General features: G+C 44.1%; 42 protein-coding genes (1 of these 42 cut by a window edge). 13 read left to right on the top strand and 29 right to left on the bottom strand.

Going from position 1 to position 45,572, the window contains the following annotated elements:
* Positions 1-20 precede the first annotated feature (20 nt).
* Together AC27KT_RS05710 and AC27KT_RS05705 are read right to left on the bottom strand one after the other, a co-directional pair.
* On the bottom strand, positions 21-785 hold the full coding sequence (locus AC27KT_RS05710) for a hypothetical protein (protein ID WP_487128146.1): 765 nt from the start codon (positions 783-785) through the stop codon (positions 21-23).
* A gap of 227 nt (positions 786-1,012) precedes the next feature.
* Entirely contained in the window at positions 1,013-1,573 is a 561-nt protein-coding gene (locus tag AC27KT_RS05705) for a hypothetical protein (RefSeq protein ID WP_487128144.1), read from the bottom strand.
* 383 nt (positions 1,574-1,956) lie between these two features.
* Between AC27KT_RS05705 and AC27KT_RS05700 the strand changes: the two genes are divergently transcribed.
* Positions 1,957-2,895: a YbjQ family protein gene (locus tag AC27KT_RS05700; protein WP_487128142.1), complete on the top strand. Its 939-nt coding sequence runs from the start codon at positions 1,957-1,959 to the stop codon at positions 2,893-2,895.
* A 303-nt stretch (positions 2,896-3,198) separates the two neighbouring features.
* On the top strand, positions 3,199-3,555 hold the full coding sequence (locus tag AC27KT_RS05695) for an HNH endonuclease (protein WP_487128163.1): 357 nt from the start codon (positions 3,199-3,201) through the stop codon (positions 3,553-3,555).
* A gap of 21 nt (positions 3,556-3,576) precedes the next feature.
* On the opposite strand, the gene AC27KT_RS05690 is transcribed toward AC27KT_RS05695, so the two are convergent.
* Complete coding sequence (locus AC27KT_RS05690) at positions 3,577-4,143, bottom strand: recombinase family protein (protein ID WP_487128161.1); 567 nt, start codon at positions 4,141-4,143, stop codon at positions 3,577-3,579.
* A 668-nt stretch (positions 4,144-4,811) separates the two neighbouring features.
* Here AC27KT_RS05690 and AC27KT_RS05685 point away from each other — a divergent pair.
* The 3 genes from AC27KT_RS05685 to AC27KT_RS05675 are packed head-to-tail and all read left to right on the top strand — an operon-like array spanning position 4,812 to position 7,386.
* The gene (locus tag AC27KT_RS05685) at positions 4,812-5,984 is read left to right on the top strand and encodes a MerR family transcriptional regulator (RefSeq protein WP_487128140.1); all 1,173 of its coding nucleotides are present in this window, start codon (positions 4,812-4,814) and stop codon (positions 5,982-5,984) included.
* Between the two features lie 3 nt (positions 5,985-5,987).
* Positions 5,988-6,497: a GNAT family N-acetyltransferase gene (locus tag AC27KT_RS05680; protein WP_487128138.1), complete on the top strand. Its 510-nt coding sequence runs from the start codon at positions 5,988-5,990 to the stop codon at positions 6,495-6,497.
* A 16-nt stretch (positions 6,498-6,513) separates the two neighbouring features.
* Positions 6,514-7,386 (top strand): alpha/beta fold hydrolase, encoded by an 873-nt coding sequence (locus AC27KT_RS05675; RefSeq protein WP_487128136.1) that lies wholly within the window; start codon positions 6,514-6,516, stop codon positions 7,384-7,386.
* Between the two features lie 492 nt (positions 7,387-7,878).
* Here AC27KT_RS05675 and AC27KT_RS05670 read toward each other — a convergent pair whose 3' ends face one another.
* From AC27KT_RS05670 to AC27KT_RS05655, 4 genes are all read right to left on the bottom strand, one after another.
* Positions 7,879-8,316: an N-acetyltransferase gene (locus tag AC27KT_RS05670; RefSeq protein ID WP_487128134.1), complete on the bottom strand. Its 438-nt coding sequence runs from the start codon at positions 8,314-8,316 to the stop codon at positions 7,879-7,881.
* Between the two features lie 126 nt (positions 8,317-8,442).
* Positions 8,443-9,489 carry a ribosome small subunit-dependent GTPase A gene (gene rsgA / locus AC27KT_RS05665; protein WP_487128132.1) on the bottom strand — a complete coding sequence of 349 codons (1,047 nt, stop codon included), beginning with the start codon at positions 9,487-9,489 and terminating at the stop codon, positions 8,443-8,445.
* A 73-nt stretch (positions 9,490-9,562) separates the two neighbouring features.
* Positions 9,563-10,402: a helix-turn-helix domain-containing protein gene (locus AC27KT_RS05660; RefSeq protein WP_394180752.1), complete on the bottom strand. Its 840-nt coding sequence runs from the start codon at positions 10,400-10,402 to the stop codon at positions 9,563-9,565.
* 105 nt (positions 10,403-10,507) lie between these two features.
* Positions 10,508-11,329: a GNAT family N-acetyltransferase gene (locus AC27KT_RS05655; protein ID WP_487128129.1), complete on the bottom strand. Its 822-nt coding sequence runs from the start codon at positions 11,327-11,329 to the stop codon at positions 10,508-10,510.
* Positions 11,330-11,671: 342 nt separating this feature from the next.
* On the opposite strand from AC27KT_RS05655, the gene AC27KT_RS05650 reads away from it, so the two are divergent.
* A complete protein-coding gene (locus tag AC27KT_RS05650) occupies positions 11,672-11,893 on the top strand; it encodes a metallophosphoesterase (protein ID WP_487128127.1) in 222 nt (73 codons plus the stop codon).
* Between the two features lie 28 nt (positions 11,894-11,921).
* Here AC27KT_RS05650 and AC27KT_RS05645 read toward each other — a convergent pair whose 3' ends face one another.
* From AC27KT_RS05645 to AC27KT_RS05625, 5 genes are all read right to left on the bottom strand, one after another.
* Positions 11,922-12,452, bottom strand: a complete 531-nt coding sequence (locus AC27KT_RS05645) for an ankyrin repeat domain-containing protein (protein ID WP_487128125.1) — start codon at positions 12,450-12,452, stop codon at positions 11,922-11,924.
* Positions 12,453-12,729: 277 nt separating this feature from the next.
* On the bottom strand, positions 12,730-13,299 hold the full coding sequence (locus AC27KT_RS05640; RefSeq protein WP_487128123.1) for a nuclear transport factor 2 family protein: 570 nt from the start codon (positions 13,297-13,299) through the stop codon (positions 12,730-12,732).
* A gap of 30 nt (positions 13,300-13,329) precedes the next feature.
* Positions 13,330-13,467: a hypothetical protein gene (locus tag AC27KT_RS05635; protein WP_487128121.1), complete on the bottom strand. Its 138-nt coding sequence runs from the start codon at positions 13,465-13,467 to the stop codon at positions 13,330-13,332.
* An 86-nt stretch (positions 13,468-13,553) separates the two neighbouring features.
* Positions 13,554-14,360, bottom strand: coding sequence for a DUF3307 domain-containing protein (locus AC27KT_RS05630; RefSeq protein ID WP_487128119.1), 807 nt, complete (start codon positions 14,358-14,360; stop codon positions 13,554-13,556).
* Positions 14,361-14,410: 50 nt separating this feature from the next.
* The gene (locus AC27KT_RS05625; RefSeq protein ID WP_487128117.1) at positions 14,411-15,157 is read right to left on the bottom strand and encodes a hypothetical protein; all 747 of its coding nucleotides are present in this window, start codon (positions 15,155-15,157) and stop codon (positions 14,411-14,413) included.
* A 277-nt stretch (positions 15,158-15,434) separates the two neighbouring features.
* Here AC27KT_RS05625 and AC27KT_RS05620 point away from each other — a divergent pair, with 277 nt between their 5' ends.
* Together AC27KT_RS05620 and AC27KT_RS05615 are read left to right on the top strand one after the other, a co-directional pair.
* On the top strand, positions 15,435-15,953 hold the full coding sequence (locus AC27KT_RS05620) for a TetR/AcrR family transcriptional regulator (RefSeq protein WP_487128115.1): 519 nt from the start codon (positions 15,435-15,437) through the stop codon (positions 15,951-15,953).
* A 64-nt stretch (positions 15,954-16,017) separates the two neighbouring features.
* The gene (locus AC27KT_RS05615) at positions 16,018-17,079 is read left to right on the top strand and encodes an alcohol dehydrogenase family protein (RefSeq protein WP_487128113.1); all 1,062 of its coding nucleotides are present in this window, start codon (positions 16,018-16,020) and stop codon (positions 17,077-17,079) included.
* A gap of 109 nt (positions 17,080-17,188) precedes the next feature.
* Here AC27KT_RS05615 and AC27KT_RS05610 read toward each other — a convergent pair whose 3' ends face one another.
* Positions 17,189-18,499, bottom strand: coding sequence for a sensor domain-containing diguanylate cyclase (locus tag AC27KT_RS05610; protein ID WP_487128111.1), 1,311 nt, complete (start codon positions 18,497-18,499; stop codon positions 17,189-17,191).
* Positions 18,500-18,838: 339 nt separating this feature from the next.
* Between AC27KT_RS05610 and AC27KT_RS05605 the strand changes: the two genes are divergently transcribed.
* Positions 18,839-19,414 (top strand): exopolysaccharide biosynthesis protein, encoded by a 576-nt coding sequence (locus tag AC27KT_RS05605; RefSeq protein WP_487128109.1) that lies wholly within the window; start codon positions 18,839-18,841, stop codon positions 19,412-19,414.
* Between the two features lie 141 nt (positions 19,415-19,555).
* A complete protein-coding gene (locus AC27KT_RS05600) occupies positions 19,556-20,329 on the top strand; it encodes a DNA/RNA non-specific endonuclease (RefSeq protein ID WP_487128107.1) in 774 nt (257 codons plus the stop codon).
* Positions 20,330-20,389: 60 nt separating this feature from the next.
* Here the strand turns inward: AC27KT_RS05600 and AC27KT_RS05595 are convergent, their stop codons facing one another.
* The 8 genes from AC27KT_RS05595 to AC27KT_RS05560 all read right to left on the bottom strand — a co-directional run bounded on the left by AC27KT_RS05595 (position 20,390) and on the right by AC27KT_RS05560 (position 31,079).
* The gene (locus AC27KT_RS05595) at positions 20,390-21,241 is read right to left on the bottom strand and encodes a sterol desaturase family protein (RefSeq protein ID WP_487128105.1); all 852 of its coding nucleotides are present in this window, start codon (positions 21,239-21,241) and stop codon (positions 20,390-20,392) included.
* Positions 21,242-21,351: 110 nt separating this feature from the next.
* Positions 21,352-22,002 carry a CDP-alcohol phosphatidyltransferase family protein gene (locus tag AC27KT_RS05590; RefSeq protein ID WP_487128103.1) on the bottom strand — a complete coding sequence of 217 codons (651 nt, stop codon included), beginning with the start codon at positions 22,000-22,002 and terminating at the stop codon, positions 21,352-21,354.
* A complete protein-coding gene (locus AC27KT_RS05585) occupies positions 21,996-22,634 on the bottom strand; it encodes an ATP-binding cassette domain-containing protein (protein WP_487128101.1) in 639 nt (212 codons plus the stop codon). Before AC27KT_RS05585 ends, AC27KT_RS05590 begins: the two co-directional genes overlap by 7 nt.
* A complete protein-coding gene (locus AC27KT_RS05580) occupies positions 22,624-24,369 on the bottom strand; it encodes an ABC transporter permease (RefSeq protein ID WP_487128099.1) in 1,746 nt (581 codons plus the stop codon). The genes AC27KT_RS05585 and AC27KT_RS05580 overlap by 11 nt, the downstream gene beginning before the upstream one ends.
* Positions 24,369-25,586, bottom strand: a complete 1,218-nt coding sequence (locus tag AC27KT_RS05575) for an ABC transporter substrate-binding protein (RefSeq protein WP_487128159.1) — start codon at positions 25,584-25,586, stop codon at positions 24,369-24,371. The genes AC27KT_RS05580 and AC27KT_RS05575 overlap by 1 nt, the downstream gene beginning before the upstream one ends.
* A gap of 91 nt (positions 25,587-25,677) precedes the next feature.
* Positions 25,678-26,541, bottom strand: a complete 864-nt coding sequence (locus tag AC27KT_RS05570) for a DUF547 domain-containing protein (RefSeq protein WP_487128157.1) — start codon at positions 26,539-26,541, stop codon at positions 25,678-25,680.
* A 29-nt stretch (positions 26,542-26,570) separates the two neighbouring features.
* Positions 26,571-28,724 (bottom strand): FAD-dependent oxidoreductase, encoded by a 2,154-nt coding sequence (locus AC27KT_RS05565; protein ID WP_487128097.1) that lies wholly within the window; start codon positions 28,722-28,724, stop codon positions 26,571-26,573.
* A 15-nt stretch (positions 28,725-28,739) separates the two neighbouring features.
* On the bottom strand, positions 28,740-31,079 hold the full coding sequence (locus AC27KT_RS05560; RefSeq protein WP_487128095.1) for a TonB-dependent receptor: 2,340 nt from the start codon (positions 31,077-31,079) through the stop codon (positions 28,740-28,742).
* Between the two features lie 166 nt (positions 31,080-31,245).
* Between AC27KT_RS05560 and AC27KT_RS05555 the strand changes: the two genes are divergently transcribed.
* Positions 31,246-31,656, top strand: a complete 411-nt coding sequence (locus AC27KT_RS05555) for a hypothetical protein (RefSeq protein ID WP_487128093.1) — start codon at positions 31,246-31,248, stop codon at positions 31,654-31,656.
* Between the two features lie 139 nt (positions 31,657-31,795).
* On the opposite strand, the gene AC27KT_RS05550 is transcribed toward AC27KT_RS05555, so the two are convergent.
* Positions 31,796-32,260, bottom strand: a complete 465-nt coding sequence (locus AC27KT_RS05550; protein WP_487128091.1) for an EVE domain-containing protein — start codon at positions 32,258-32,260, stop codon at positions 31,796-31,798.
* Positions 32,261-32,488: 228 nt separating this feature from the next.
* Here AC27KT_RS05550 and AC27KT_RS05545 point away from each other — a divergent pair, with 228 nt between their 5' ends.
* Positions 32,489-34,831, top strand: coding sequence for a YgiQ family radical SAM protein (locus tag AC27KT_RS05545; RefSeq protein WP_487128089.1), 2,343 nt, complete (start codon positions 32,489-32,491; stop codon positions 34,829-34,831).
* A gap of 139 nt (positions 34,832-34,970) precedes the next feature.
* On the opposite strand, the gene AC27KT_RS05540 is transcribed toward AC27KT_RS05545, so the two are convergent.
* The 3 genes from AC27KT_RS05540 to AC27KT_RS05530 all read right to left on the bottom strand — a co-directional run bounded on the left by AC27KT_RS05540 (position 34,971) and on the right by AC27KT_RS05530 (position 38,392).
* Positions 34,971-35,384 (bottom strand): hypothetical protein, encoded by a 414-nt coding sequence (locus tag AC27KT_RS05540; protein ID WP_487128087.1) that lies wholly within the window; start codon positions 35,382-35,384, stop codon positions 34,971-34,973.
* A complete protein-coding gene (locus AC27KT_RS05535; RefSeq protein WP_487128085.1) occupies positions 35,384-37,039 on the bottom strand; it encodes a S41 family peptidase in 1,656 nt (551 codons plus the stop codon). The genes AC27KT_RS05540 and AC27KT_RS05535 overlap by 1 nt, the downstream gene beginning before the upstream one ends.
* A 282-nt stretch (positions 37,040-37,321) precedes the next feature.
* The gene (locus AC27KT_RS05530) at positions 37,322-38,392 is read right to left on the bottom strand and encodes an SMP-30/gluconolactonase/LRE family protein (RefSeq protein ID WP_487128083.1); all 1,071 of its coding nucleotides are present in this window, start codon (positions 38,390-38,392) and stop codon (positions 37,322-37,324) included.
* A 225-nt stretch (positions 38,393-38,617) separates the two neighbouring features.
* On the opposite strand from AC27KT_RS05530, the gene AC27KT_RS05525 reads away from it, so the two are divergent.
* Entirely contained in the window at positions 38,618-39,196 is a 579-nt protein-coding gene (locus tag AC27KT_RS05525) for a demethoxyubiquinone hydroxylase family protein (protein WP_487128081.1), read from the top strand.
* 310 nt (positions 39,197-39,506) lie between these two features.
* On the opposite strand, the gene AC27KT_RS05520 is transcribed toward AC27KT_RS05525, so the two are convergent.
* From AC27KT_RS05520 to ahpF, 4 genes are all read right to left on the bottom strand, one after another.
* Positions 39,507-41,000, bottom strand: a complete 1,494-nt coding sequence (locus AC27KT_RS05520; protein WP_487128079.1) for a PepSY-associated TM helix domain-containing protein — start codon at positions 40,998-41,000, stop codon at positions 39,507-39,509.
* Between the two features lie 10 nt (positions 41,001-41,010).
* Positions 41,011-41,547: a hypothetical protein gene (locus AC27KT_RS05515; RefSeq protein WP_487128077.1), complete on the bottom strand. Its 537-nt coding sequence runs from the start codon at positions 41,545-41,547 to the stop codon at positions 41,011-41,013.
* 9 nt (positions 41,548-41,556) lie between these two features.
* Positions 41,557-43,719, bottom strand: a complete 2,163-nt coding sequence (locus tag AC27KT_RS05510; protein WP_487128075.1) for a TonB-dependent siderophore receptor — start codon at positions 43,717-43,719, stop codon at positions 41,557-41,559.
* 267 nt (positions 43,720-43,986) lie between these two features.
* Positions 43,987-45,572, bottom strand: the 3' portion of a protein-coding gene (gene ahpF / locus AC27KT_RS05505; protein WP_487128073.1) for an alkyl hydroperoxide reductase subunit F. Its footprint extends 4 nt past the window's final position; 1,586 of the gene's 1,590 nt are visible here — the last part of the coding sequence; its start codon lies beyond the right edge, outside the window; the stop codon is at positions 43,987-43,989.

Below are 45,572 nucleotides of genomic sequence, written 5' to 3'. Positions count from 1 at the left end.
TTTAAAATCTCAAGGCAGGCTTACTTTTCTATAATTTTGAATTGTTTTGATTTAAAACGTCCAAAACTTATGTCGGCAATTTTATCGAGTCTATAACCGCGGAGTCCATACTTATCTAAACGGGTACTTGAAACAAGGGGCACCGAAATCAAGTTGTTTTTTAAAACTGTTACATTACTCCATTGTTTAGTGTCTATTTCTAAGGATGCAATGATAATTTGGCTTCCTGGAGGACCAGATATGCCCAACAATAAAGTCGGAGACTCATCTTTGTCAGCAATCCAATTCTCAAGAAACTTTTCCCCACCAAGTTGCCAATACTTCTGAACCCTATCAACAACAGCTTCATCTTCAGGGGGGCTTACTTGGTCATATCCGACCCTATTTTCAAAGTCTTCCTCCGTTATCCGCACTAGTAAGATTTTGTTTGTTTTACCTTTAAAGAGGTCTTCTCGAGTTAATCTGTTTTTCTGCAATCTAGAAATATACTTTTCAGGAACACCTATTGGTCTGAAAACATACTTTGATGACTCTTGTCGCTTATTAAACGTGGGAGAGTGAGAAGATATCAAAGCAGCTTCCACAGCTTTTGACATACCTTCTGAGTCGAATGGTCCAGCTATTTCTAATTTGAAATTCGCCTTTCTTAACCAAGACTCTAGATCTTTATTATGTGACTTAAGCTGGTGTGCTGAGGCTCTTGTTATCTTTGCCCCTCTCCCAATGTACTTAACTGCGCCGCTTTTGTTATCTCTGTATAGATAAACATAAAACAAATCATTCATTTTACTTCCTTATTCAAGCCGAGTCGCTCTAAACGCTAGCATACTGGATAGACTTGTCTAGGCGAATTCCCCCCCTTTAAATTCATAACGATTCAATTGTTTACACTAACCTTTGGCAATGAGCCATTCGTTTGCGTCACTTTCGAGCGTTATCACTTTCCGGAATAGAAAGGTAAAGGGCGTTCAAGGCTGCCAGAAACGCAACAGTTTGCAAGATTTCCTGAGCATTAAGAATGAATTTTATCAATGGAATTGTACTTGCTAACCATTCTCTCTATTCTGTCTAGGAAGCGAGTGAAATCACTTTTACTCCATTGCTTTGTGTAATCTTCCCTTAACGTAAAGCTCATTAGAATACTCCCGACATCTGCTGACAAATGTTTTAGAATCGAAAGCTCTCTGCGTATGGAGATCAGTTCCTGGCAAACAATCCCACCAAAACTAACAATTGAAACCACTCCATCAAGAGCTGATTTGTAGAAATGCGCGTGAATTGCACTCAGAGTATTCTCTTCATACCACTCTGACACACACGATTGTTGAGTGATTCGCCCTAGTGTCCTATCTGACAGTTCTTCTGGTGAAATATTAGGAGAAAGCTTCCGTTTAAGTTCCGCTTCTAGCGAATATGCGAAGTTCTTTGAGTCTGTCTTTAGTAAAAGTGAATGAGGAGATGGGTTACGCACTAACGAATAAAACGCCTCCTGACGTCGTATAGGAGCTCTGGTAACTCCTATTTTGACTAACCCGTAATCATTGTATTCAAAGCAATAAACATAAAAGCTCATTTTCACCTCCAATCATAAGAACTTTGAAGGTGACACAATTACAACGCGTAAGCAATTGTATTAATTGAACTTTATGTATTATAGCATTGACATTGAGAACTTCTTCCCTAATTCCAGACTTCGTAAAGAGCAAATTTCAATGGATGTCGTATTTGCTTGAAGGTAGAAGTTAGCATTGTCCATTTTTGACTGATGGATTCACGAATAGTTGAATGGCGAACGCCTGACTCATATTTGAAAAAGCAATTTTAAAGACTACTGATATCACGATTTGAGCGTTGCCAATCAGATAACATTTTGCACATTTGAGGCTAGATCAGCATATAACGCCATTATAGAATGGTGAGTGATAAAAAATTTAATAATGTTAAAAAGGGAATTTTATGTTCGGAAAGACCAATCCTAAAAAGGTACATCCAAGCAGGTGGTATATAAAAACTTTCAACCCATACACTGTGACCGACTCATTTAACAAAATTGACTATGACATCAACTCCTTATTCGCTGCATACGAAAATAAAGAGCTAACTCTGTGGCATGAAGGAAGATATTTAACAACTCTCGAAATTTCAAAAAACGAGGCCAACCGACTTTTTGAAGTTCATAAGTTAAATAGGTGCAAGACGTCAGTGTCTTTAAACTTTTCAGCCATTTTCACATCTAGGAATGGAACAGAGTTTTTCTTTATTGGAAAAGACTTGTGTACGAAAGAGCATGCGTTCTCCGTTGAAAGGTTAAGTTTTACAGAGACCAAAGGTTCGTTAAATGTGTCCGTAGATGGTAAAAACATCGCTGTTTTCGAATCAGATAACGAAAAGGAAACGTTTTACAGAGCCCAAAAAGATGCAATGTCCATCGCAGAAGCGAAAATGGATAGCCAAAGCTTAGAAGATTCAAAAGCGATTTCGGCTCTTAGGACGGCAGAGAGAGCCAAAGCAGAAGAAGCTGAAAAGAAAAGAGAGCAAGAGGCCGAATTTAGAAGAAATGGATATAACCACATAATTCTAACCACCGAGTCGATTTCACCATTTGCTGTTCGTAAAAGATTGGGAATCGTAACTGCCGAATACGTCTACCGCTCTACGATTTTATCTTCATTAGTAGCCGAGATAAGCAGTATCGGCGAGACCAGACAATCGTCTACGCAAAACGCTCTCAAAGAGGCTCGGGCCATGGCCTTAACCGAATTGAGACGTGAGGCGTATAATCTAGGCGCAGACGCCGTTGTAGCTGTAGATTTAGACTACAGCGAGGTAGCTGGCGCAGGTAGTCCTATGATGTTCCTCGTGGCGAGTGGAACCGCAATAGAGATTGATAAATGATAGATTAAAAAGGTTGATTCGCGAACCCTCGCCAATAAACAGGTATCACGATTAAGTGTCACGATATCTACCGAAAAAGATTTGCACTTAACTATAAGTAACTGTAAATTCTAGGTTAATTATTAACCTCTGAACTAGGTGGCACTTCCCGCCAGCTCCACCACATTAAACCCACTACAGCCCCACTACAACGGGGGCTGTGGCGGAATCCCCCACTAACAACCCACTAGCAATCAACAACAAAGTACACTTATTCTGCACGCACTGTATTTAAAGGGTTTCAGGCTTTTTTAGAAGTTTTGGATTTTATTCGAATTTAGATGTATTGGGCCTTCTTCAGACGCCATAAAAAGCGCTGACTTTAAGTGCGAAAATGACGAATCACACAAAACTTTCATCTCAGCAGTATCTGGCAAGCAATACGTGGAAGCACTTCATTTGATACCTATGGAGTTTCAAGATGATTTTGAGCATAGCATTGATGTTCCAGAAAATATTATAAGCTTATGCCCTACCTGTCATAGACTATTTCATCATGCTTCTGACTGTGAGAAGAAAGAGATAATCGAAAAATTTTTTAGTAAAAGAAGCGAAGTTTTGTCATTTGAACGCGGTGTTATGATTAAAAAAGATCCGCTTCTACGGTATTACAAAGTTTAACTTTAAGGGCCGTCTGGTATGTCACTTGTTCCAATGTCTTTTAATCGTAGCAATACCTAAACCAAGTGCGACAGCTGCTTTGGACTGCGACATCCCTTCTGCTCTCTTCGTTCGAACTGCAAGCGTCGTAGCCTTAGCAGCTGGTCTACCGAGTTTCTTTCCCTCTGCTTTCGCTCGTTCAAGCCCTTCTTTCGTCCTCTCTCTAATCCTATTACGCTCAAACTCTGCAAAGGCAGAGAACATTTGAAGCATTAGTTTACCTTCAGCACTAGAAAGATCAGCCACTGGCAAATCTAGGCACACCACCTTTATTCCTTTATCAGTGAGTAAATTAATTGTACTTTGCACATCGATGTTGTCTCTACCTAGACGGTCTAATTTTAGAACCACCAGCATATCCCCTTTTTCCATCTGGTGATTAATTAGCATCTTAAACTTTTCGCGCTTCATGGCTTCGACCGAGCCTGAAACTGTTTCGCTAACTATCCGTGAATCAATGACTTCATATCCTTTTTGACGGATGGCTACTACTTGGTTTTCTGTCGTTTGCTCTGTGGTAGAAACTCGACAATAAGCAAATATACGCATTATTCGATTAACTTCCTTTTTAGTATCATTTATTGGGGTATCATATAATTTTGGTATCATTATTAAAAGACCCTGTTTTTATGATGCCAACGAAGAAATAAAAAAACTGGTATCAACATACGAAGAGTTTAAGACACCTTACGGCGTTATCGAGTTCACACATACGAAGCGTGATGCTATTGATATTATCAACAATACTATAACTTCAAGTCGCCCCCTGCGAATTGCGAAAAAAGAAGCTGCGATTCGAGATTTGAAAAGGGTTGGAAGAAACACGCACTTAATAGTGACGAATCACAAGTAGGCAGATGCTGGCACTCCCAAAAACCACACACACAACTCACTTATGGACAGAAGCTTGTCAATGCATTATCTAAATTAGTAACCGATGAATTAATACAGGTATCGCAAACCTAAGCCACCACCGCTTCTTTCGGTAGTCATCTTGCACGAAAATGGACAGTTCCTTCCGTTGCGCGACAAGAATTCCAAACGAGTGTGTGCGTATAAATGCCGATTTCATGCGAGATTAAGCTGGTATGGTGACTCTGCCCGCTATTCGAAACCATTCTGACTACCAAGATTATTTTCAAGTTTCTGCCAAAATAAATATTGACCTGTCTAAAGCTTCATAGTTTATAGTTCGCTCAAAAATGAGAGGAAACCCCATGTACCGTATTTCTGAATTGGCACAAAAAGTTGGATTGAGCCGCTCCACTTTACTCTATTACGAGAAGCTTGGTTTGATTTCAGCCAAACGACAAAGCAATGGGTATCGCTGCTATTCAGACAAAGATGTCCAACGAGTAAAACTGTTACAGCAACTACAGGCTGGCGGACTAACTTTGAATGAGTGCCAAGCATGCTTGGAGGCTCAAATTGACAGAGAGCTGCTACTTCATAGGCTTAATGTATTGGATGAAGAAATCGCCCAAAAACAAAAAGCAAGAGAGCTTCTTTCCTCAATGCTTGGCATGAACTCTATGAAGGAGTGGCACCAGTCAATAGAAAAAGAAGCTCCGTTAGCACATCTAGAATGGTTGATAAAACAGGGGTTTAGTGAAGAACAGGCACTGAGACTAAAATGGTTGTCCAAGGATATGAATGAACATGAGCAATACATGGCTGACTTTGAAGCGATTTTTCAAGGTTTAGATCGGCTGGGGCCTGGTGATGAAGGTGACTCTCTCAAAGCATTACGCTCTTTACCTATTAAGTCGGGCGATGCGCTAGAGATTGGCTGTGGAAAAGGGGTCACAACCATTTTTCTGACAAAAAATTCAGCCTTCAATTTAACGGCACTCGATAACGATGAGTACAGCTTAAGCTGCCTTAAAGAGAAGGCTAAAGAAAATTCTCTTGAACATCGAATAACATCGATTTGTGCCAGCATGACGGCGATGCCATTTGATCGGGGGCAATTTGACGTGCTCTGGTCAGAAGGTAGTGCTTATATCATGGGAGTCAAGCAGGCGCTCAAAAGTTGGAAACCATTTCTTAAGAGTAATGGTTACTTAGTTATTAGTGACTTGGTTTGGTTGACCAATAACCCAGATGCCGAAGCCATAGAGTTTTGGCAACAAAACTATCCAGACATGGCGACGAGCGAGCAACGAATCAAAGAGATGATGAAAGCTGGCTATGAGGTTATAGAAAGCTTTACACAGAGTGAACAGTCGTGGCGCAACTATCTGGATCCATTGAGTCAAAAGATCACTCAGGTCGAAGATGAGGATTTTACTTCTAATTCACTCAATGACTTACGCAAAGAACTCCAAATACACGAGCAATACTTAGGTCAATATGGTTACCAAATATTTGTACTAAAAAACAAAGGTTAAAACATGAAAATTAGAGCTGAAAATCACTCAGACATGTCAGAAATTGAAACACTTATTTATCGAGCGTTTGAGAACTATCCACACCATGAACCAGGTGCTAAACCAACAGAACACTTGCTCGTCAATAAACTACGTGATGCAAAAGTATTATCACTATCTCTAGTTTGTGAAGATCAAACGGGCATCATTGGTCATATTGCCTTTTCACCGATTCTTATAAATGGCGAGGAGTCTGTTTGGTGTGGCTTAGGCCCAGTATCAGTAATGCCAGAGCGTCAAGGTGAAGGTATCGGTGGTGCACTTATTCGTGAAGGGTTATCACAACTTAAAGTACAAGGTATTGAGGGTGTAGTATTACTCGGCGAACCAAAATATTATGGCCGATTTGGCTTTGAGTCACAGCCAAACCTTACACTTCCAGTTGTCCCACCAGAATATTTCTTAGCTCTATCGCTAGCCAACAATATTCCGACGGGCGAAGTTACTTATCACTCTTCTTTTTTTGACAACTAAGAAGTAAAGAGAAATTATGAAACGTTTTATTCTGACAGTTACATTTCTGATGTGCATGTCATTAAATGGCGCTAATGCTTTAGAGAATAACCCAGCATCTAAATTTGGTATTGCTATATCAAATGACGCTGAAAAAATTGCATATAGCGTTAACGGGAGTGGCAAAACATCACTAATATTTATTCACGGTTGGAGTCTGGATAGCAGGCTCTGGCTAAATCAAATCGGTTATTTTTCAGAAAAATACCAAGTTATTACTATTGATTTAGCTGGTCATGGAAATTCGTCATTCAATCGAAAAGAGTACACCATGGTCTCTTTCGCAAATGATATTAAAGCAGTCATTGAGAAAGAAGGTGTAGATTCTGCCATCTTGGTTGGACACTCTATGGCGGGGGGAGTCATCGCAGAGGCTGCGAAGTTAATGCCGAACAAAGTTATTGGCATTATTGGTGTTGATACTTCACAAAATGTGGCATTAAAGTTCTCACAAGATGATCTTGACCTGATGACGAAGCCTTTTGAAGACGATTTTCAAAGCGGAATTGCGGCATTTGCAAAAAACTCATTACCGAAGAGCGTAGAGCCAGAGTTACTCTATTGGGTTAGAGAAGATATGGCGTCAGCGCCTAAAGATATCGCGATTAATCAGTTTCGCAATTATTTAGGCCAATATGTAAGTGGTGAGTCATATCGCGTCTATGAGAGTATCAACGTGCCTGTTGTGCTAGTGAACGCTCGATTATGGCCAACTAACTCAGCAGAAAACAAGAAACATATCAAAGATTACAGCATTTACTACATTGAGGAGTCTGGGCACTTTCCGATGCTAGAAAAACCGAATGAGTTCAACAAGATCCTTTTTGAAGCTGTCAAGTCTGTTAAGTAGTTTGATCGATTAGGTTCGTTCCTACCGACTTCAAGTTACTTTTCTTTACCTGAACTGCGTGAGTTAGAGTGAATTCTCTAACTCATTTTTTCTATTTCTGGCATATGACTTCAAGCAGTTTGCATAACCATGCACTCTAAACATTTGGATACGAAGATACCCTTTCTGCACAGTTCTGGGAGTTTTTAAACAAAGCTCTTTAGCTGCCTGTTATGAGGAAAAGTACTATGATTTCAGCGGCACGATCTTCTACTGAGTAATTACTTTAACTCGAAAAGGGGCATAAGTGTGCCAGCAGTGATAGTTTTGGCACGTCTCTGGACAAAGGCATGTCAGTGACTTTACTAATTTAGCTACCGATGAATAACTTTTGGTATCCCAAAACGCAATCAGGCACCGCTGAATGCAGTGCCTGAGATGCAAGGAAATGGACAAATTCTTTCATTCAGCAAGTGGTCGCACTACTCACTTGCTTGCATTTTGTTGCATTAATTATGCATTACTATTTTTTACCCAACACATCTCAAACTGCTCTTTTCCTGTATGTTCACAGATGCATTTACCGACATCAATGAAACCATGATGAAGATAAAACTGATGTGTTTTTTCATTCTCTGAGTAGACGGTCAACGTTAGTTCACTGTACTTATCCTTTAAATGATTTAGTAACTGTGTCCCAATACCACAAGATTGTGATTCAGGATCCACGAAAATAGCAGGTATGCTCCCTTCGTAATAAGAAACAAAGCCAAGAACTTTGCCAGCCGATTCATAAACCCATGATTCACAATTGGGTAGATACATATCACGCATGTTCTTCTTCTGGGAAGACCAGTACTCTTCCGAAATGAAGTTGTGCGCTTTAATTGATGCCGAAAACCAAATAGATACAGCATTATCTAGATCTTCTGAGCGTAATGATCGAATCATATTTTCCTCAATAATTAACGTCTTAGGGAGGCGAGATTGTTTCCTAAGTGATATATATACACGCAGTTAAATGAACCCAACCTCATTGTTTGACGCTTCAATACTCTGTAATGAAGCGAATTACTGTTAATGGCCTTTTTTGTATCGTCGAGATGCGTTCTGGGTACTATTTATTAACTTCCCTAACGCTTTATCTTTAGCTCTTTTTTCTGCCAACGATGATCCGTTCAGAGCTTGCTCTCGCATCAGTTTCTGGTAATTAAGTAGGCGTCGTTCTGACAGGAGTCCACCTTTGATTGCTTGTTGGATCGCACAGCCAGGTTCAGACGTATGCGTACAATCAGAGAAACGGCATTTATCTGCAAATTCAGTTATCTCGCTGAAAGTCTCGTTCACCCCCTGTTCGCAACTACTGAGTTGTAGTTCGCGCATTCCAGGAGTGTCCATAAGAATCCCCCCTTGAGGAAGAACTTTTAATGATCTGTGAGTAGTGGTATGCCTTCCTTTACTATCTTCTTCCCTAATTTCTCCTGTCTGCTGAGACTCATAACCGATTAAGGCGTTAACCAGAGTCGATTTTCCTACTCCAGACGAACCTAAGAACGCCAGAGTACTACCGTCATAGCAGTAGCTTTCAAGCTGCTTGATATCGTGGTTATCCAACGCATTTATGGCGTAAACGACAAGCATTGGATCGAGTTCTTGAACCTGTAGTCGTTTGATATCAGTGTCTTCACATAAATCAGCTTTAGTAAGGATGACAACAGGCTCAACCATAGCTTCTGGTGCGATGGCTAAATACCGCTCTATTCTGTTAAGGCTAAAATCATGATTGAGGGAGCAGACAATCATGACGGTATCAATATTGGCAGCTATGAGCTGTGCTGACACTTTTGAGCCTGGAGCTTTTCGTTTGAATATCGACTGTCGTTCCAGGCTTCGGCATATTCTCAATGCGTCATCAAATAGTACCCAATCGCCTACGCAGACTCTTTTTTCAAAAGGCATAGGGCTTAGACTTGATTGCCCCTTCGGGGACACTACTACAATGCGGTCTCTGTGCTGTTCAACAACCCTACCAATGGTTAGGTTGCTTAACTCTTCCAGGTTTACTTGCTGCTGAAAAAAAGACTTCCACCCAAGCTGTTGAAGTGTAGGAGCTAAGTTGTTCATATTGCTGTCTCATCAAAACGTTCAGGACATAATAGTTGAACGACAACCGGCTTGATTGAACATTTCCGACAGATTACGTAGAGCTAACACCGCCATAAACATCAATAGTTAAACCACGCTCTTTTTCGTATGTTTTAGGTGTTAAGCCAATTTGTTTCTTTAAGTAGCGGATGAGGTGAGGTTGATCGCTGAAACCAAATCGAAATGCAATCTCGACCCAATCGATATCATCTGAATCGCGTTGGTGAAGGTACTCCAGCATAGCCTCAAGCTTATTCATAGACTGACACTGTTTTAGCGTTAAACCTGTCACCCTGTTGAAGCTTCTTTCTAATGTACGTTGTGAGCAGTATAGCTGGTTACCCAATTCAGAAATTGATCCTGAGTCCAGCGCCTGAAGGGCTTTGCGTGTAATCTGGCTATGTTGATCCTCATGGCTGTTCAAAGCCAACGGAAAAAACAGACTATCCAATTTTTTACAACACAGATCTGGATTACTTCGTGCCAGTTCAATCAGTTGCAACTCTCCCTCAAATAGATCGGTAAACAGTGTACTTAGCTGAACTTCTTCAACGCAATCAAGTAGTGGCGGTTGACCTGAGAATAGTTTCAGTGAATAGAAAGCTCCAATATGAAACTTGACGCCAAGGTGGACAAAAGGTTTTGAGTGATCGAGTTGAAGTGTCTGATGATGGGGAAACAACCAGTGGCTCCCTTTACCATTAGCCGCGCCAGGGTTCATATCGTAGTGGTAGGTCTGTTTGGCGGGAGAAATGATCAGGTGAGCGGATGGATCAGGGTTTAATTTCGGGTAATCGAAGCTCTTGGCATCGGGACGCTTTTCAATTAGCCAATAACACTCTATGTATTTTGCAACTTCGGGTATCTTTGAAGGCCTTAGCCAGTGGATCATAATACTCTCAATCAGTTCGCGGCATCTACTATCACTATATGCCAGGTTAGCATTTTCACAAATAAGCCCTGACCAGATTGGGGCAAGGGCTTATCCATTAACTGTCTATTGGTGGTCAAATTCCATCTGGATAATGCGGTTTAAAGGCTCTAGTCCTGCTCGGTGAATCGCTTTTTGAGCACCCAAGTTACCACTTTCAGTTGAACAGACAGGAATTAAACCACGTTCATTGGCTAAGCTTACTAAACGGTTTAGTACACAAGTGGCAATCCCCTGACCTCGTTCTGACTCGGCTACAATCATCCCCAAGTCTGCATATTTAGTCTGATGCTCATCAAATAGGCGACACTCACCCGTGGCTAATAACCTACCGTCCTTCCAATACCCCCAAAGCTCTTCTCGTTTAATTAGATTACCGAAGTACTTAGACAACCATTGTGCTGGAGCACCAATATTACTAACCGCAAATTCAACGAACTCATCCAGTTGCTCCTGACTTGCGAGCGTTAAATCTAAACCTGTTGCGCTTTCAGAAATAAATGGAGCAACTTGCTGATACATTAACGCATTTACTTTAAATGAAGAGGAGTTATCTAAGCAAAGCGATAGATAGTGAGGTTCGGCTGTACTCACAAATGCACCTTTAATGGAACCAACTACTGAGCTGTTTTGCTCTGCAATCAAGGTAAACAGCTCTCTCGCCTGAATGTGGGCTGCCCGTGACAAATAGAACTGCAACATATAGCCATCACCGTTAATGCAGCAGAATCCAACTAAAGTATCGTCCTCATAAAATCCGTAATGAGAGGACATAGGAACAAAACCAAAGTGCCACATACCATCAAGTGGCGCTGTCGATTGTTCGAAATACTGTTTTTTTAGTTCATTAATTACTTCTAGTGTTTCGATTGGTTTGATTTCTAACATGGCTATTTTTTCCTAACTACGGATGTAGTGTTATTACGAATGAAGGAACTACATCAGAGATGAAGTGCCGCTTTCTATGCCGAAAATAGTAGGTGATGGGTGATTTAAAAGATTGAACAAAAACGACAGTTACTAGTAGGTAAACCGATTTCCAAAATCTTGCTTATCGATGAATACCGTAGCTATATAGTTATGCAAATTTAAGGAAGATGTGTTTTGTTGCGCAACGAAAGAAATTGGGAGTTCCCGTGCAGCGCCGTTCTGGTGTCTGCCATAACTTCACATATTGCAAACTCCGCAACGTAACTCGTTGCTGAGTAATCGCACTAAGGTCATGATAGTTTGAAGTTTTACGTTGTTTCAGATCTGCATCTCGACATTCACAGAATACGCCGTGATTTCTGGTATAGCTTCGATAACGAAGCCACTTTAGTCGTTGCAGGTGACACAGCGAACGGCCTCTCATGCATGGCGTATGTAAAAAATGTACTTTGTCGCCACTTTAAGACTGTGATAATGATTGCAGGAAACCATTGTATACGTGAGAGCGTCGTCAAAATTTAGCGTTACAGATTAGTACGTTTTTTTCACTTCACTTACGCGGGGCATTTCCCCTCTTGCTTCGCGTATTTTCTAGGTATTCAGCAATCTTAGGATAACCGTTTTGCCTTGCAAGCTGTTCTGGCGTATTGCCATCATTACCTTTCAAATCTAACCTAGCTCCTGCTTCCACCAACACTTTTGCTGCCTCTAAATGCCCATGGCACACTGCGTCATGAAGCGGTGTATACCCGTTGTTTGGCCCTTGCGCGTTAAGTACTTCATGAAAGCCAGGATATTGACTAAGTAATGTCAGCATGTCTGCACGACCAAAATATGCGGCTTTGTGTAAGGCAATTGCGGCCTTATAGGCGCCGGTAAGCGTTTGGTCTGCGCCGTTATCTAGCAACAGCTTTGCTACTTTCAGGTAGCCTTTCATGGCTGCAAGAAGCAGCGCACTATGAAAATCACTGCCTTGTTTCAATACGGGCGCAACCGCATTCACGTCATACCCTTTTTCTAACAGCACTTCTATTTCAGCTACCATTTCTTCTTCAGACGCCGCTTGGTTAGCAACAACCATATAAATGGCGGCTTTTTCTCTCGCTTGCTGCAGCGTTTTTGCTTTATGAGCCGCAAATAGCGCGTTAATAGTTGCAACATCTTCATTTAACGCTTTATCGTTTGCTTTTTCACCGCTTCGATTAAACCCAAGGGCTGTAGCGCCTGCCGCTGAAATAACGGTGGTATCGATAAGGGCCTTAATCGACTTTCTCGAAGAAAAACACGCAGTTTTTCGCTAGAGCCTGTTGATTTTTACTGTCATCAAATCTCAACAGGCGTTAGTAACTTTTCTGCTTTCAGTGCGCTAGGGTATCGTTTTTAACTTGCTGCAGATGCGCTAAGCGTTCTTTCGCATATTCCGGCGCAATCGCTAAAATATCGCGACTGCCCGCCTCCTCTCTTTTTTCTAATGTCACTGAAGTAATCAGCCATTGCCCTTCTATCTTTCTAAAAGTGAAGTGGTAGATGCCCGAAACTTGCCAAAAACCATCATGCCCTAGCCAATGACTGGCAGTAAATGGCACGTTAGCAAACGCTATATCTTCTTTTCGGTTAATACTTGGGTTTCCCAAGTTATGGAATGTTTTGTCAAAACCAGGCAAAAAAGCCGCCCAGTTTTGCATCAAGACCTCACGTTTTTGGGTTACGGCTTCGCCCCCAAACAAACTGGTGTAGTCTGTTGTTACATGTGGGGAAAACAGTAAGGTTAAGTATTCATAAGCATTGTTGTCAGCTAATGCTGAAAAGCTATTGAGGTTGCTGTGAATACTTGCAATGTCTTTATCACAGTTCGAATGGGATGTGGCAGCATGGCCCATAGTAAAAACTCCAACTAACATGACACAAATTATGGCTTTAAATTTCATTTCTGAGCCTTTAATAGGTAAACACTCGCCTTACAATGCGATGTTGAAGTGAGAAACTACGGCATTAACGGCTTTTTCAACGGCTTCAGGTTGGTCGTAGAAGTCAAATTGATTGATGTTATCTAGCCAAATTACATTTACCGAATCAGTCGTGTTTTCAAAAATCACGAAGGCATTACGCCAAGCCAATTCATTAAACAATACAGCACGTAGAATAAACTACTTTGGGTACTGCCTACTCTCAAAAGCCCTTGCTAAGACTTTATAGGTAACTGCCCTAATGCCGCTGCGCATGCCAAGCCAATGGCCAACGTCATCGCCACACTGGTGAAGGTGCCCAAAAGTACATATTCAGTTAGCTTTCTGTCTTGGTGTTTAGTGAGGTCGCCAAAGCGAAATATTGATTTAGCCGCAATAAGAAAACCTATTGCAGAAAACTGATTTAACAATAAAAAGGTAAGCATGAGCACGCGCTCTAAATAGCCAATTCGTTGACCTGCCAGTGATAAAGTTTGTTGTGCCTCTGTACTTATTGTGGGCGGATCATTGGGGTGAGAAGACGGCATTTTATTAGCTAATACTTCATCGCTCCAAGGCGACAGCAGCTGTTTAATAATAACTGAACTGGGCTTAAGTACCGCCAAATAGGCCAAGACCACTAATAGATGCGATGTACCTACCTGCTGAAGAAGTTCTACTGCCTCGCGCCACTGATTGGTGGCATACAAAAATACGCCTAAGATCACGACAACGTGCGCTATTTGATCGACAACAAAAGACGTGGTGTTTTGCTTACAATACGATTTAATCACGTCAATTTTGAAGTGAGAAACGGTTATTACAATTGCACTAACACCTATACTTGCGATACTTACCGTTGATGAAAACAAGAACATTGCTGCTGCCGCGAGTATACCGTGTATGATTGCGTGTAGGTATAAGGGCAAAGCCAATGCGTGTCGTTCGTTTCTTTGCTGTACCCAGGCAAACGGTTGAAAATAAAAGTCTGCAAATAAATGCGCTAACACGAGTGCCACCAGCAGTTGAGGTTCAGCAAGCATGTGGCTCTCCTGTTACAAGCATTATGTTTTTTGTATTACCCGTCATCACGTTAGTCTTCCCTGGTCGATTGTTCCGTTTTTAATGAAGTTCCTTCTTGACCCCATAAAATGAGCGATCTCTCCATATAGTCGAGATATTCTGCTATCAGTTTATAGTTACTGGCATTGAGAATTCGACTTACATTACTGCGATTTTTATCTAGTATGGCCGCTACACTTTCATGGCTCTTATCCGTGGCTTCAAGGTACGCGAGTAAGGTTTGCGACTGGGTTTGTGTCAGTCCACTGATATGCGCGTCGGCAAAACGTGTTAAGAGCTGCGTTTTATTGTCGAGTGTTTGTTCACCGCTACAAAAAGTAAGGTGGTGCGGCTTTATATTATCTAACCCTCGTCCTGACAACACAAATGCGTCTCCAGTGCCAGTTTTTACTTCTGAAGGGCGAAATTGCGCTTCTCCCACAGCAACACTCATTCGCATATCTACACCTAAAGCGTGCGCCTTAAGTGCTAGCCGCAATCCAACTGCGGCTGCAATGCTATATTGTGGTTGTGCAACAACTAGCTGGAATGCGTCGCCTCGATAAATATCAAAGTCTCCACCGTAGTACTCGGCGTAGTATGTTAAACGCTCTCTCAGCGTAGCAAGTATCTCACTGAATTCAGCATCAGAATAAGACTGAGAGTTGGAGACGTCACCGGTAATTACACCAGCGCGCTTTTTTGCACCACTTGTTAAAGCACTCTTTTTTGTCATTTCACTATGCGCCGCGTTGTCTTTTCTACTTTCAATAGACACTTTTTTCCGTTTAGGGGTCCACTATGACACGCTACCATCTCAAATTCAAAAACAATCACACGGCAAAATGTGATTATTATCAATCACAAAATTACATGTGATTAAATTAAGTAACGGAAAGCGAAATGTGTCAAAGAACATGTAGCAGCTGTTGATTAAGTAGAATACTTGCTCTACCCTTAGGTGGAATACTTATTCTACCTAACATCTGTTCTATTGGTTCACAAGCGATGTACCAAGCAGACGAAAATAACAAACGCTTTCGAGGAGACCCGGTATGACCGTTTCCAAACAATCTGAGTTAGCTTCGAAACTAGAGCAAGCTTTTGCCCTTTACGGTTTCGCAGAGCCTAATGTGGCTAAACTCAAGGACTACACTGGCACCACACTAAAAACCTTGTACAAATACTTCCCTTCAAAAGAAGACATGATTATTGGCGCGCTTGACTATCGTCACAGCCGTTACATCGCGTTTCTGGAAAAAAACTGCCCCTCGACGCGTAACGAAGCAATTAACCACATATTTGAACGCTTGTCGGTATGGCTAACGACATTCGCTCCCAGAGGTTGCATGTCATTGCAGGCTTTGGCGAGTTACCCCAATAACCTTTACATTGAAACCGCTGTGAACAACCACAAACACGCAGTGTTAACGTGGCTGAATGAAAAGCTCGAAGACCCAGCCCTTTCAAACAGCGTGTTCCTACTACATGAGGGCATGTCATCAGCATGGCCAACCATTGGTGATAAAGCATTAACCGCAGCTAAAAGCGCACTAACAGTGCTACTTGATTAGCCCTTCTTAGCACTTGCATCAACCATTACCTTTCTGGTCTAAAGCAAAAATTATGGAGGACAATATGAAATCATTGCCAAATGAAATGTACGGCGTGCAGTTAACTAAACATGGCGATCTCGACGCGCTTACATTTAACGAAAACATACCTTTGCCTATACTCAGCGACAACGATGTACTTATTGAAGTGCGCGCTGCGGGGGTAAACAACACCGATTTAAATACGCGAAAAGGGTGGTATTCCAAAGGCGACAATGACGCTGAAGATGCCGGATGGGGTGGTAACGCGCTGACTCTGCCGCTTATCCAAGGAGCTGACGTGTGTGGCTACATTGTTGCGGTGGGTCAAAATGTTAGCCAAGAACGTATTGGAGAGCGTGTGATCATAGAGCCATGCCTAACTGAAGTTAACAGTCAAAAGCTTGATTCACCCTGGTACTTTGGTTCCGAGTGCGATGGAGGCTTCGCACAATTTACAAAGGTCGCATCGCGCCATGCCCATGCCGTAAACTCAACCATGACAGATGAGGAACTCGCGTCATTTCCCTGCTCTTATTCGACTGCCGAAAACTTGCTACACCGTGCAAATGTAAAAGAAGGTGAACGGGTATTCATTACGGGTGCATCGGGTGGCGTAGGCTCAGCGGCAGTTCAGCTAGCGAAAGCGAGAGGCGCTTACGTAATAGCGGTAACAAGTGAAGAAAAACGCGTTACTCTAGAAGCATTAGGCGCCGATGAAACCGTGCTGCGCGATGGTGACTGGGCAAGCCTAGCAGAACCCGAAGCTTTCGATGTGGTAATTGATCTTGTTGCTGGCCCGCGCTGGCCTGAACTCCTTGAGGTACTTAAACCATTTGGGCGCTACGCTACTTCTGGCGCAATCGCCGGCCCTGAGGTGACGTTAGATGTACGTACACTCTACCTAAAAGACTTAACCCTTTTAGGGTGTACGATTTTGGAGAGTGAGGTGTTCGGAAACTTAGTAAAACACATCGAAAAAGGAAGCATTAAACCGCTTGTATCTGCTACCTACCCTCTCGTTGAAATTTGTCAGGCACAACAAGACTTTGAGAAGAAAAATCATATTGGCAAGATGGTACTGACAGTTGGAGAAAACAAATCCTAGTACGTTAATTTCAATTTCGCTAACGTTATTTACATGGTAAGTGTCTTGGAGCCGGACTGCGCTAAACAAAAGTGTGAAGTAAAATGTAAGAGTTTGACGTTTATACAGACTAAAGTTTAGCGCAGTTTCTGCCAGACGCTTTAGCTTGATAAAGGGCTTGGTCTGCCTGCTGAACCAGCGATAAAGCGCTCTCTTTGCTTTGCGGAGCAGCATCATGGCGTGATGAATTCAGCTCCATAGACGCCATACCAATACTTACCGTAAGTTTACCGTCATAGTCCGACGCCCGATGTGGGATATCTAGAAACTTAACGTTACGAATAATTCGTGCAGCGATAGCGTGGAGCTCATCAAGTCGAGTATTAGGTAAAATAACGGCAAATTCTTCACCGCCATAGCGGGCAACTAGATCGTCACTACCTAAGCAGCTATTAGTTAATGTATCGGCAATTTTTTGTAATGCCGCATCGCCAGCCACGTGACCATAAGCATCGTTAAACTGCTTGAACAAATCCACGTCAATAAGCAGTAAGCTTAGCGCCAAGCCTTGTTCTTCACATCGCTCCACATCTCGCCGCAACGTATTGTCAAATAACCTTCTGTTCGCAATCCCTGTTAAGCCATCAATATTCGCTAAACGTTCTAGTTGCTTATTAGCTTCAAGCAGATCGGTTTGCGCTTTTTGAAGCGCTTTTCGGTTGTGTAGACTTTGTAATGTGTTACCAAGCATCTCGCCTATTCGGCGCAAATATTCAATATCAAATGCGTTCCATGAGTATGGACTGCCTATAATGTCACAGCCAATGAAACCATAAATGGTATCGTCCACCATAATACGGACACACAAAATAGAGAAAATTCTCTCTTCTTCAAAAACAAGTTTTTCCGCGGCAGCCTCTTCAGGAAGCGTCGTCACATCATCAACTTTAAACATTCCATTAGAAATATGGGAAATGAAAAAGGGTAGCGAACTGGCTGGCATGTTCTGAAGTTCATCAATAAAGGGCGTTACACCTGCCGCAACCCATTCGTGGGTATTAGACATATATTCACCATTATCGCTAAACTCAAAAAGATAGCATCTATCTACATCACAGAACTTACCTAAGGCAGCTAAAGCTTGGTCAATAATGCCATCGAGTTCATGAACACTGGCTGTAATTAGTTTTGATGAAAAATTAGTGAGAAGCTGATTAAAAGCTATATGCTTGCTTACCGCTGAACTTTTACTGTTCTCGCTAAATAATGCCGTAAAGTTCGTTTTAATCTGTAACACAACCCATTTCCCCACAGGAGTGGTTACCACACCACTTTCAACAAAGCAGTTCATGGTTCTAGAACCTGTTTGAAGTCTGTAGTGCTGCGCTACTGCCTGCCCCTTTTCTGCAAGCATAAATGGCGAATTACTTGGGGAAATCATTTCCTTTGTTTCGAGGTCAAAAAAAATAAAAGAATGTGTATCAACAGAATCAGATTGTCGTATCCCGAAATCCCGTTCAAAGCCCTTACTTACATGAATGCTGGCAGACTCTGGGCACTTGAATAAGATGCTCGAGGGCATTTGTCTCAGAATGGAAAATATATCTGTCGTATTCAATTTAAATCTCACGAATTTCTATTCAGTAAATGTAGCAGTTAATCTCTCACTAGTGAAAACTCTATTTATCCCATGACGCGCACCGACACTTCATTAAACTTATTTAAGGAAAAAGCGTAATGATAGTTATAGCGATCATTAAATTGGAATTAGTAGACGAATATGGGAAATTCAATTGTTGAATTAATGGATAACATGTACAGCGAGAGTGATGACACTACGTCACTAGGTGAGGTCATAGAACGCTTCGAAGACAGGGGCTTTGGTCCCCTTTTATTGATGCCTGCCCTGATCGCTCTGCTTCCCACTGGCGCCATCCCGGGCGTACCCACTTTGTGTGGAATCACATTATTTTTTATATGTTCACAAGTCGCCATAGGAAAAACCAGTCCGTGGCTTCCCACATTTATTAAAAATAAAGAGGTGTCTACTAACAAACTAGATAGCGCAGTTGAAAAAGCCAAGCCGTATGCGCAGAGAGCTGAAAAGCTATTAAAACCTAGGCTTACCTTTCTTTCACATACCCCATCAAAGAATATTATTGCGGCTTATTGCGCAATTGCATCACTTTGCATGATACCTCTGGAGGTATTGCCCTTTGCGGTAGCCTTGCCCGCTTTTGCTCTATGCGTTACCGCGCTTGGAGTAACGAACCGTGACGGCGTCTTTCTTATTATTGGTATGCTGCTTCAATCTGGAACCGGATACTTAGTGGTCAAGGCATTGACGATGATGTGACAATAAGTACAGGCTACAGTGTTCCCCCTACTTTAGGCGACAACCACTTGTTTTGTGGTAGCTTTTACGTACTATTCATGAAATTAAACAACTGTACTTTGGTACAGATTATTACTTTCATTAGAATAGAGCCGAAAAATAATGAAGAGACTTATTGCCGTATCTCTTGCTGTATCATTTGTTTTCCCCGCTTTTAAAGCCTTTGCTGAAAACTGTGTATTCAGCTGTCCTATTGGATTAAGTGGACAAACCATAACTCGCTCCATTTATACACTGAATAATAATCCACAAACAAAGTTTGCTAATTGGGTGGCGTATCATGTTACGCCTGAGACTATTGATGGCCCATCTAGAAGCCGTAACTGGAAAGCAGACCCTGAGTTGGATGATGAAAGCACATTAGAGCCCAATGACTATAAAGGTGCGTGGCGCGGTATAGGTACAGACAGGGGTCATCAAGTTCCTCTTGCCTCTTTTAGTAACTCACCAAATTGGCGAGAGTTGAATTACCTATCAAACATTACGCCTCAAGACTCTGATTTAAACCAAGGTCCATGGGTTAAACTGGAAAATGCAGTGCGTAGCCTAGTGAGAACGGGCCAAGATGTTTATGTAGTTTCGGGCCCTCTTTACGAGACGTTTTTCGCTGCGTTACCGGGTGCCGATGAGTTGCACAGCATCCCTAGCGGTTATTTTAAAGTCATCGTGAGTGAAGTTAACGGTTTAGTGGAAGCCTCTGCATTTATCATGCAGCAAAATGCTTCTCGCCGTGATGATTACTGCGCAACGCAAGTTACCATTGATGAAGTAGAAGAGAGAACCGGGTTAGATATTATGCCAGTTTTACCCGATGAAAGTGAGAAAACCATTGAAGGCATGCTCGGTAAGCTAGCTGTGCGACTTGGCTGTAGCTAAGCCTTTCTTCGGCAAACAAACGTAAAGCTATTATTGATAGACAGCCTTTTTGTTTGCTAACTAGTTGCTTTTGAAAGGTTGCAGTAGCAAGGCACGAATTGAAGCATTCTCTTTTACCGCAGGCACATCCTGTTGGCCTATGGAAAGTGTTTCATCGCTTTGCTTCGCTCTCGGGGTAAAGCTTTTAAAAAGCCTGTCCCACCAAGATACGCTAAAGCCATAGTTAGAATTTGATTCTACCTTTGCTTGACTATGATGTATGCGGTGCAAGCGCTGTGTAATAAGCACCCAGCCCACTTTGTCATCCCACTTTTGCGGCAATCGAATGTTTGCGTGGTTAAATAGCGCAAACCCATTAAGTGCAACTTCAAAAATAACAATAGCAATGGCGGGGATGCCTAATATAGCTACGGCCAAAGCTTTAATGCCTAGGCTTATAGCAATTTCCACGGGGTGAAATCTAAGGCCCGTAGTGGTATCTACATGGCTATCAGCGTGATGCATTTTGTGGAAACGCCATAAAAAAGACACCGTGTGAAATAATCGATGCTGCCAGTAAATAAGCATATCCAGCAGCAGTACACTTACTATCACTATACCAACAAATAGCGCGTTGCCGGATTGGATATTATTCATTTGTTCAGTGAACGACGAAGTGCTGTCTGTTTGACCTGTCATTAAGTTAAACAGCCCTATGCCCTCTTGCTGAGCCCATATCGATACGCCAACTAATGTTGCGGGAAGTAAAACTCTAGATACTAGTGCCCCTAACACCACCATGGAAAGGTTACCTACCCAGCGTGTTTTTCTATTTAGCACGGCATTACGCGCTGGAAACACGGCTTCCAGTACTGCCATAAAGGCAAAGATGCCAAGGAATACACTTAGACGAATAACAGACGCATTATCCACTGTCGCTCTCTTTTCGACTCGATTTCATATTTACTTCTTAACGACTAATTACGCTTTGTTCTTGTAGAAGGCGTATTTCAGACACACTACTACTTATCAGTTGTAACGCCCTAAACCTGATCAGTTGTCGAACACTCACTTTGTTCTTCTACTTTATTCAAGGTACTAAACCCACCAGCAATTCGTGTGACAACAGTTAACGCGCATGCTGCGGCAAAAATATAAGCAAGTGCCGCGAAATGCTCGGGCCAGATGCAGAAAGCAAGAAACACTAAGATTGTTTCTGTGCCCTCGGTTAACCCCTGCATGTAATAAAAGCTCTTGTTTGCGAACTGTGGTCGGTCGATATTAAATTTTTCAGCTGCAATGGCAAAAGCCAGAAAGCTACTGCCCGTACCGATAAATGTGGCAAGTAGCACCATTGCTGGTATGCCCCAATTAATGGGATCAGCAATACCAAATGCCAAGGGTATAGATGCATAAAACAAAAAATCTAGGCATATATCAAGAAATCCGCCAGCACTGCTGCTTCTTTGCTGATATCGCGCTAATTCACCGTCAATACCGTCAAACACCCGGTTAAGTATAATGCAGCTAAGTGCCGCTCCCCACCAGTTAAGAATAATAAAGGGGACAGCGAAAATACCTATAATAAAGCCTGCCACGGTAACTTGATTTGGGCTGACGCCTATTGCATCCAGTGTTGTGATCAAAGGCTTTAATAGCGGTTTAATAAAGGGAGTAATTTTCGCGTCTAGCATGATGATAGCTCTATGATTTGACCGCCGGCTGCAAGGGCGTCCTCTTTGTCGTGTGTTACAAGAACTGCCGGAATATTTCGCGCTTTAAGCTGCGCGAATGTCCAGCTTCGAATTTGCTCACGAAGGGCAGAATCTAGCTTGCTAAATGGCTCGTCTAATAATACTACGTCAGGCTCCGAGGCTAGCGTTCTTAGCAGAGAAACACGGGATTGCTGCCCGCCTGATAATGACGTGACTGCGCGTTCCCCAATGCCCTTCAAGTCAACAGCGCTAAGCATTTCATTGATAGCCTCCATTTTAGCTTTTTGGTTAGCGTGACTGTCTGGGGGCATGGCGAAGGCAATGTTTTCAGCTACCGTCATGTGCTCAAAGAGCAAGGCGTCTTGAAACATAATGCCTACTTTACGCAAATGAGCTGCTTTATCGTTTACTACAACCCCGTTAACTTTAATTATACCGCTCAAACTGAACGGCCCATGAAGTTGGCCGCTTATTGCCTGAAGCAAGGTAGACTTACCGGCGCCACTTGGCCCCATTACCGTTAAAATTGCACCGTTTTTTACACATGCGTCCACCTTTAACAGTGTGCTTTGTGCACGAGAAACCACCAGACTTTCTAAACTAAGCGCCATGTAATACTGCTCTACTCTTTTTCTTTGAACTACGCACCTTGTCACTCGGTTTTACTAATGCGGCGGGTAAATACCACGCCGTAACAAAGCCTGCCAACGGCATAATCGCTTGGATAATAACAAATACCGCGGTTAAGCGCGTACTGCTTCCCGACACTGAGGCAACGGCTTCTGTAGTGATAGTGGCAATAGTGCCCCCCGAGGCCAGTAATGTAGGTAAGTACTGGCTGAAGCTAATGGCAAGCCCCAACGCCCAAGCCACCATAATGGCCGAAAACAGAGATGGCAACTTAACATGGTAGAACACTTGCCAGGGCGTTTTTCCTAAACTTTGTGCAACCATGGCGTATCGTATGTCGAATTTGCGATAGGCTACCGCCATAGACAAAAACACGTAGGGCACCACATAAACCATATGAGCAATGTAGGTGTGAAACCAGACAGCGTCTTGCAGTACGAGTTGCTGAAACCAAACCAGACCATATAAAAAAGCCACGCCCGGGATTAATAGCGGCAAAAATAATGAGATAGACAACGCCCTTTCAGCATTTTTACCTGCGGGTTTAAGCTGTTCGCTCTCAAGAGTAAATAACACCAGAGCAATTGCCGATGTACTTACCAGTATGCCCAGCAATAAACTATTAGAAAATGGCGTCTCGAGAGTTTCAACCGCTGTTCGCCAATGCAATAACGTTGTACCTTCTGGGAAAAGATCAGGATACGCCCACTGCTTGGCAATTGAGTACATTAGCACCGAGTAAATCACAGCGCCTATCAAAGCAATGTACAGCGCAACAGTACTATGGGCTGCGCCATGCACAAAACTATCAAAAAAGCGCCTATTTCCTTTCGCAAGCCTTACCCTTCCCACACATATGACTACGCGCTCAGCGCCTAACAACAGAAGTAAAGCCACCCCACTAACTGCAACCTGAAGTACAGCAGCACTGCTCGCTAATAAGCGCATAGATAAATCGATATGATTAAACCAATGCATAATCGCTACGGCCAACGTGCTGGGATTATTCCCCCCTAATATAAGTGGAATTTCTACATTAGAGGTGGCGAAAACCAACACCGCTAAAATAGGTAATTTGATTTGTGCAAAGACAGTGGGCATCACAAGCTTAAAAAAAGTTGCTACAGGCGAATAGCCTAGCGCCGTGCCAACTTTGATATAACCAGAAAGCTTACTTTTAACTAATGGCTGGGACATTACGCTGAGCGCCATTAAAAGAATGAACGGCAGTTCTTTTAAACTTAATGCCAGTAGTACGCTTAGCCCATACGAGTCGTAAGGGAAAAAAGCGTCGCTATTACCAGGAATAACCGTATTTGTTCCTAGCGCGGCTATCCGAGCAAATATGCCTGACGGGCTGAATACAAATAGCAAGGCAATGGCTGCGCCGGCGTGTGGAAAAACAAGAAACGGGCTCAATAGGCCTTGGATTTTGTTAAGCCAATTCGATTGATAAAATGACGCTAATAATAAAAACGCGCCAGCTATCGCCAGCAATGTGGACCCCACCCCAGTAAAAAGTGAAAGCCACACCGTCTGCCAAATATCATCAAGCGCAAATAGCGTTCTAAAAACGTCTAGCGAAAAGCTGTTTGCGCCTATGGCAGGAAAATAGCCTAAGGCCGGAAACGCTACGCCAACCAACCCTGCCAAAACAGGAATGCACAGTAAAAGTAATAAACACCAGCGTGCAACGCGAGTAAACTGCGCAAACATTAATAGCGTGCTCCGTAGCGTTCGAACCAAGCTTCTCGCAATGCATCAGTCCAGCTTGAATGGGGTTCAGCCAGCAATGTGGTTGATTGAGATTTATCCAGCGCCGATGGGTGAATATTATCTTCTACGAAAAGCGCTTGGTCTGACGCTGAGAGGCTTTCAATATCAAGCACTGTATCGTCTCCCCACACTTCCACAGCCTGTTTTTTAGCTTGCGCCTGTGGTGAAAGCAAAAAGTTAACCACCGTTTTGGCCGCCGCTATGTTCTTTGAATTATAAGTAAGCCCTACAAAGTGGACGTTTGCCAAGCTGCCGTCTTGCATAGAGTATGTGCGTACGTCTTCAGGTAAATCAAAGCGAGTTACCGCCGAAGGAATTTCTGAAGCGGTAAAAGAGAAGGCCATTGAAAGCTCGCCCGTTCCCACTAAACGTTGCAGTTGGGAGGCTTGCCGTAACATATGTTTACCCTGGTGCCACATAGTAGGATGCAGCGCATCAAGATACGCCCACAAACTCGGTAAAACCGCATTGAGCGATTTATCATTTGCTGGCTGATAGAAAAGGTTTCGCTTATCTTTATTAAGTGTAAGCGCTGCATACTTAATAAAACTAATACCTAAATAATCGTTAGGTACTGGGTAGGTAAATCTACCTGGGGATTTTTGGCTAAACCGTAGAAGCTCTTCAATGGTTTTCGGCGCCATTAGCCCTAGCGTATTAAAGTGTGCGCTACGGTAGTAAAACACCATAGACGCTTTCCCCCAAGGCGCCTCCATACCTAGTGTAGGCTCACCAAAGTCTTTGGTTACCGCGGGGTTTTCATCAGGATTAGTTAGGCTAAAGTTGCCAAGTTCACCTACCCACGAAGCACTAAGCAGGTCGTGTTTTTTCATTGCTGCGAAGTTTTCACCGTTTATCCAAATAAGGTCAACACTGCCGTTCTTGTGATTCCCTGCCGCCTTTTCAGCAAGCACTCGAGAAACCGCATCACTGGTGTCAGCCAGCTTTACATGCTGAAGCTCAATATTAAAACGGGTTTTAACTTGCGCGGCTACCCACTGAAGATAGCCGTTGACCTGCGCGCTACCACCCCAGGCATGAAATCGAACAAGAGGTGTTTTTTCGCCGGCTGCTTCAGCGTTGGTTTTGCCCACCGCGGGCTTGGCTACAACAAATACTGACAAAACGACTATGCAGCTAAGAAAGAATACCTGCATGGTGGTAAAAAAGGGGCTATTTGTACTTAACTGTCCCTCAGCGTGACATTCTGAATCCATTTGGGATGCATTCAGGATAGTACTGTAAGTGCTACTGTGCAGCATTTAGCGCCCAGTCATAATCAAGGTATTCAATATCAGCGGTATTCTTTTCTAATGAGGTAACTTGCGCTTCGGTTAACTGCATTGCGTCTTTGTATAACAAAATAAACGCGTTGAGCGTTGACGTGCCTCGCCACGAACCACTTTCACGGTCGAAGTCATCTCTGTACCAATCAAATATTTTTGATAAATGAAGCGTGTTTTCGCTCATTTTATTACGAGAGGCGTCAGCCAAAAATCGCTTAGTTTGAGCCTCCAGCTGTTCGTCTAGCTTATCCCCTGTGTAAGCTTCTTCACGAAGCGCAGGGCAACCTATGCTGGCACAATTCACCGCGAAATGAATGCGAGGCTCGTTATAGGTTTTTGTAGATTGGTTTGTACCGCGAATAAGTTCGTGTTCAATTTCATCCAACGTGCGGTTTTCACCTAGCAACGGTGCTATTTCTTTTTTCCAAGGCGAGGAAAAGAAACTTCCTAAATCTCGAATGGAGTCGATATCTGGGTACTCAGTTAAAATAAGCTCGATAGTGTAGGCGTTGTACGCGTTAATGAGAAAAGCGAGCTGTTTATTTTTACTCCATGAATCGAATGTACTTTGCTTAACCTTAGCCAATTGCGCTAAATACTCGTTAAGCCTAGTCCGCTCTTTTTTAAAACCATCGTAACTTACTTGAGTGCTTGTGCCGTTAGAAATCGGCGTTACATACTCACTTAATAAGTTATCGAACGTACTATGTAGGCCTTCTTCAGCGCTAGCATAAACACTTGCGGTTGCAGCAAACAGCACCAAGCTGCTTACTGCAATGCCACGTGCCACTGCTTTACCACGTGATAAACGGGCAATTTTAAGCATGAAAGTCGTTAAAGTAGCTTTCACCTCTATTACCCTCTGCGCCACGTGTGGAATTTCTCAACAAAGCTGAGTAATTTCTCAGGCGCATTTGCGCGCTTCCAATTGCCTGCTGCGTACTTTGCGCCTTCAGCCCATGTTGGGTAAGCGTGGATAGTGCCAAGGATCTTGTTTAACCCCAGATCGTGCTTCATCGCAATAACAAACTCAGCCAGTAAGTCTCCTGCGTGTTCCGAGACGATAGTAACGCCCAGTATCTTGTCTTTACCCGGCGGCGTAAGCACCTTTATAAACCCCTTACGCGCACTCTCAGCAACGGCACGGTCCAGCTCGGCAAATTCGTATCGCGTTACTTCCACATCAATATCTTGTTCTGCAGCATCACGCTCACTAAGACCTACCCTCGCCACTTCCGGGTCGATGAAGGTTGTCCAAGGAATTACGCGATAGTCAACTTTAAATTTTTTGAACGTGCCGAAAAGCGCGTTAACTGCTGCATACCAAGCCTGATGTGCAGCCACGTGGGTAAACTGATAGGGCCCTACTACATCGCCAGCGGCAAAGATATTAGGCATCAGGGTTTGCAAGTATTCGTCTGTTTCAATTGTCCTATCAAATTGAATACCTAAGTCTTCCAGACCAAAACCATGCAAACGGGCTTTTCGACCCACCGCCACAATCACTTCGTCGTAGGCGATAGTAGACTCAACACCCTCTTTAGCGACGACTAATACTTTTTCACCATCTTTCGTTTCAAAGCGAAGTGCATCATGGGATGTCAAAACCTTCACTCCGCTTTCACGAAGTACAGATTCAGCATACTCGGCTACATCTGCATCCTCGCGGCCCATTAAACGCGGGGCACGTTCAACTTGCGTAACCTCACTACCGAGGCGAGCAAAGGCCTGTGCTAGTTCACAGCCAATAGGCCCACCCCCTAAGACGATTAAACGTTTTGGCGCGTCTTCAAGTTCAGCAAACTTGGTCCACAAGGTATCAGAGGTGACATAGCCGCTTTGCTCAATGCCTGGTAATTCGGGAATAAATGGTGCTGCACCTGTAGCAACCACAATATGTTTTGTGGTTAGTGTTTGGGTACCGCCATCGTTCTTTTTGATTTCCACCGTCCAAGGGTCGATGATTTTCGCATAGCCTTTTACAACATCAACACCCAAGCTAGTGTAACGCTCTACACTGTCATTAGGCGCGATTGCCGCAATCACTTCGTGCACACGTGCCATCACCCTCTTAAACGACATAGCGGGTGTTACCGGCTCTAAACCATAGTTATCAGCATGGCGCATTTGATTGGCCACTTTTGCCGTTTTTATAATGGCTTTGCTCGGTACGCAGCCGTAGTTAAGACAGTCGCCGCCCATTTCACCGGCTTCTACCAGCGTGACTTTTGCTTTCACCGCAGCTGCAATATAGCTGGTAACCAAACCACCCGCACCCGCTCCAATAACCACTAAGTTGCGATCAAACTTCTTTGGCTTGCTGTAGCCTTTGTACACGCGACGGCGATTGACTACTGATACGATAGCTTTAGCTATCCAAGGGAATATGCCTAAAAGTACAAATGAAAAGATAAGCCCAGGCGAGACAATGCCAGACAAACTGTCTATTTGCGCAAGTTGAGTACCCGCATTTACATATACAGCGGTGCCTGCCAACATGCCCACTTGGCTTACCCAGTAGAATGTCCAGGTTTTGAGCGACGTTAGCCCCATCAACAGGTTGATTAGGAAAAACGGGAATACTGGCACCAGGCGCAGAGTAAATAAGTAAAACGCACCTTGCTTTTCCACGCCCTCATCAATCTTTTTAAGCTTCTCTTTAAACTTATTTCGCACGGTGTCGCGCAAAATAAACCGTGAAACTAAGAACGCCAGCGTTGCCCCTACGCTCGAGGCAAACGATACAATCACTAACCCCTGAACCAGGCCAAACAAGGCCCCCGCTGCCAAGGTCAAAATGGCTGCGCCCGGTAATGAAAGCGCGGTTACTGCAACATAAATGGCAAAGAACACACCAATACTTAATACCGGGTTTTGTGCAATCTGCGATTGAAACGTATCCAGTGAATCCTTCATACCTTGAAGGGTAAGATAGCTATTTAAATCAAAATAAAAAAAGCTAAATATGGCGGCTACAATAACCCCTAAAAGCGCTATTTTTTTAAACATAAATATCCTTAGCGCTTAAAACGCGTATTGCATGGTAACTTGAGCGTGACGGGGCACGTTTGGCATAACGAGCGTCGCGCCGAAATACCCACCTTCAAACAGCGGCTGCCAATTTTCTTCATCAGTCACGTTAATTACATCTAAGCGTACACGCAGATCGTCGCTAACTTGGTAATCAGCGTTTAAGTCTATAGTGTACTGATCGCGAATATGCACGGTTTGTAAAAAGTCTAGCGGGAAAGACTTGGTATACAGAGCACTCGCACCAAGCTGAACATCATCAGTTATCTGCCATCCAGCGTTAATGGATGCTATTTGCGGAGGAATACCTTGCACTCGACTATCAGATGCAGGGAACGCGGCAAATGACGGCGATCCCACTCCCGTGCCCTCGATGATATCCGGTCGACTGTTGTCAAACGCATCAATAACCTGCGCCGTTCCTTGGAACGCCGCTGAATCATCAAAACGCGCATCTAAGTAGCTATAAGCGGCATTGATCCAAACATCGTCTGCTTGATAAAAAATTTGTAGTTCGAACCCTTGTGTTTTCACACCACTGTTACTGCCGTCACGGTTACGTAAGCTTCGGGTTTGGTCAAACACCGCAGCCTCTGCGTACCAGCTACTTTTTGGCGCATATTTTACACCCACTTCGTACAGCGTATTTTCAGTAGCAAAGTTGAGCGGGTTAATCTCGTTATTACCGGCTAACACCGTACCACCTGCCATACTGTTCGATGTTGCGTCGTTTTCGGCAAACGCTGCGTATACATTAACATCACTCGTAAGCTTATAGACTGCGCTTAACTGGTAGCTGGTTAACGTATCGCTGTAAGAATCTGAAGCTGCTTCAACACCATTAGGCGCTAGTGGGTCACGCGCGTCTACGTCATAGTAATCAACACGTACGCCAGCAATAGTTGAAAATTTGTCGGTCCAAATAGAGAGCTGCTGAAGCGCCAGGCCTGTTTGCCATGCGGTAGAGTCGGTAGTGTCTGACAAGTTAAAATCGCCGTTGCCATCACCGTCTAAATCGTATTGCGCACCCGGTGAAACATATACGCCAGGACGCAGCTCAACTAATCGGGCTTTTTGGGCATCGGTAAGCGGAATAACGCGGTTTGAAATAGGTCCGGTTAAATCAATCGGATTATCGGCCTCAGTGGTAAACTGGCTGTAGCCCAGCACGTCGTTGTAGCGTAGCGCTAACCCTATGGTCGTAGTTTGGCTGTCGTTCCACTTATAATCTAGCTCAGTGCGGTTTTCGAACGTGTCAGCCCCGTCAATGATCTCAACAAAGCTATTTTGCGCAATTTCCTCACGTTCAAGATATTGATAATAAGTAATGTTGCGAAGCGCCACGTTATCAGTCATTTTATATTCGACACTGCTTCGAATAACCGTAGTTTCAGCACCGTTAATGTCGTCAGGATTTGTGAATACGCGGTTGCGAGGAATAACCACTTCCCCGGTAGGGGAAATAATGGCACCAGCCCCCGGAATTGTGCTGCCATTCGGCTGAGTGCCTTGCCCAGTAATATAAATACCGTTATCGATGAGGTCTTGGGTTGGGCGGTTGATACCTGCGTTGTCTGGATAGTCTGTGTCATAATACTCCGCGCTGATATCCCACGTTAGAGTATCGCCCGGCGTATAGCGATAGGCTACAAACAAGTTCGTACTATCGCGCTCGGCAAAATCGTAGAAACTGCCATGGTCTAAGTACTCTGCACTTAAGCGAATTCCACTTTTACCTTCTTCAATAGCTGTACCGTAATCCACTTGCGCTGAATACTGATCCCAGCGCCCAGCGCGAAGGGTGACTTTCCCTTTGCTTTCTGTGGTAGGCGCAACCTTAGTTTGAAGGTTTACAAAGCCACCGTTGCGCTGCGTACTACCAAACAACACTGGCGACGGCCCTTTCACCACGTCAATTTGCTCAACGCTATTAAAAGATAGCGGCAACCCAAAGCCATTGTTACCAGCCTGACGACGTACACCGTCTTGAAAAAGTTCGCCTAACTGACCGCGAATACTTGGCAAGCTTGGTGTGCCAAAGCCGCTTGAAGCGTACGCATTAGGCGCTGCTTTTACGATATCGTGTAAATCATTAATGTTAAGCGCTTCTATCGCTTCTGCCGACAGTGACGTCACCGCTCTAGGTGTCTCTGCAACACTTAAACCGCTGCCGAAAATTCCTTTGAGTGTGTTATCGCCAGGATTTAGCGTGTCTAAACTCTGCTGGTTTCCTGTTACCTCAACCACTTCAATGTCTGCCACTTGTTGAGCATAAAGAGATTGACTGATGGCAAGTGCGAGTGTGCTAACGGCTAGGCCGATTACTTTTTTCATTAACAGATCCGTTTTTTTAATTCTTGTTCGACAAGACCGATACGCGTCACAAAAAATTTCAGTACATTTAATTTTCAAAAAAATATTAAAAAACACAAAATTAGTTGAAATTTTTATTTTGAACGGTCGTTCCAGTATGCTTGCACATTATATTTTTGGAGCATGTATGCAAAACAACACTGATATTCAAAACCGACTACAATGGTCGCTACTTTCTCTTCGCGTGACAATATTTATCGTTATGTTCGTATGGACACTAGATAAGTTTGTTAACCCTGCACACGGCATGGCCATATTTGAAAAATTCTATGGCATTGGCGGCGTTCCTGAAGTAGCCGTATACGTTATGGGCGCATTACAACTCTCGCTAGTTTTAGCTTTCCTAGCGGGGCTTGCTAAAAAATACACTTACGGTCTTATTTTTATTCTTCACGGAGGGTCTACCCTGTCTTCATTCCCGCAGTACCTAGATGCCTTTAATCACCTGCTGTTTTTTGCTGCATGGCCAATGTGGGGCGCGTGCTTTGCACTTTTCCTGTTGCGCGATGCCGATACTAAATTTGCCTTTGGCAAGTAGCGACTATTCGTTAGCTAGACACGCCAGATAAAACCGCTAGATACACCGCACGCTAAAAAGTTAGCGCATAGCTATAGCCCTTATATTTATCTTTAGCGAGCTAACACGATATGACGGCTACGCTTTTTTAGCATTTAACTTACTGTTTGGCAGCAGCATACAGTTGCTGCCATTCAGCCTCTTCTACAGGCATGATTGACAGTCTTCCACCTCTTTTGACCAATGGTAGTTCAGTAATACCGTCCATCGTTTTAATCACTGAAAGCGGCAGAACGCTTGAAAATTTCTCTACAAATTTCACGTCAACGCGATACCATCGTGGGTTATCCTGGCTTGATTTAGGGTCGTAGTATTTTGATTCAGGGTTAAACTGCGTGGTGTCCGGATAACCGGCTTTCACGACTTCGGCAACGCCCGCGATGCCGACCAGCTTGCAGCTTGAATGATAGATAAATACTTTATCACCCAATTTAACGCCGTCTCGTAAAAAATTACGCGCTTGGTAATTTCTTACACCGTCCCACGGTTCAGTTTGATGAGGACGGCTTGCCAAGTCATCTATAGAAAATGCATCAGGTTCTGTTTTAAATAGCCAATACGCCATAGTCGTTGTTAATTCTCTTCGTTGTAAATAGACAAGCCGTGAATGCGCGAGCAAAAGGGTGTTCGAAGCGCTGTTGGGCTTTTTTATTAACGTGAGTATACAAAGCGCTTTAATTTAATGACAGTGCTATACCTTAGCTTGGCCAACACTGCTATAATTGCGTACTAATTCTGAGCTTTTGCGTAATTTAAGCTCAGCAACTCTCTGATTTATCTAGATGTGATTACTATGCAAGCCACCATTAAGGCCGACCGCGGTCTGTTTTCTTACCCTAAATATTGGCCACACTGCCTGGGTACTGCGCCGTTTCTCCCCATGTCAAAGGAAGAAATGGATGCTCTTGGCTGGGACAGCTGTGACGTTATTTTGGTAACGGGCGATGCGTATGTAGATCACCCTAGTTTTGGAATGGCGGTAATTGGCCGAGTACTTGAAGCTCATGGGTTTCGCGTGGGTATTATTTCTCAGCCAGACTGGACCAGCAAAGACGATTTCATGAAGTTGGGTAAACCCAACCTGTATTTCGGCGTAACAGCCGGCAATATGGACTCTATGATAAACCGCTACACGTCTGACAAAAAGCTTCGTCACGACGATGCTTACACGCCAGGCAATGTAGGTGGCAAGCGCCCTGATCGTGCAGTTACCGTGTATTCACAGCGCTGCCGTGAAGCGTTTAAAGGCGTACCTGTTATTGTTGGTGGCATAGAAGCCAGCTTACGTCGCATTGCGCACTACGACTATTGGAGTGAAAAAGTACGCCGCTCTGTACTGTTCGATTCCAAAGCGGATATGCTCTTTTTCGGTAACGCCGAACGTCCTCTTGTTGAAGTCACTCATCGCTTAGCGGCCGGTGAAGATATTGCAGATTTACGCGACATTCGCGGTACTGCAATTATCGTTAAAGAAGCCTTACCAGAGTGGCAAGGTGTAGACTCGACCTCTCTAGACAGGCCGGGCAAGATAGACGCCATTCCAAGCCCCTACCAGATGGAGCCCGAATGCGATTCGCAGGATAAAGACGCCAAAAGCAGTGAAGCGCCAGAAGCCGCTCCCATTGTTATTCAGCCTGCGCAAAAAGAGAAAGAAAAACGCAAGCCTTGGGAGAACGTGTACGTTAAGCTACCTGCGTATGAAACGGTGAAAGACAACAAGGTATTGTACGCGCATACGTCGCGTATTTTGCACCAAGAAACCAACCCAGGTTGTGCCCGAGCCCTTATGCAGCGCCACGGCGACAGGCACATTTGGATCAACCCACCGGCCATGCCGCTTGAAACCGAAGAGATGGACGCGGTATTTGATTTACCGTACCAGCGTGTGCCTCACCCTGTGTATGGCGATGCAAAAATTCCTGCATACGATATGATCCGCTTCAGTATCAACATTATGCGCGGATGCTATGGTGGCTGTACCTTCTGCTCTATTACTGAACACGAAGGGCGTATTATTCAAAGCCGTTCTGAAGACTCTATTATTCGAGAAATTGAGCAAATACGCGATACGGTACCGGGCTTTACCGGCGTAATTTCAGACCTAGGCGGCCCAACAGCGAACATGTATCGCCTGCGTTGTAAGAGCCCGAAAGCAGAAGCTACATGTCGTCGCCCCTCTTGTGTGTACCCTAGCATTTGTGCGCACATGGATACGGACCATAAGCCAACTATCGATTTATACCGCCGTGCTCGTGAGTTGCCTGGAATTAAAAAGATATTGATTGCTTCAGGCGTGCGTTACGACCTAGCAGTAGAAGACCCGGAATACGTGAAAGAACTAGCACTTCACCACGTAGGCGGCTACTTAAAGATCGCTCCAGAACACACTGAAGATGGTCCGCTTTCAAAAATGATGAAACCGGGCATGGGCAGCTACTACCGCTTCAAAGAGCTGTTTGATAAGTACTCACAAGAAGCAGGTAAAAAGCAGTACTTAATTCCTTACTTTATTGCATCGCACCCGGGTACCACCGACGAAGACATGCTAAGCCTTGCAATTTGGCTTAAAGAAAACAAATTTAAGCTCGATCAGGTACAAAACTTCTATCCGTCGCCAATGGCAACGGCTACCACCATGTACCATACCGAGGTAAATTCCCTTCGCAAAGTCACTAAAGACAGTGAAGAGGTGCCTTCTGCAAAAGGTGAAATTCACCGTCGCTTACACAAGGCGATGCTGCGTTATCACGATCCGAAAAACTTTGCACAAATTCGTGAAGCACTTAAACGTATGGGGCGCGAAGACTTAATAGGCCGTGGTCCTCAGCACCTTGTTCCGCCAGAAACGGCAGATGAAAAACGCCAAAAAGCGCAAAAAGGCCGTCGCGGTGAACGCGCACTAACCAAACATACTGGCCTTCCTCCTACCTTTCAGGGCAAGAACAGCAAAGGCGGTAACGGCGTAAATAAGAGCCGACGTAATTCCAACGCTAACAAACAAGGTCGTGGTAACACAGCACAGCAGCATAACGACACCGGCGGGAATAAGAACAGAGGCAGCGCTTCAAAAGGAAATAATAGCGGCGGCAACAGCCGCGGCCGCACGCAAAAGCAGCCAAGCATGCATAAACGTTAAGATAAAAAACGCATAAAACTAAAACGCCCGATGCTTTTAAACACCGGGCGTTTTTTGTGACTTTTAGCAATTACACTGCGCTATCTTAGCTCAATATTTATGTACCCAACCTATATCTACCCGAACTATACGCTTACACTCAGTCGTGATTTGGGTAGCACTTCACATTTTCAAGTTTAGCAAGCTCACCATTTTGATCATTTCTCAGCAAGCACTGCTCGCCATCACTCAATAGCGTAAAGCTGTACACAGGGTTCTCATGCCTTCCATCAAGTGGTAACCCCCTGCTATCTACCTTCGCTTTCCGTTCAATTGTAATGCTTGAAGCGCTACTAAACACATTGTCAGCAACAGTAATTGCTATACCGCCAAACCAGTTGCTAATGGTGTCTTCAATGATTTGCTTTTGGGTTGAACTAGTGCCCTTAGTGATCGCTTTGTGCAACTTAACCTCCTTAGTTGCAGCACAACCAACCGCCAGCGTAAGCGCTACAGCCATGGCTGCAGCAGGCAGCCCTTTGCTTTTATCTTTGCCTTTACCGAATAAAGCCATCAATCTTGTTCCTTGATAACAGGCTGATTTATCTTGTTGTGTAAAATAAAGTTCTCTTTGCGTTGTTCAGGCTTGTCGATAGGAATGAGCTTTTCGCCCCCTAACGCACTTTGGTTACTGCGCAGTGCTTTGACATCCGCCACGCCGTTTGACGTGACAACTTCGGGACATGAGCCTGTAGCAGCATATTCCAATGCGGCTGACAGCATCCCTTCATTTGGGTCGCCCAAGCTTGCGGTGAAGTCATCTTCAACTTCACACCCCGGCAACTCAAAATCGAAATTAGGCGTGGTGGTAGGCATGAAACCATCAGCATAATCACCAAACCCTTTGTTATTCACCCCTTGGAACTGGATAGTAAAGTAGGTCTCACCGCAATTGTCTGTTGGGTAGAACCCATACGGCTTACCACAAGTAGTAGAGCCAATTTGCACTACCTCAACATCTATACCACGAAGCGCGTTCATAACGGCTTCACTGGCGGAGCACGTAGCATCCGTTGAGATAACGTATAGACGAGTTAGCGAAAGGCTTGGCAATAAGGTATCAGTAAGCACGCCTTCGTTATAATCAATAACGTTGCTGTAAAATGGCGTAGGACTGATAGTCTGACCCGTTACCGGATTAGTCGTTGGGTTCTTATCGTTAAATCGCAGTGTCTCAAACGTGGCGTTATTGGTTTGACTTGGACCCGCTACCATATAAGAAAGCTGTGAAGCTAACGCCAATCGGCCACCGCCGTTGTAACGTAAGTCCATGACTAACTCTGTCACATTCTCTTCGACAAAAGTGTCGAATGCATCAATTAGCCCTTCTTGCGCAGTAACAATAAAACTGTTGAATTGAAAATAGCCTAGCTTCCCGTTTTCTGTATCCAGTACCTTAACATTTTGCACCGGCGTTACACTGATATCATCTGACGTTATATCTATTGCTAGCATGGTGCCGTCAACCAATTCAAAACCAAAGCTTGTGGTCGTACCGGCATCGTCAGGAAATAATCCGTCGTTAATAGCATCCACGCCTTGCTGAGTATTATCATCAACAAAATCAACGCCGTTTATACTCACTACCTTGGCGCCGCGCGGCACGTTTGCCAACGCTGCGGGTGAACCGGGCTCGGTGTACCGTACGGTTAACTCTCTTGGCACTGTTGTTGAGCCGAATTCCCAGCTAAAACCAAAGCCCGATGATATACCAGACTGAGATAACTCGTTGTATTCAGCGGTGTCTTGTGAAAAATGGAAATTGTCTTTTGGCGTGCCGCTTGGCGTTAACTCGTTTGTTTTTAGTTGGTCGAAGTACGCCAATATTGAAAAATTCTCAGGATCGTTATCATCGACTTCGTCGTACCAGAGGTAAGTATCGTTGGTCCAAGAGCGCAGCCAGAGTTTTTCATCCATGGCGGTACCTTGGGTGTCTGGATAAGCACTGCCTGTGAAAGGATCTATACCACTCCTTGGTGTTTCACATTTGGCTATGAACTGCGATTGCGGCTCATAAACTCCAGCCACCCATGTAGGGTCAGGCGTTACTGGCGCTGGAGGCGCAGTCACTACCGGAGAAGCATTAGATGAACCACCACCGCCCCCACACCCGGCTAACAGAGAAATCGTCACTGCTAATGCAACTGAAGAATACACATACGCTTTCATAGTTCTAACATGTCCTTATTGTGAATGGCTAACTAAGGCCTACTGCTCAATACTTAAACAATAGCATAGCCGATAATGACATACCCTTGTAAACCTAACTACATAACAAAAGTTTAAAATATTTCTCGTTGTAAAATGTATGTGCTTTATTTTGAGGGCATTTACCAACCTGTTTGTTAGTCAGCTAAGTTACCTTGCATTAGCGCATTTTTACTTTTTCAAGGTACACCTTTTTTCTTGTAGCTTTGAAATCGACCAGCTAGGTCGACATAACCATCAATACTACTGCACCGGCAAAAGCCCAACACTCTTGGCCGTAAGACTGCTGATATAAAGCCCCTCATCTGTTTTAATCGCGCCTGTTACAAAGGGGAAAGCGCCGGTTGGATCTTGCCAACTTTGTACAATCTCACCTTTTTCGCTTAATTCTAAAAGGTGACCATAAGACTGCCCTTGAGGACGCATAAAACCGGGAAGGCGCTGTATTATTTTTCGAATAAATGGTTTATCAGACAGCATATCGACAGGGGCTGAGCGCGGCGACGCAAGGCCAATGTAATAGCTGCCATCATCTGCACGGCTGATGTTATCTGGAAAGCCTGGCAAGTTTTCAATAAGCACATCAACTTGCCCTTTGTTTGGCCCCATAAGCCAATAACGCAGCACTCGGTATTTTCCGGTTTCGTTAACCAGTATCGATTGTTCATCGTGACTGACTGCCACACCGTTCGCGAATACCAACTTATCCATGAGTATTACACTATTGCCAGTGTCGGGATTGTACTCAATTAACCTGCCATTACCCTGGTGTTCGAATATTTCAAGCAAGCTAGCATTAAGGGTACCACCAAAGTCTTTTGCCGAAAATTTAGTGGTCGCGTCGGTAAAATAGATGTTGCCGTTTTGAGCAATATCTACATCATCGGCATAAACGACAGGTGTATTGTTTACCTTATCAACCAGCACAGAGACCTTGCCCGCTGAATTTATCTTAAGAAGCCCACGGTGGGCGTCAGCGACAATAAGGTTGCCTTTATTGTCGTACTTAATGCCTAAGGGGCGACCGTCTGTATTAGCCCAAGGGGAAAAAGCGCTTTCGCCTTTCTTCTTTAACAGAATAGCGCCGGAATGACTCGATATTGCTAAGGTGCCATTTTGGGTCAAGGCAAAATCTTCAGGCCCATAGTCGTTGCCCATGTCGACGAGCGTTAATTCAGATAGTCGTGTGTTTTTTGCAATCTTTCCTTCAAACCCCTTATCGACAGGTGCTTGCCATGCGACTGGCTCTATCGGCACTGGCAACAATAGTAGGTAAAGGACAATAAACATAACTATGGACCACATTATTTTCATTAGCATTCTGCCTTTTTAAAACGCATCCCATTTACAGTCGTTTAGTTTTTTCACCATACCAAGCAAACGCTTAACACTCCCCTTTCGTTTTTGAATAGTTACTTATTACTCACGCCCCATTCCAGACCTTTTTCGCGGCATCGCTTTTATGCATTACAAATTCGTAAAGTGACATCTATAAATAACGTTCGCGCGTTTCATAATAAAATGCAGTAGAGGTACATCATGTCATTTTATTCAAAAACACTCGAAGCTTCGTATGCCAAGCAGCTAGACAAAGAACTAAGAGCAAGTCATGCTGGGGAAACTGGTGCGGTATGGATATATCGAGGCGCTCTTTGTGCTGAATTTATTCTGAGCTTGTTTAAGATAGTGCGTTCAACAAGCGCAACTACGCGCTTCATCCACCAGCACTTGAAAACTGAAAAACAACACCTCGATATTTTCGAAAATGAACTGCCACGTTTTAGGGGGAGCTTTATTCTTCCTATTTGGATTGGGGCTGGATTTATGACAGGATTTATTCCTCGCTTATTGGGTGAAAATTGGTTTTTTTATACTATTTACTGTGTCGAACAATTTGTCGATACCCATTATGAAAATCAGTGCAGTCAACTCGTGATGCAACCTAACCCGCCTTCGAATGTCATCGACAGGTTGAAGCGATGCCAGATGGACGAGCAGCACCACAGAGACGAGGCGGAAACCTTAATGGCCCAAAAAGCATCGCTACCTATGAAAATGTGGGGACACTTGGTAAACGCAGGCTCATCAACGGCGGTTTTCATTGCGAGATTCATTTAAACAAGTTACCGGCGCTTCACATAACTAATTCTGAGATCTTACATAGTGCATCGCGGAAGTATGAATGGGCAAAAAAAGTAGAGTTAGACCGCCAAAACCTTGCGATATCTGCGGTAAAGCAGATGACATACAGTATAGAGTGCAAACCAGCGATAGTGAGCGCTGGTTGATTGTATGTAAAACATGCCAGGAACAGGCAGCGAATAGCGCGGGTTATCTCTACGGCGGAACGTGGAAAAGGAAAAAGCGCAATTAACGCCTAACCGCTTCTATGGTTAGGCGCTACCAAAGCGCTCAACATTTTGTACTTTTAAACACGCGCCTCTTCTATACTATTAACTTGGTCCTCCTGCGCATCACAATCTTTCCCATCACTCTTCGCTTCTGCTCGATTAGCGTTAGCGCGTTTTATTAACGTGCGTGCGCGGTATAAGCTCCAAATGACATAGCCCGCCATAGGAATATTGAGTTGCAGTGAAGAAATAGTAAATGCAGCATTGCCATGAACAGCCACGTAAGCAAGGATTAAAACAAGTACGCTAAGCCCCGAAATTAGTAACCAGATTGGCTTAGTTAAGCGTTTTATTGCTACTGTCAACGCAGTATTAAGCACCATCACCCCCCAAAATACTGCTATGAGTGGACCTGCAAAGAACATATCAGCCACGGCGGTTAGAGCCAACGCACTGACACTTCCCCAGACCATGCTATACCAAAGCCGACTTGCCAAAGGTGGGTGTGCTTTTTTAGACAGCCAAATTTCCATTCCAGAAACGCAAAGCATAGTTAACATAACGCCAAGGATAAAAAACAACCATTTGCTGGTCATGCCGGCAAAGTCACCGAAGTGCAAACGATACATGGCCCAAAACAACTGCTTGCCCCACTCTCCATCTTCGTAACTAGCGTTGCCGATATAATTTCCCGCTGTATCGAAACGATAGCCTTCGGCGTAAATCATTCTGTTCGGAGCTTTCGCATATATCTCAATGAACTGCTCTGGCTCACCGACCTCGTGCACCGTTAAAAAGATTGGCGACTTTTCGGGCGCTAGCGTTTCCATTTGACCAAACGCCTTTCCTATAGCAGGTTTACCCTCTTGTGGGGCGATGATAGGATCTGGCGTAAAGATTTGGTCGATTACAGCGTCTCTGTCTCCGCCATAATTTACAGTGGCAACTAACGCTAAAATAACACCGGCCAAACCAAAGTAAGTTCCCGTAATGCCGATGACTAAATGAAACGGCGCTGCCCATAGACCAAAGCGGTTGTGCAAATCAATCTGTGCTTGCTGACCATTGCCGCCTCTTCTAATTTTAAATGCATCTTTTGAGATCCTTTTATGAGCGATGATGCCTGTAATAACCAAGGTGCAAATAATGGCACCTAAAGCACTGACTAAAATCATTCCCCAGCTATGCGGCAGGTTTAAATATAAATGCAAGTCCACCAACATTTGGGTGAAGGCCACGCTTTCTTCTTCCAGCAGATTACCTTCGCTATCAGCAAAATACGCAACGTGGTCGTTTTCAACAACTAACCTCGGTATGTCGGATGTCGGGAATACCACGTAAAGGTGGTGAGTTTCTTCGGTATATTGAGCTAGGAAACTATCCATCGCTTTTTCAATTGCTTGTGGGGAAACATTCTCCATCTCTTCAATATGCGGCTGTTCCCACCGTTCAAACTCTAAGTGAAAAACCGCAACTGTCCCAGATAAGCACACCAAAAAGAGAAGTACACTTAGAAAAACGCCTACCCAAGTATGTGCGTTTAATGCATTTTGTTTTGTTATTTTATCCATCGATATTCACCTACATGGGGAAGAAAATAAGTATTGGTAGGCAAAGCGCAGCCAAAACTGCGTAAGCAACAACAACTTTAATTTTGTGGGCGGTGGCAAGGTAGTGATAAACAATAAGACCCCACAAAATTGGCAACAGCACGATACCAGTAGCCAACTTCCCTGCTATTGAAAATGGTAGTAACGCACATATTCCTAGCGTCAATAACACGCTCACAACCAATAAAACAACCAGCACCACTATGTAGTTTGCGATGTTCCCTAGAACTGTACGTCGCGAGAAGTTAAAGCTCCTCGGCTGAGGTACATTTTTTGGCTGAGGTAAATGCGTTTGGTTAAACGCAATAAAAGGCCACACTAAAATGGAAGGGATACACAGCGCATACAGCACGCCAAATTCCCACCCCTGAGCATAAGACCAGCACACTGCTGCAACCAACCATACGACAAGACCTAAATAAAGATACGTTGACGCTTGAGCGCGCCAACTTTTATAAATAACACCTAAGGCTGCAAGTGTTAAACCACCCGCTGCAACTGAAAGCATGATAAATCCTTAAAACGAATAGGTTAGCGACGCGTTCACTGTTCTGCGTACACCAGGGAAACAGTCACCTCTGAATAAGCAGGACGTGAGATATTTTTTGTCGGTCACATTTCTTACATTCAGCTGCAAATTCAAATTATCTGCTAGCTCGTACGACACCATCAGGTCACCAAGGGTGTAGCTAGGCGTGTCGTATCTGATGACACCATTCTCAGAAACTGATTCTCCCACGTAGCGAATACCTGCTCCTACGGTCAGCGCTTCAAGCTCGAGTGGAGAATAATTTACCCACAACGACGCATTGCTGTCTGGCTGTGCTGACAACGAAAAACCGTTAGGATCTTCTGCATCCATGACCGACGCCGCAAACTGCGCTGTTATCTGACCAAAGTCTACGCGCCCTTCTAGCTCAAACCCTTCAATGGTCGTTACGCCTTGCTGTTGCGCCGCTTCGTCTGGTAATCCGTTAGGATTAGGAAGGTTTGAAACTTCAATATCGTAATACGCCAGCGTGATAAAACCAGGAACTGACGAGAGTTCATACTTAATCCCTGCCTCGTATTGACGGCCTTCTTCTGGCTGAAGCTGGTTGTTATTGTTATCTAATCCCACTACCGTCTCGAACGACTCAGCGTAACTAAGGTAGGGGGAAAAACCGTTGTCAAAGCGATACAAAATTCCAGCTGAGTAAGATGTTTGCGTGTCATCCTGCTCAGTTACGCCAGTATCATTGTCAACGCGGTCGTGACGTAGACCTAGCGTTACTCGCCAGTTTTCATAGGAAATTTGGTCTGATAGATATAACCCGGTGTCCGTAACCGTCTGTTCAGGCGCATCGTTATAGATTGCGTCGAATATGGCTTGCTCTGGTGCGCCTGTGTACTCGGGGTTGGCTAAGTCCAGAATGTACCTGAAGTCACCTTGTAATACCCCGCCACCAGCATAATAAGCAGAATTAGCGTCAGTTTTAACATGTTGATATTGTACACCCGCTAATAACTCGTGTTCGAAAGAGCCCGTTACAAAGCCCTTGTTTACGCGAATATCAAAAGCGTGTTGATTAAACGTATTGTCTGCTTGATAAAACGTTCTCGGCACAAAGGTATCGGTAGGCGCTACCGATGCCCCTACAAAAGCGTTTAGATAGCGAGTACCGCCCGTAAAAGTGGGCCACGCCTGGTGGTAGTCTGCCTCACCATCGCGCCATAAGACAGTAAATGAAAGTGACGTTGTATCGTTAATCAAGTGCTCGCCAAGCAAGGTAACTTGATTCGACTTAGTAGCAAATTTATTAAACCCTGGTTCACCTGCGTAAACATCCTGGTCGGGTAAATAAGTGCCGTCAGCCAAGGGCAATAATGTGCCTTCCACTGGAATAAACTGCGCCGCTGTATCGCTATCAGTATCTTGGAATAACCCGATAAGCGTTAGCGTTGTTTCGTCAGAAGGCATAAAAGAAAGCGACGGCATGAAGACTTGGGTGTCATCGCTAACGTAATCAACCTGAGAATCAGCATTACGATATATACCAACAAAACGCCCGATCCACTTATCATCTTCAGACAGGCTGCCGTTTACATCTACCCCAACTTGCGCGCGGTCGAAGTTTCCGTAGGACATCACCACTTCGCTTCCTTTGCCTAACGTCGGCGTTTTTGACACATAGTTCATTATGCCACCGGGAGAGCCCTGACCGTAAAGTACAGAGGCAGGCCCCTTAAGCAACTCAACCTGTTCCATTGTGTAAATTTCAGCTCGCGTAGAATTATAGCTGCCAAACAACTCTTGAATTGAGTCGCGATAGCGCGGAATACTTAATCCTCTGGAAGAAATTGAATCGACTCGGGTGGCGTATCCGTATGACTCCCCCGTCACACCCGCCATATAGGTGGCAGACTGAGAAAGATTTAACACACCTTTTTGCTTTAAATCTAATGCGGTTTCAATGGAAATTGTACGGGCGAGTTCAACAATGGGGGTATTTGTTTTTGTTGCGCCAAACGGAGAACGCATGCCCACTACTTCAATCTTTTCTACTGCATTCGCTTCTGCTGTTTCCGCTGTAGCTTCTCGCTTATCTATAGCTAAGCCAGCGCCGCTTTCATCTTCCTGAGCATGTGCGTGAGACGCTAAGATAGCCGCTACCGCCAAGCTGAGTAATTTCTTATTCATGTTGAGTGCTTTCTGTGATTTATTTTTAAGACCCATCAATTCGCCTATTACGAGAATGAAGTGAACTGAAGGCTGTATTAGTACTTTCGTCTAATTTAGCAAAAAATTACACAAATGATAACCAGTATCATTAACATTATCATCAATAAGTAACAGAAAACGCGTTAACCGGGGTTGTTAAGTAACATAACGATACGCGCATACAAAAAAGCCGAACTAACAGCGTTAGCTCGGCTTTAACTCTCTTGAGAAATGAAAGGCTAATGACTATGCCGCTTCACTTTCCTGTTCAGACTCAACTACTTCGTGACTTAGTAAATATTCAAATGCAGCAAGCGATGCTTTCGCGCCCTCACCCATCGAAATAACAATTTGCTTGTACGGGACTGTTGTTACGTCACCGGCTGCAAATATGCCCGGCTCAGATGTATGACACTTAGTATCAACAATAATTTCGCCATACTGCGTCATATCTACCGTGCCCTTCAAAAACTGGCTGTTAGGTACTAGTCCAATTTGAACAAATACACCTGCAAGTTCACGGGTGTGCACTTCGTTAGTTGAGCGGTCTTGGTATTCAATTGCGTTCACTTTGCCATTTTCAGCAGTAATTTGGCGGGTCGCCGCATTCTTGATAATGGTAATGTTATCGCGCTTTTGAGCTTGATCGATAAGTACCTTATCTGCTTTAAGTTCTGGCATAAATTCAAATACCGTCACCGATTTTACGATGCCTGCAAGGTCAAGTGCCGCTTCAATACCTGAGTTACCACCGCCGATTACCGCTACGTCTTTACCTTTAAAGAAAGGGCCGTCACAGTGTGGGCAGTACGCTACACCATTACCGATGTTCTCTTTTTCGCCCGGAACACCAAGCTCTCTCCAGCGTGCGCCTGTCGCGACAATAACCGTACGAGTGCGGATCTGTTCGCCAGAAGAAAGCGTAATGGTTTTAATATTGCCTTTCTCAATGCTATCAACGCGTACGTGCTCTTTAAGCGTAATATCGTAATCGCGTACGTGCTCCATCAAATTACCGACAAGCTCAGGGCCCGTTGTTTTAGGTACTGAAATAAGGTTCTCGATACCCATAGTATCTTTAACTTGGCCGCCAAAAGTTTCAGCAACGATGGCAACTTTAAGGCCTTTACGGGCACTGTAAATCGCCGATGCAACACCTGCTGGACCACCACCGATAACCGTTACGTCTTGAAGTGGTAACGCATCGCCTTTGTTTGCTTCTTTAAGGCTAGGGTCGCGTTCAATTAACTTGTTGATAAGCACAGAGGCATCAACTTTACCATTCGCGAATAGCTCGCCATTAAGGTATACGCTAGGAACACCTTGGATGTCGCGCTCTTGAATTAGATTTTGATATAACCCGCCGTCGATCATTTCGGTCTTGATATTAGGATTGATCAAAGCGAATTGATTAAGTGCCTGTACGACTTCAGGGCAGTTGTGACAGCTTAAGCTAATAAACACTTCAAAATTAAGTGGTTCATTCACCGCTTTCACCATCGACTTAACGCTATCGTCTAGCTTAAGTTCAGTGCCCGCTGCGTGCAGCATGGCAAGTACAAGCGAATTAAACTCGTGACCGCCAGGGATACCAGAAAAACGAATTCCCGTATCTTCGCCGTCAGCTTCCAATAAAAAGCTGATTGCACTGCGCAACTGACCATTCGTGTCACGCTCTTCTACGTTTAATTTTTCGCTTACTGAAGCAATGTCGGACAGAAACGTCACAAGCTCTTCACGCTTGCTATGCTCACCGGTCTGTACGACAAAGGTTACGTTTTTTTGCATTGACTCTGCATATGATTTCAATGCTTGTAAAATTTCTTTAGTTA

This window comes from Alteromonas sp. 5NW40-0090 (assembly GCF_057552975.1).
Note: the sequence above shows the minus strand (reverse complement) of the source record. Positions and strands in the feature narration are given on the sequence as shown.

What these genes read in the sequence shown, in the direction of transcription:
- AC27KT_RS05700 (WP_487128142.1), top strand. Translation starts at nt 1,957, where the DNA reads ATGTTCGGAAAGACCAATCCTAAAAAGGTACATCCAAGCAGGTGGTAT.
- AC27KT_RS05540 (WP_487128087.1), bottom strand. Translation starts at nt 35,384, where the DNA reads ATGGCTTTATTCGGTAAAGGCAAAGATAAAAGCAAAGGGCTGCCTGCT.
- AC27KT_RS05710 (WP_487128146.1), bottom strand. Translation starts at nt 785, where the DNA reads ATGAATGATTTGTTTTATGTTTATCTATACAGAGATAACAAAAGCGGC.
- AC27KT_RS05590 (WP_487128103.1), bottom strand. Translation starts at nt 22,002, where the DNA reads ATGCTAGACGCGAAAATTACTCCCTTTATTAAACCGCTATTAAAGCCT.
- AC27KT_RS05660 (WP_394180752.1), bottom strand. Translation starts at nt 10,402, where the DNA reads ATGATCCACTGGCTAAGGCCTTCAAAGATACCCGAAGTTGCAAAATAC.
- AC27KT_RS05545 (WP_487128089.1), top strand. Translation starts at nt 32,489, where the DNA reads ATGCAAGCCACCATTAAGGCCGACCGCGGTCTGTTTTCTTACCCTAAA.
- AC27KT_RS05510 (WP_487128075.1), bottom strand. Translation starts at nt 43,719, where the DNA reads ATGAATAAGAAATTACTCAGCTTGGCGGTAGCGGCTATCTTAGCGTCT.
- AC27KT_RS05640 (WP_487128123.1), bottom strand. Translation starts at nt 13,299, where the DNA reads ATGAAATTTAAAGCCATAATTTGTGTCATGTTAGTTGGAGTTTTTACT.
- AC27KT_RS05605 (WP_487128109.1), top strand. Translation starts at nt 18,839, where the DNA reads ATGGGAAATTCAATTGTTGAATTAATGGATAACATGTACAGCGAGAGT.
- AC27KT_RS05520 (WP_487128079.1), bottom strand. Translation starts at nt 41,000, where the DNA reads ATGGATAAAATAACAAAACAAAATGCATTAAACGCACATACTTGGGTA.
- AC27KT_RS05565 (WP_487128097.1), bottom strand. Translation starts at nt 28,724, where the DNA reads ATGTTTAAAAAAATAGCGCTTTTAGGGGTTATTGTAGCCGCCATATTT.
- AC27KT_RS05680 (WP_487128138.1), top strand. Translation starts at nt 5,988, where the DNA reads ATGAAAATTAGAGCTGAAAATCACTCAGACATGTCAGAAATTGAAACA.
- AC27KT_RS05555 (WP_487128093.1), top strand. Translation starts at nt 31,246, where the DNA reads ATGCAAAACAACACTGATATTCAAAACCGACTACAATGGTCGCTACTT.
- AC27KT_RS05585 (WP_487128101.1), bottom strand. Translation starts at nt 22,634, where the DNA reads ATGGCGCTTAGTTTAGAAAGTCTGGTGGTTTCTCGTGCACAAAGCACA.
- AC27KT_RS05615 (WP_487128113.1), top strand. Translation starts at nt 16,018, where the DNA reads ATGAAATCATTGCCAAATGAAATGTACGGCGTGCAGTTAACTAAACAT.
- AC27KT_RS05655 (WP_487128129.1), bottom strand. Translation starts at nt 11,329, where the DNA reads ATGTTAGAAATCAAACCAATCGAAACACTAGAAGTAATTAATGAACTA.
- AC27KT_RS05575 (WP_487128159.1), bottom strand. Translation starts at nt 25,586, where the DNA reads ATGCAGGTATTCTTTCTTAGCTGCATAGTCGTTTTGTCAGTATTTGTT.
- AC27KT_RS05515 (WP_487128077.1), bottom strand. Translation starts at nt 41,547, where the DNA reads ATGCTTTCAGTTGCAGCGGGTGGTTTAACACTTGCAGCCTTAGGTGTT.
- AC27KT_RS05535 (WP_487128085.1), bottom strand. Translation starts at nt 37,039, where the DNA reads ATGAAAGCGTATGTGTATTCTTCAGTTGCATTAGCAGTGACGATTTCT.
- AC27KT_RS05525 (WP_487128081.1), top strand. Translation starts at nt 38,618, where the DNA reads ATGTCATTTTATTCAAAAACACTCGAAGCTTCGTATGCCAAGCAGCTA.
- AC27KT_RS05530 (WP_487128083.1), bottom strand. Translation starts at nt 38,392, where the DNA reads ATGAAAATAATGTGGTCCATAGTTATGTTTATTGTCCTTTACCTACTA.
- rsgA (WP_487128132.1), bottom strand. Translation starts at nt 9,489, where the DNA reads ATGAACAACTTAGCTCCTACACTTCAACAGCTTGGGTGGAAGTCTTTT.
- AC27KT_RS05610 (WP_487128111.1), bottom strand. Translation starts at nt 18,499, where the DNA reads ATGATTTCCCCAAGTAATTCGCCATTTATGCTTGCAGAAAAGGGGCAG.
- AC27KT_RS05560 (WP_487128095.1), bottom strand. Translation starts at nt 31,079, where the DNA reads ATGAAAAAAGTAATCGGCCTAGCCGTTAGCACACTCGCACTTGCCATC.
- AC27KT_RS05580 (WP_487128099.1), bottom strand. Translation starts at nt 24,369, where the DNA reads ATGTTTGCGCAGTTTACTCGCGTTGCACGCTGGTGTTTATTACTTTTA.
- AC27KT_RS05570 (WP_487128157.1), bottom strand. Translation starts at nt 26,541, where the DNA reads ATGCTTAAAATTGCCCGTTTATCACGTGGTAAAGCAGTGGCACGTGGC.
- AC27KT_RS05645 (WP_487128125.1), bottom strand. Translation starts at nt 12,452, where the DNA reads ATGGTTGTTGCTAACCAAGCGGCGTCTGAAGAAGAAATGGTAGCTGAA.
- AC27KT_RS05670 (WP_487128134.1), bottom strand. Translation starts at nt 8,316, where the DNA reads ATGATTCGATCATTACGCTCAGAAGATCTAGATAATGCTGTATCTATT.
- AC27KT_RS05600 (WP_487128107.1), top strand. Translation starts at nt 19,556, where the DNA reads ATGAAGAGACTTATTGCCGTATCTCTTGCTGTATCATTTGTTTTCCCC.
- AC27KT_RS05690 (WP_487128161.1), bottom strand. Translation starts at nt 4,143, where the DNA reads ATGCGTATATTTGCTTATTGTCGAGTTTCTACCACAGAGCAAACGACA.
- AC27KT_RS05620 (WP_487128115.1), top strand. Translation starts at nt 15,435, where the DNA reads ATGACCGTTTCCAAACAATCTGAGTTAGCTTCGAAACTAGAGCAAGCT.
- AC27KT_RS05630 (WP_487128119.1), bottom strand. Translation starts at nt 14,360, where the DNA reads ATGCTTGCTGAACCTCAACTGCTGGTGGCACTCGTGTTAGCGCATTTA.
- AC27KT_RS05705 (WP_487128144.1), bottom strand. Translation starts at nt 1,573, where the DNA reads ATGAGCTTTTATGTTTATTGCTTTGAATACAATGATTACGGGTTAGTC.
- AC27KT_RS05550 (WP_487128091.1), bottom strand. Translation starts at nt 32,260, where the DNA reads ATGGCGTATTGGCTATTTAAAACAGAACCTGATGCATTTTCTATAGAT.
- AC27KT_RS05675 (WP_487128136.1), top strand. Translation starts at nt 6,514, where the DNA reads ATGAAACGTTTTATTCTGACAGTTACATTTCTGATGTGCATGTCATTA.
- AC27KT_RS05685 (WP_487128140.1), top strand. Translation starts at nt 4,812, where the DNA reads ATGTACCGTATTTCTGAATTGGCACAAAAAGTTGGATTGAGCCGCTCC.